A 56,305-nucleotide genomic window follows, 5' to 3' on the forward strand; every position below is an offset into this window, starting at 1 on the left:
GCCCGAGGAACGACAGGCCCGACAACAGGAGGATGGCCGTACCGATGTCGAGGCTCGCCAGGACGAGCACCGGGCCGACGATGTTGGGCGCGATGTCGCGGACGAGGGAGCGCAGCGGCGAGAAGCCGAGCAGCTGGCCGGACACGACATAGTTCGACGAGCGGAGGCCGAGCACGAGGCCTCGGGTCAGCCGGGCATAGGACGGCCACGACACGATCAGCGCCGCGAGCACCGCGTTCAGGAGCGACGCTCCGAGCGCGGCCGCGATCACCATCGCCAGGATGACCGTGGGGAACGCCATCACGAGGTCGGTGATGCGCATCGCGACCTCGTCGACCGCACGGCCGAGGAATCCGGCGACGGATCCGACGATCGCGCCGATCAGCACCGACATCACGACGAGCAGCAGGGCGAGCGGGATGGTGACCCGGGCACCCCAGATCACCCGCGAGAACACGTCCCGGCCGAGCGCGTCGGTCCCCATCAGTGTGCCCTCGCCGGGCGCCTGGAGGAGGGGCAGGTCCTGCGCGAGCGGATCGTGCGGGGCGATGACGGGGGCGAGCACGGCGATGAGGATCCAGAGCACGCCGACGGCGGCGCCGAGGAGTCCGAGCGGCGCCGACCAGCGACCCAGGCGCAGGCGGGGGCGGCGCAGGCGGAGGCCGGGGGCGGCGACCGGGTCGAGCACTCCGGCACCGACGCCGTCGCGCGGACCGGCCGGAGCGCCGTCGCGCGGGTCGGACCGGGTGGTTCGCGGATCCTTCACGAGGCCAGCCTCACTCTCGGGTCGAGAACGCCGTACAGCAGGTCGACGATCAGGTTCACGAGCAGGTACATCACGCCGATGAGCAGGCCGACGCCCATGATGCCTCGTAGGTCGAGGTGCGACGCGGCCTGGTAGGCGTAGGAGCCGATCCCGGGCCAGCCGAAGACCGCCTCGACGAGCACGGTGCCGCTGAGCAGGCTGCCGAAGGCGAGGCCCACGACGGTGAGGATCGGGATGCTCGCCCCGCGCAGCACGTAGGAGAAGGTGACCGCGCGGTTCGGCAGCCCCTTCGCGCGGGCGGCCCGCACGTAGTCCTGGTCGAGGATCTCGAGCACCGCGGTGCGCACGAACCGGGTCAGCAGGCCCACCGTGTAGAGCGTCAGGACGAGGACGGGGAGGAAGAGGTGCGACGCCGCGTCGAGGAAGGTGTCGAGCTGGCCGGCGAGCAGGGCGTCGACCGTGTAGAGGCCCGTCACCGTCGGCGGCGTGGTGAAGTCGCTGCTCAGCCGGCCGGATCCCGGCGCGATCCGGAGCTGGAAGTAGAGGACGTAGTAGAGAACCAGCGCGAGCCAGAAGGTCGGCACGCTGAGGCCGGCCAGCGACACGACGCGCAGAACGTGGTCGGAGGCCCTGCCGCGCCGGTAGGCGGCGACGGTGCCGAACAGCACGCCGATGATCACGCTGAGCACGATGGCGCCGAAGGCGATCTCGAGGGTGGCCGGCAGCGCCTTCGCCAGGTCGGCGACCACCGGGTTGTGCGTGGTGGTGGAGACGCCGAGGTCGCCGTGCAGCAGGTTGCCGAGATAGGTGAAGTACTGCACGACGAGCGGCTGGTCGAGACCGTACTGGGCGCGGAACCGCGCGACGATCTCCGGATCCTCCGCAGCGCGCTGGCCGAGGGCGGCCGCCACGGGGTCGCCCGGCACGAGGTTGGTCAGGATGAAGGTGACGAGGGTCACGCCCACCACCAGCAGCAGCGAGGTGAGCACGCGGCGGAGCGCGTAGCGGAGGAACGGGTGGGCCGCCCGGCCCCCGCGCTGACGCGGGGTCCGGACGGCCGTCGTGGTGGTGGACACGGGCTACTGCGCGGTGAGGGCCGCGATGTCGATGGTCCACACCGCGTTGTAGACGACACCCGAGACGTCCTTCGCCGCGGCGATGTTGTTGCCGGGCTGGAGCAGCGGGATGAAGGGGCCGTCGGCGTTCAGCGCGGTCTGCAGCTCCTCGAAGCGCGACTGACGCTCGTCGTCGCTGCCGCCGGTGGCCGCGGCGTCGGCCAGCGCCGAGATCGCGGGGGCCGCACCGTCGGTCCAGCCGGAGCGGAGGCCCACGACGTCGCCCGGGGTGAAGACGAGGTAGTCGCTCGGGTCCGGGTAGTCCGGGCCCCAGTACCAGAGGCCCATGGTCTCGGTGCCGTTGCGGTAGGCGTCGAGCTCGGTGGCGACGGGGGCCGGGGCGAGCTCGACGGTGATGCCGGCGTCCTTGAGCTGCGACTGGATGCGCTGCGCGATGGTCGGGAAGTCGATGCCGTTCAGGCTGATGTCGCTCGGGAAGTTGAGCGTCACGGACTCGCCGGCGTAGCCGCTCTTCGCGAGGTCCGCCTTCGCGGCGTCGAGGTCCTGGGTGAGCGCGCCGCTCTCGGGCAGGGCGCCGAGCAGCATGCTCGGGATGACGCCGGACGCTTGGGCGGTGCCGTTGCCGGCGATCGAGACGAGGTCGTCGTAGTCGACGGCCTCCTTCACGGCCTTCACGAAGTCGGGGTTCGACGTGATCGCCGAGACGCTCGGGTTCTGGTTGAGCAGCAGGAAGATCACGTTCGCCGACGGGTCGCTGGTCACCGCGACCGAGTCGCCGAGCGCCTCCGCCTGAGTGCCCGAGAGGTCCAGCGCCACATCGGCGCTGCCGCCCTCGACGTTGATCTTCTGGGTCGCACCCTCGACGTTCTGGATGACCACGCGGCCGTAGCCCGGGGCGTCGCCGTCGTAGTTCTCGTTCGCGGTCAGCACGACCTGCGAGGCGAGGTCGAGCGTGTCGAGCACGTACGGGCCGGAGCCGGCGGAGGTGGTGTTGAGGAACGTCTCGGCGGTGTCGGTCTCGTCGGTGGTGCCGCCGTTCTCCTTCACGACCTTCGAGTTCAGGATGCCGAGCGCCGAGTTCGCCAGGATCGCCGGCAGGGCGGGCGTGGGGTTCTCGGTGGTCAGCACCACCGTCGTGTCGTCCTTCTTCGTGACGGTGACGCCGTCGAGGAGGAACGAGGGGTTGCCCTTGAGGCCGATCACGCGCTGCAGCGAGAACACCACGTCGTCGGCGGTCATCGCGGTGCCGTCCGAGAAGGTGTGCTCGCCGTTCAGGGTGAGGGTGAAGGTCTTCGCGTCGTCGGACTGCTCGAGGCTCGCGAGGCCGTCGACGACCTGCGAGACGTCGCCGCCCTCGAAGGTGAGGAGGGTCTCGTAGAGCGCCTTGTCGACCATCTGGCCGGTCGGCTCGTACATGCGGCCCGGGTCGGCGGTCTTCAGGTCGAACGCCTTGTTGATGGTGAGCGTCGCGCTACTGCCGTCGGCGGTGTCGACGCGGCCCGAGGAGCAGCCCGCCACCAGAAGGGCGAGGGAGACCGCCGCAGCGGCGATCACCACTCGCGTCGGGGCGGAGCGCGGGGTGCGGGTGGAGCGGACAACCATGGAGGCCTCCTGGCGAGGGTTCGGCTGGACGTGTTGCGAAACGATGGCACATCGCGACGCACTCCGTTTCCAGAGGGCCGCTATCGTGGACGAACTGCCGCCCGCAGCGATGAAGGAGTGGATTATGTCGATCACCGATCCGGCCGCCGGTGCGGTCGCTGGACAAAGCGCGGGCGGGCTCGACGACCTCAATCTGCGCATCCTCGCCGTCCTGCGCGAGAACGGGCGCATCTCGATGTCCGCCCTGGCCGAGCGGGTGAACGTCTCGCGGGCGAGTGTCTACAACCGGGTCGAGCAGCTCACCGCATCCGGCGTCATCACCGGATTCTCGGCCCTGGTCGATCCGGGGAAGGTGGGGCTCGACGTCTGCGCCCTGGTGTTCGTGACGGTGCACCCGCAGTCGTGGCACCGGTTCCGCGAGGGCATCCTCCAGATGCCCGACGTCGAGTACTGCTGCATCACGACCGGCGAGCACGACGCGATGCTCCTGGTCCGCTCGCTCGACATCGGCGGCGTGCACGACTTCGTCACCGGCGTGGTCGCGGCCCGGCCCGAGGTGAAGTCGGTGGTCTCGGTCGTCGTGCTCGACGAGGTGGTGCGCAAGGCCTACCTGCTGCCCTCCGACATCCCCGACCGCTCCGGATCGACGAACCGGCTCGGCATGACGCGGTTCACCACCGCGGGGAACGGCCGCGACGCGGCGCGCTGAGCGTCAGACCTCGACGCAGATGCTGACGTGGTCGTCGCCGTCGATCTCGAACTCCTCGACGAGCCGCAGCAGGCCTTCGCCGTCGAGCTCGACCCGGCTGCCGCCGGTGCCGCTGACCACGGTCCCGCCGTCGATCAGCTGGTGCACGAACGAGACCTGCAGGGCGTCACCCGTGCGCGTGCCCACGAACCGGCCGAAGGTCACGGTGTCGCCGACGTAGTCGCCCCAGACAACTCCGTCGCGCTCGGAGTAGCGGAACCGCGACGGCGACTCCGGGTCGACCGCGCTGTTGGTCGAGGAGGTCATCACGAACTCGCGGCCGTCGAGACTGGGGGCAGTGGTGGCGTCGTTCACTTCATGGAGTATGCCGGAGAGGTCGGGGTGTCCTGGCCGCGGGCCGATTTCGTCTCATCCTTCGGGTCGCGAACCCGTGGAACTGGACGAAAGTGTCGTCACGGCGTCCCTCCACGGTTCATTCGTCTACGGTCGCGGACCGACCGACGTCGCTCGGATCGAGCCGAAGGCCCTCCGGCGTGGAGCGGGCGACTCCACGGACAGGACGTCGTCCGGTGTCTGCGAGGCGTCCGGACCCCCCCGGCCGCCTCGATGCTCCAGCGATTCGTCCGCGATCGGATTCTTTCCCGTACTCTCAAAACCCGTACGGGGAATGAATCGGGGCTCATTCGCAGCCGATTCGTATTCAGCATCTTGGGGGCGCAATGGATCCGCAGCAATCGGTGAACAGTGATCGCGCCGTGTGCGCCCACGCGAGGAGCGGCGGATGACCGGGTCGAGTGCGACCGGCGCCGTGGTGAAGCGCCCCGAGTCGCGGGAGTGGATCGACTTCGCCAAGGGCGTCGCGATCAGCCTCGTCGTGCTCTACCACTCGTCGTTGTTCCTCGGATTCTTCGACCTCGCGGGGTACGTCCCGAAGCTCCGGACCGTGCTCCTCTACTTCCCCATGCCCGTGTTCTTCTTCATCGCGGGCCTCACGGCCGCCCGGATGCTGACGTGGACGTTCGCCGAACTGTGGCGCCGCAGAGTCCTCGCGCTGGTGTACCTCTACCTGCTGTGGTCGTTCATCCGGGTCGTCTTCTACCTCATCGTCCCGTTCTCACGGTCGGAGGCGACCTCGCCGACGGACCCGCTCAACGTGCTGGTGCTCCCCATCCTGCCGTCGAGCAGCTACTGGTTCATCTGGGCTCTCGCGATCTTCAGCATCCTCGCCTGGCTGATCCGCAAGGTGCCCCGGTGGATCCAGCTCTCGGTGGCCGGGCTGCTGGCCGTCGCGGCGACGACCACCGGCCTGCTGGACACCGACAACATCGGCTGGGACCGGGTGCTCCAGAACTTCATCTTCTTCCTCGTGGCGATGTTCATCCCCCGCACGTTCTACCGCTTCGCCGCTCGCGTGAAGCTCTGGCAGGCGCTCGCGCTCGCGGTGGCCTACCTCGGCATCATCGCGGTGATCGTCGCCTTCGACGCCAACCGCATTCCGGGCGTCATCCTGATCGCCAGTTCGGTCGCGATCATCGCGGGCATCGCCGGCTCCCAGTACCTCGTCAAGGTCCGCGCACTGAAGATCTTCGTCACCATGGGGCAGCAGAGCTTCCAGATCTACCTCCTGCACCTCTTCGTGATCGCTGTCGTCGTCGCATTCGTCCCCCTGCTCGGCGAGACGAATGTCCCACCCCTTCCGGCGACGGTCTTCCCGGTCGCCCTGACGGTGTTCTCCCTCTGGGCGTCGCTGTTCATCTTCCAGTCGCTGCGGCGCTTCTCCTGGCTGTGGGTGAGCCCGTTCAGCACCGGCAAGTCCCAGAAGAAGCGCCTCGCCGCCAGGAATGCGAGATCAGCCGAGGTCCAGCCCACCGCGGTCGAGTCCGCAGCTCCTGTCGCCCCGGCCGATGAGCCCGCTGACGCGGGGACTGCGGGCAGACCGGAGAAGGACTGACCGGCGAGCACCTCCCGGGCGACTCCCCGGGCGGCCCTTCTGCAGGCCCGAGTCGTCTCGGGCGCTGGTGAGTCCGCCTCAGACCGGGCCGGCCCGCGCTGCTCGGTCTCGGGCGAGCCGAGGGAGCAGTCGGACGAGGACGACCATGCCGACGAGTTCCACGAGAGTCTGCGTGACGACGACGACGGGCGCGAGCGACAGCGGTGCCGGGAGCGCGAGTGCGAGGGGCAGCACGACGAGCGAGTTGCGGGTCGCGCCGCTGAACACGAGGGCGCGCGTCGCGGGCACGTCGAGCCGGAAGACGCGTCCAGCACCCAGCCCCAGAGCGGTCATGACCACGAGGAATCCCGCGTAGAGCGGGACGAGGACGAGAAGCCGGCCGGCCGAGGCGCCCACGGCGCCGGCCTGGGAGGCGACGACGGTGAAGAGCGTGGCCGTCATGAGCGGCACCATGAGCCCGAGCATCGTGAACTCGACGATTCGGCCGGCTCTGTGTCGGCGCGCCAGGGCCTGCACCAGCCCGGCCGCAGACAACGGCACCACGATCAGCAGCAGGAACGCCCGCGCGAACGGACCGGCGTCGACCACCGCCACCCCCGCAGGACCGATGAAGAGCAGCAGATACACGGGGAGGAGGAGGATCTGCGCGAGCATCAGCAGCGGTGCGGCGGCGAGCAGCCGGTCGGACGCCCCTCCGGCGAGCCCGGCGAACACGATCACGTAGTCGATGCACGGCGTCAGGAGCACCAGGAGGACCCCGAACAGCAGCACCGGAGTGTCGGCGACGAATCGGGACAGCCCGTAGGCGACGAGCGGCACGACGACGAAGTTCAGCACCCCGACCGCGGCGAGGAAGCGGCCGTCGCGCAGAGACCGTCCGATCGCGGCGAACGGGACCCCGAGGAACGTGGCGAACAGCAGCAGCGCGAGCACCGGTTCGATCGCGACCTCGAGGTGGTGCGCGGCGGGCAGCAGCAGTCCGAGAGCGGCGCCGGCGGCGATCGCGGCGAGGTAGAGCGGGATCTGGCGGTGCTCGAGCCAGGCGACGAGCGCTCTCACGACAGCAGGTCGGCGAGAAGGAGAGGCACGGGTGCAACGGTAGAGGTCCGAACCGCTTGAGGGTCGCTGCTCTGCCGCTCGTCGCGGCGGAGGGGCTTCTCCCTCGACCCCGCCCCGGTGAACGGTCCGGGCCGAGACCTTGGACGATGCGGCCCAGCCAGGATCCGCTCCCGCACGGTCCTCCCCGTGAGACGCGCCCAGGACGAGACGCCGTCGACAGCTCTTTCCTGCGTCACTCGACGGTCCTCATAAGCTTTCGCAACTTCTGGTGCAGAGGTGTCGGAAAGATACGAACGCATCATGTCGCATCAGGCGCGAAAGGCTCGAAGAGCTCAGAGGTATTGAGGCCTCGGCCAGTTAATGCTTTAATCCACATCGAACCGGTTCGATGATCTATGCAGCACTGGGCGGACAGGTTCGACCAATCGCTCGATCAATGGAGATACAGCAGATGAACAGATCCATCGCTCTACGCGAGACGCCTCCCACGGATGCCGACCGGCGACAGCGCCGTAGGATCCGCGGGCGTCGTGTCCTCGCAGCAGTCGTCTCAGCGGCGGTCGTCGCAGCGGGGAGCGTCCTCGCCGTGGGCGCTCCCGCGGAAGCGGCACCCGGAGCCGCAGCCACGCTCGTCGTGGAGGCCGACCAGCCCTTCCGTCCCGTCACTCACATGGCCAGCGGGTCCCTATACGGACTGGCGAGCGCCGGCGTCCCGTCCCTCGACAAGATCCTCCCCATCAAGCCGCACACCTTCGTGCAGAAGCCCGAGGGGGGCACCCAGCAGCCGACCGGTGACGCCCTGTCGGTCGCAGACACCGCGAAGTCGGCCGGTGCGGGCGTCGTCGTCCGCCTGGTGGACTACCTGCCCGGCTGGCCCTATCGATACGACAAGGCCTCCTGGCTCCCGGCCGTCGAGAAGATGGTCCAGGACACCCAGGCGTCCGGCAAGACGAATATCGTCGCCTATGCCATCTGGAACGAGCCCGATATCACCTGGCAGGCGTCGAACGGCTCCTTCTTCGATCTCTGGACCGAGACCTACCGTCTGATCCGCACCCTCGACCCCGAGATGCCGATCCAGGGCCCCGCCTACTCCGACAACATCACGAACATGCGCGCGTTCTACGAGCACGCGAAGGCGACCGACACCCTCCCGGACGTCCTCGAGTGGCACGAGCTGATCCGCTCCTCGAAGATCAAGGGCGACGTCGAGAAGGTCCGGGCCATCCTCGACGACCTCGACCTCCCCGAGCCGCCCATCGACATCACCGAGTACGCGGCACCCGCCGAGGTCGGCCTGTCCGGCCCGCTGGTCGGCTACATCGCGAAGCTCGAGCGCTACGGGATCACCCGCGCCGAGCTCCCGTTCTGGAACCAGTCGGGCGCCCTGGGCGACCTCCTCACCGGACGGAACGGCGACCCCAACGGCGCGTACTGGCTCTACACCTGGTACGCCCAGATGAGCGGCCAGATGGTGACCACCACGCCGCCGTCGAACGAGAGCCCGCTCGACGGCGCCGCCTCCGTCAGCGACGAGGGCGACGAAGTGCGCGTCATCGCCGGCGGCAACACCGGAGCCACGTCCATCAAGGTCAACGGGCTCGACGAGCTGTCGCTCGGCTCGAAGGTCGACGTCCAGGTGGACTTCACCGCCTCCTACGGCCGCACGGTGAAGACCGACGGCCCGGTCACCATCTCGAACACGACCTACGAGGTCGCCAGCGACGGATCGATCACGGTGCCCATCGTGATGAACCCGACCTACGGCTACCAGGTGATCGTCACCCCGGAGAAGAGCCCGACCAGCCTGGCGGGCGACTACACCGTGGGCAACGCGAACTCCGGTCTGCAGCTCGCCACGCAGGGCGGCGCGACCGCGAACGGGACGCCGGTCGTCCAGGCCGACTCCGCGACCTCGACCGGACAAGCGTGGAGGATCACGGCAGCGGGCCAGGGCCTCTACCGCGTCATCCACACGCCCAGCGGACGCGCCCTGACCATCGCCGGCGCCGCGACGTCCAACGGAGCAGCCGCGGTGATCGCCGACGCGAACGGCGGAGACGAGCAGCTCTGGCAGCTCATCCCCGACGGGAAGGGGAAGGTCCGCCTCGCGAACTACGCGACGGGCAAGACGCTCGGGGTCCTCAACCTGAGCAAGGACGCGGGCGCTGCGGTCATCCAGTGGTCCGACGGCGCACCGACCTCCAACTGCCAGGTCAGCGGAGCCCGCCAGCCGGGCAGGTTCGGCACGGCACTGGACTTCTGCAAGACGGCGTCGTACGGTTCGCTCCCCAGCGGAATCGTCAGCGGACTCACCGGCGACTGGTCGGTCTCGACCTGGATCAAGCCGGCGTCGCTGACGAACTACTCCCGCGTCTTCGACTTCGGCACGGGCCAGAACGTCAACATGTTCCTTTCCCTCAACGCCGGGGGCGCCGGACCGCGGTTCGCCATCACGAACACCGGCGCCGGGGGCGAGCAGCGACTGACCTACGGCGGTCAGAACTTCCCGCTCAACCAGTGGTCGAACGTGGTCGTCACCGTCTCGGGCACGCAGGGCACGATGTACCTCAACGGCACGGTCGTCGCCACGAACCCGAACATGACGGTGAAGCCGTCGGCTCTCGGGAACACCAACCGGAACTACCTGGGCAAGTCGCAGTACGGGGACCCGGCCTACGACGGCGCGATCGACGACTTCGCCGTCTACGACCGGGCGCTGTCCGCGGCCGACGTGGCCGCTCTGGCCGGCGGCCGGGCGGCGGCGGGCACCGTCGCGCAGTACGCGTTCGACGAGGCGTCCGGAGCCGCGCTCCAGGACTCCTCGGGGAACAACCGGAACGGGACCATCGTGCTCGGAACCGACGGAGCCACCACCAGCACCGCGACCGACGCCCAGACCGCCGACCGGTTCTGGACGCTCACGCCGGTCGCCGTCGCCGACACGACCAAGCCGGCGGTCACGCTGGTGTCGCCCACCACGGCGGGCCCCTTCTCCGCACTGGCCGTCCAGGTCGACGCGACGGACGACCGCGGACTGAAGCGCATCGTGGCCAACATCTACAAGGACGGCAAGCTCGTCACGAGCACGCAGTCCCCGGTCGCCGGTGGAGCGAGGACCGGATCGCACTCGGCCACGGTGCAGCTGCCCGACGGGAACTACACCGTCAAGTACAACGCGGAGGATCTCGCGGGCAACATCGCGCCCACGAAGACCTTCGCGGTGACGCTGGACAGCACGGCGCCGACGGCCACGGTCAAGACCGAGCCCTCCTTCACCACCGGTGAGAAGGGCGTCTACGACCAGGTGAGCTTCAAGCTGTACGACGCGGGCAGGATCGACAGGGCGGTCATCAACGGTCGCGTGAAGGATCTCACCGACAACGCGTGGTCCGACGTGAACTTCATCAAGCCGGGCGTCTTCGGCGCGGTCAAGGGTGCCAACACCATGGTCGTCCACGACGTCGCCGGGAACACCACCACCGTCCAGTTCACCCTGAACTGACCCGGACCTCGAGGCGCCCCGTATCCGTACGGGGCGCCTCGAGCGTGTGCGGGGCATGCCACGGCAGGCTGGGCGCAGCTGGGGCGCCCCCCACCCGGACCGGCAGCGGCCCCTGGATGCAGGAGCATGAGGTGCGACCGCCGCGTGCTCTCCTGCACCTGAGCGGAGAGCCGGCAGCAGTCCGACCGGTCCTCGCCGTCCGACAGCCTCCGAGGAGAACGACAGTGGCCACCATCGCAGACGTCGCCCGCGAAGCGGGCGTCTCCCGCAGCACCGCGTCCTACGCGTTCTCGGGCAACCGCCCGATCTCGGCCGAAGTGCGCCGGCGAGTGCTCGCTGCGGCTCGTCGCCTGGAGTTCACGCCCAACGCGGGCGCGCGATCGCTGGCGACCTCGCAGACCCGGGTCATCGGCCTGCTGGCGCAGTTCCTCGAGGACGAGTTCGCCCCCGCGATGCTGCAGTACACCCTCGGCGTCTCGAACATGGCCCGCGAGCTCGGATACGACATCCTGCTGGTCACCGACGCCGACGGCACGAGCGCCCTGCGACGCATCAGCGACTCCCGCATGGTCGACGGGATCGTCCTGCTCAACGTCGCCGTGGACGATCCGCGGCTGGACATCCTGCGCAACGCCCGGCAGCCGGGCGCCCTCGTCGGCCTGCCGAGGGACTGCTCCGGCGTCGACGTCTTCGACCTCGACTTCGAGGAGACCGGTCGCGCGATGATCGAGCACTTCCACGCCCTCGGGCATCGGGAGCTCGTGCTCGTGTCCCCGCCCCAGCACGTCGTCGATCGCGGCGGCGCCTACGTCTGGCGCCTGCAGGACGCCGCTCTCGAGGCCGCCGACGCCCACGGCATCCGACTGCACACGTCGTTCGCGCCCTCCACCCAGCCGGACGTCGGCCGGGCGCTCGGAGACCTGCTCGACGCGCACCCTCGGGCGACGGGCCTGCTCGTCAACAACGAGGCGGCCGCAGCGGCACTTCCGAGCGTTCTGGGAGCGCGGAGCACGAGGAGCCCGGAGGACGTCTCCGTGCTCGGCCGGTTCTCGGAGGAGTTCGCGCGCACCTTCTCGCTCCCCTACTCCTTCGTGGAGAGCGCACCCGACCGGCTAGGGAGCATGGCGGTGCGTCAGCTCGTCCGCCGGATCGAAGGCGCGACCGACACCGAGGAGGCGTACGTCGTGCGCCTCCTCGGCCCTGAGATCGTCGAACGTGGCAGCACGGCGCCTCCGCGTCCGGCTCCCGCGGCCTGAGCGGACGACCTCGGCCGGGGGCCCTCCATCCACCCGGGACCACGACCACGAGGCGCACGACGGTGGCCTTCGCCGCCGCTGCTGTCGTGACGGCAGCCGCCGGAATCACCCGCCGCCAGAAGTCGCCGAATGATCGGCTGTCGGCACGGTCGTCCGGTTCGTAGTGTCGGACGTATGGATCCGCGACCGCTTCCCGCCGTCGGCGCCCCGGCCACCCGTGCGCTCGAGGACGCGGGCGTGCACGATGTGGACGACGTGAGGCGGGTGGGCCTCGACCGTCTCGGAACCCTCCACGGAGTCGGGCCGAAGGCGCTCCGGCTCCTCCAGCAGGCCCTCGACGCGGACGATCCCGCTCCGTAGCGATCCCTTCCCTGCACGGTCGCCTCGACCCAGAATGGTCGGAGGCTCGGCGCGCCGGTTCCCGGGGGCGATCCGACCGCGGAGGCGGCCGCCGGGGGAACGGTGGTCGGATGGACCAGGAGGCGCGATGAAGGTCATGCTCGTGATGCGGTCGGACGGCAGCTACGCCGGGGGCGATGCGCCCGAGGACTACGCGGCCTGGGCGGACTACGACGCGTCGCTGAAGGCGGACGGCGTCCTCGTCGACTCCGGACGCTTCGCCGACGCCTCCGGGGACGTCTCCGTCGAGACGGATCTCACCGCGGCGCGAAGAGAAGGCGGCACTCCGGCCCCGTCCCGAGCGGAGGAGCGGTCCGCCCTCGTCGGCTACTACCTGCTCGACTGCCCGACCCGGGACGACGCCGTGCGGTACGCCCGACGCGCCCCCCTCTACGGCTCGGTCGAGGTGCACGAGCAGGCGCAGTACTGAGCTCAGCGCTGCGGCCGCTCGCGGCGGCCCCGGGCGGATGATGGTCGGGTGAACCGCACCGATCGTCTGTACGGGCTCGTCGAGGAGCTGCGGGCGGTCTCGCCCCGGCCGCGGAGCGCGCGCCGTCTCGCCGAGCGGTTCGAGGTGTCGGTGCGGACCATCGAGCGGGACCTGTCCGCGCTGCAGCAGGCGGGTCTGCCGATCTGGGCGGAGCCCGGCCGCACGGGCGGCTACGTCATCGACGCGTCCGCGACCCTCGGGCCGGCCGGATTCACGGTGGAGGAGGCCGTCGCCGTGCTGATCGGCCTCAGCGCGCTGCAGCGCAGTCCGTTCCGGCAGGCAGCCAGGACCGCTGCCCGGAAGACGCTCGCGGTCCTGCCGGACGACGTGGCCGCCCGCGCCGGCGCGATCGCCTCCCGGGTGCAGTTCCTCGAGAGCGAGGAGGAGGCGGTCGTCCCGGCGGAGTTCGCGACGGCCCTCCGAGCGGATCGTGTCGTCCGGCTCCGCTACCGCGACAGCAGCGGCGCGGAATCGGTCCGAGACGTCGAACCGCTCGGCTCGATCGGGAAGGAGGAGCACTGGTACCTGATCGCGTGGTGCCGGCTGCGGGAGGGGGTCAGGGCGTTCCGCGGCGACCGGATGCTGTCGGTCGAGGTGACCGACGAGCGGCCTCCGCAGCGCACCCTGCGAGCCGAGGACCTCGCGCTCCAGTACGGACGGCTGCGGTCCGTCGTCGACGACTGATCCTCTCCGGGGACGGCCGCCGCGGACCTCGCGGAGTCGCGGACGATCTGCGGAAACACCGACAGGACGATGTCGCGACGACCGGCGAGCCTGGTGCCTCCACCTCGTCCCCGCCCCTCAAGGAGCCCCATGTCGTTCACCTCCCTCCGCATCGTCACCGACGACCTCGACGCCCTCGTCGCCTTCTACGAGCAGGTCGTCGGCCGACCGGCCGAGCGCCCGGCGCCGGTCTTCGCGCAGTTCACGGGAGCGGGCGCGACCCTCGCGATCGCCCACACCTCGACGGTCGCGATGCTCGACGGCGCCGTCGTCCCCGCGTCGAACCGCTCCGTCCTTCTCGAGTTCGAGGTGCCCGACGTCGACCGCGCCTTCGCCGAGCTCGCACACCGGAGCGAGGACGTGGTGCTCCCGCCGAGCACCATGCCGTGGGGCAACCGCTCCGCCCTCGTCCGCGACCCGGACGGGAACGTCGTCAATCTGTTCAGCAGGCCCGCCGGCTGATCGGGCGCTCTACGTCGGTCCGAGCACGCCCATGCCTGGCCGGTGGGACACGACGGGGGTCGCGGAGACCACCGAAGATCCTCTCTCGCGAGGCGATCCTCCCGAGCGGGAGTGGCCTCGGGCCGAGCGCGATCGGTCTGCGGGTCGCAGGCGGGAGCACGGCGACTCCGTCCAGCGTGACGTCCCGACCGCACTCCGACCGTCGGGACGGCCACCCGCCGCCGGTGTCCTCGGCGGTACCCTCGCGGCATGACCTTCGTGAACGTCGGCACCCTCGGGGCCGTCCCCGGCAGACGCGACGAGCTCGTCGCCGTCCTCACCGAGCACAACGACGACCTCGTCGACGCCGGCTGCCTGCTCTACGAGGTCGGGGTCGACGACGAGCAGCCCGACACCGTCTTCGTCGTCGAGCTGTGGGAGAGCGCCGAGGCGCATCGGGCCTCCCTCGCCCTCCCCCGGGTCCAGGCCGCGATCGCGACGGCGCGCCCGCTGCTCAGCGGCGCCTTCGGCGGCTACCGCTTCGACGCAGCAGGCTCTCCCCTCCGGAGCTGACTCGCGCCGAAGGCCTGCCGGCCGTCGGCACAGGCCGACCTGGAGTGAGCGGGCCGTCCGTCAACGGAAGACCTCTTCCTCTCCCGCCACCCCGACACCTCGGAGCGGAGCACCGTGATCAGCACGTTCCTCGTCGACCACGCCGCGCTCGTCCCGATCGCCTTCTGGATCGCGGTCGCGGTGGTCACGGCGATCGCCTGGCTGCTGCACCGGCGCGGCGCGGAAAGGTCTCTTCTCGTCCTCGCCGCGCTCGCCTTCGTCGTGGGGATCGCGCTGACCGTGTATCCGCCCGATGGGACGCCGCGGGTCTTCTGCACCGTGCAGTTCTCGGTGCCGTTCGACGGCATCGACACCCTCGCGAACATCGCGCTCCTGCTCCCCGGGGCCCTGCTGCTCGCGGTCGCGGTCGGCCGGCCCCTGCTCGTCGCCGCCGCCGTCTCCGGCCTGTCCGCCCTGATCGAGGTGGTCCAGGCGGGCGTTCCGGCGATCGGCCGCTCCTGCGACACGAACGACTGGTTCATGAACACCATCGGCGCACTCCTCGCCGCGTTCCTCGCGGCCCTGATCCTCAGAGGGGAGAAGCGGCGCGGGCGTCGGCGAATGGTCCGCTGACACCGCCTGTCACGTCGCCCTGCTCTCGGCCGGGTGTCTCGGCGGCCGACATCAGCACGGGTCCGTCGATCCACGTTCCTGTGACGAGGACCTGCTCAGAGGACGGCCGACGCCACGGGTGCCGTCTCGGCGACGCCGAGGACGACCGGGCGTCACCGGGTGCCGCGGTCGCGTCTGTCGACCGCCCCAGGAGCTGTCAAGTCTCTCCCCCGTCGGCCTCGGCGCTGCGCACGCTGGGGGCATGAAGCACCTCCTCTTCGCGAACAAGACGATCCTCGTGGGAGACGACGCGGCGGACGCTCTGGTCGAGTACGGCGTCGCCCTCGCCGCGAGCAGCACGGCGGACCGCGTGGAGTACACCGGCATCGGCGCCGACGGCGGCACCGTGCAGGCGGTGTTCCTGCTCAACGCCGGCGCCGCCCTGGTCGCCGAGACCACTCCCTCCGATCTCCCCGAGCCGGACAACACGGCCGAGGTCGCCCGCATCCGCGAACGCACCAGGGCGCTCACGGGAGTGTTCCCCGTGCAGCCGAGCGAGGACGACATCACCTTCGACGTCGAGCTCGAGCACGGCTTCGGACACTGACCGGCCCGCCCATGGCCTCCCTCCACGCCCCCTGGCCGACGCTCTGACCGGGGACACGGACGACGCCGAGGTCCGTCGCTGGGCGGCGTCCCGCGCCCCGCTCACGCCGGGGACGATCGCCGTGCTGCAGGCCGTCGGCTTCATCAGCGCAGCGCAGCGGGTCCCCGCCGACACGGCCCTCGCTCTCCTGCTGACGGCGGCGGAGGACGACCGGCGCGATCCGCCCGACGTGGCTCGCGATGTCCTTGCGCGCCGCCATCCCCTGGCCGATCCCGGTGACGATCGCGGCGCGTCGGTGACCCCGTGATCACTGCCCTTCCAGAGCCGTGGTCGGTCCGCCGCCGGGGGCGCTGTCTCCCGAGTCCGCGACGTGAAGCGCACCGCGCGCCGCCCGCCCCGCCCGCTGGATGCGCGCCCGCACCAGCCGCTGCAGCAGCGCGGGGTAGAGCTGAACGGCGATCGTCGACCCGAGCAGCCAGGCCGCGCCGCCCGTCGCACCCGTGACTGTCGCGGCGAGGGCGAGCGCGACTCCGACTGCCGTGCACGCGACGTGCACCGCCTCGGAGCGGCGGGTGTGCTGATCGAGAGCGGCCAGCCCCGCGCGCGTGCCGTCGAAGCCGCGCTCGCGGGTGACGAGGCGGTTCCACCCGACGACGTCGAGCAGCCGACCGAAGACGCCGACCCCGAGCGCCCGCAGCACCGTCGGCTCGCGGCGGCCCACGTCGAACCAGGACTGCTCGAGCGGACGGGTGCGCGCACCGAAGGTCAGTGCCGCCCAGCCGGTGAGGACCATCTGCGCGACCGCGGCGAAGACCGGGCGCGAGGGTCCGATCGCGTGCCAGGCGGCGGCGAGGAGGGCTGCCGCGACGGCGGTGAGGACGAGGGTCCGGACCACTCCCGCTCCCTCCTGCCCGTGCTGCGGTGTCGGACCCGACCACCGGCGCACGCCTCCCATGATGACCGCTGCCGGGCAGTCGCCGTCAGACCGGTACCGAGAGGGTCGCCGTGAAGACCGGCCCCCGGCGGGCCGGGTGAACGACGTCGAGACGGTGACGGTCCCGCCTGCCCGGGCGAGGATCGCCCGGGTGATCGCGAGGCCCAGACCGGCACCGCCGTCGTCAGGGGCTCACGCCGGGCTGGGTCGACCCGCGCCTCACCAGGTCCGTAGGCAGGGTGATGGCAGCCGGGCGCTCCCCCTCGATCGCCTGCAGGAGGAGGCGGACCATCTCCGCGCTGATCCGCTCGAAGGGCTGCCGCATGGTCGTCAGCGGCGGGTCCGTCGTGAGGGCGACGGCCGAATCGTCGAATCCGCCGACGGCGACGTCCTCCGGCACACGCTTGCCGAGCCGGGCGAGTGCGTCGATAGCGCCTGCTGCCATGCGGTCGTTGGCGGCGAAGACGGCGTCGATGTCGGGATGCGCGGCGAGAAGCGCCTCCATCGCAGTGGCCCCACCGGCCCGTCCGTAGTCGCCGAACTCCACCGCCTCCGCACCGCCCACCTCCGCGCGGTAGCCCGCGAGCCGCGCGATCCCTCCCGTAGTGTCGGGCGGTCCGGCGATCGTGGCGATGCGCGAGCGTCCGAGGCTCCGCAGATGAGCGACCATCTCCCGCGCTCCCTCCTCGTCGTCGGCGGCGACGTAGCCCATGCGCTTCTCGTAGCCGACCGGCACGCCGCAGGCGATGGCCGGCACTGAGGATCTCTGGATGTCCGTGAGCAGCCGTGCGCCGACGTGGGCGGAGATGAGCAGGACCCCGTCGACGTGGCCCGCGTCGATGTAGGCGAGGGCTCGCCTCTGCTCGTGCTCCGTCCCCGCGAGGATGAGGACGAGGGCGACGTCGTGCTCCGCGAGTGCGGCTGAGGCGCCTCGGAGCAGAGTGGCGAAGTTCGGATCCTCGAAGAGCGAGCGCGCGTCCTCCGTGAGGAGGAAGGCCACCGTGTCGGTGCGGCTGCGGGACAGGCTCCGGGCGTGGGGATTGGCGCGGTAGCCGGTCCTCGTGATCGCCGCCTCCACTCGCGCGTGCGCTTCGGGGCTGACCCATCTTCCGCCGTTCAGCACGCGCGAGACCGTCCCGCGCGAGACACCGGCCTCGACAGCGACGTCCTGAATCGTGGGGCGTGAGGGCGTCCCGCCTCTTCCGCGCGAAGGCATCCGCGTCACTTCACCGCCCCGGCCGCCAGGTCGACCCGCCAGAACCGCTGCAGGACGAGGAACATCGCGATCAGCGGCAGGATCGAGAGGAGTGCCCCGGTGATGACCAGCGTGTAGAGCGCCGGCGCGGAGGCGCCCTGGTTGAGCAGCCCGTTCAGGCCGACCGTGAGCGGGAAGAGCGAGTCGTCGCCGAGCATGATGTACGGCAGCATGAAGTTGTTCCAGATCGCGACGAACTGGAAGAGGAAGATCGTCACCAGCCCCGGCAGGAGCATCGGAACGGCGATCCGGGTGAAGATCCCCATCTCCCGGGCGCCGTCGGTCCGGGCGGCCTCGATGACCTCCGTCGGCACGGCGGCCGCGGCGTAGATCCGCGCGAGGTAGATGCCGTAGGGGCTGATGATCTGCGGCAGCAGCACTCCCCAGAACGAGTTGGTCAGCCCCACCTCGGCCAGCAGGAAGTACTGAGGGATCGCGAGGATCACGCCGGGGACGAGGACGCCCATCAGCAGGACGGCGAAGACGCCCTTCCTGCCTGGGAAGTCGAACTTCGCGAGCACGTATCCCGACAGTGCCGATACCCAGGTAGAGGCCACTGCACCGACGCCCGCGTAGAGCGCGGTGTTCAGCATCCAGCGCCAGAACAGACCTCCCCGGTACTGCGCGAGAGCGACCACGTTGTCGATCAGATGCGAGCCGGGCGCGAGCGTGAAGGTGGAGAAGAGCTCGCCGCCGCTCTTCGTGGACGCCGTCACCACCCACAGCACGGGGAAGAGGCAGTAGACGGCGCCGATCAGCAGGATCGTCGTCGCGATCCAGCCCGGACGTCCGCGATCGGGGTCGCGGCGTGCGGTCCTGGACCGTGTCCGCCCGACGGTGCGGGCGGGGGGCCGCTGAAGGATGCCGGGCACGGATCAGTCCTCCTGTCCGAAGGCTCGCTTCTGCACGACCCGGAGGAAGAGGAAGGAGACGGCGAAACTGGCGAGCGCGATCACGACGGAGGTCGCGGCGGCGGAGTGGATGTCGTCGCGGGTGAACGCGTCCCGGTAGACGAGCATCAGCGGGGACCAGGAGGTCGAGAGGCTGTTGGTCAGCGGTCGCAGCGTCGTCGGCTCGGCGAACACCTGCAGAGTTGCGACCATCGAGAAGAGCGCCGTCATCACCAGAGCGGGGGTGACGATCGGGATCTTGATGCGCAGCGCGATCTGCAGATCGCTCGCCCCGTCGATCCGTGCCGCCTCGTAGACGTCGGAGGGAATGGCCTCGAGGGCGGTGTGGATGACGATCATGTTGAATCCGACGCCGCCCCAGAGCGCGATGTTCGCGATCCCGAAGACGACGGCGCCGGAGGACAGGATGTCGGGGGCTTCCCCGCCCAGCCGCTCAATCACGTACGCGAAAGGCGAGACGGCCGGCAGGTAGAGGAATCCCCAGAGCAGCGAGGAGATGACGGCCGGTACGGCGTAAGGCAGGAAGATCGAGACCCTCGAGAACGAGACCGCACGGGCCCGCCTCGCGTCGAGGAGGAGAGCGAAGAGGAGCGCGAGACCGAGCATGCACGGGATGAGGACGAGCCCGTAGAGGAGCACCCGTCCGACGCTGGCCCCGAACTCCGGATCGCTGAGCGACCCGAGGTAGTTCTCGATGCCGGCGAAGACCTGCTTCCGGCCGCCGGAACCCAGGCCGAGCCCAACGGCCTGCTTCTTCTGGAAGCTGAGCATGACGGTGTAGAGGATCGGCGCGGCCATGAAGGCGGCGAAGAGCACGATCGCCGGTGCGAGCATCGCATAGGGAGCGAGTACTCGGGCGCGGAAGCCGGTGCCGAGTCGACCTCTCCTCGGCGGCGCGGTCGGGAGAGTCAGGGGTGGGGGAGCCATGCCGAGTCCTTCGGAACGAGAGCGGTCGGGAAGCGGCGCCGGATCCTCGCCGCCGGGAGGCGCGCGGCCCGATGGTGGACGCGGGCCGCGCACCGGTCACTCCACGGAGAAGCCGCTCTTCACGAGGTCGTCGGAGGTGATCCGCTGCATCTCGGCCACGGCGTCGACGAAGGCGGACCGCGTCCTCGCGGCGGCGGCCTTCGCGAACTCGTCGTTGTACGCGCTGAAGGCGACGTTCACGTTCGGCCCGTAGGTGAACGGAGCGACCGACTCGGAGGCGGCGGCGGCGATGTCGGAGAAGTCCCCCTGGGTGCTGAAGAAGTCGGGCGGGCTGCTGAGCGCTGCTCTCGCCGCCTCGGTCGCCGCCGGGTAGACGCCCGCGACCTCGGCGAGTGCCGCGACCGCCACCGGATCCGTGTTCAGCCAGGTCGCGAACTCGGCAGCGGCCGCGGTCTTCTTCGTCTGACTGGTGACTGCCGTGGTGCTTCCTCCCCAGTTCCCGCTGGAGGGGTTCGCGGCGTCCCACTGCGGCAGAGCTGCGGCGATCCACGCGCCTTTCGTGTCGGGGGCGTTGCCGCTGAGCACGCCGGGTGCCCAGACGGCGCTGATCCAGCCGACCTGCGAACCGTCGTTCAACCCTGCGTTCCACTCCGGCGTGTACATCGGCGTGTTGCCGATCGCCCCGGATTCGACGAGCTCTCCCCAGTAGGCCGCGACCTTCTCGGTCGGTCCGGCGTCGATGTCGACGCCCCAGCTCCGGTCGTCCGTCGACCACCAGGAGGCTCCGGCCTGCTGCGCGAGGCCGGCGAACCAGCCCGCGTCGTTGGAGGAGAAGGTGCCCAGGTGTCGGGCCGGGTCGGAGGCGTGGACGGCCTCCGCGGCCGCGGCGTACTCCTCCCACGTCGTCGGGACGCCGAGGCCGAGGCTCTCGAGGATGTCCGCGCGATAGTAGGCCATCATCGGCCCCGAGTCCTGGGGGATCGCGTAGACGGCGTCACCTCCGAGCGTGACGGCCGACCAGGTGCCGTCGGAGAAGCTGCCCTCCAGATCGCCGGCGCCTTCGTCGGAGATGTCGGCCAGAGCATCCGCCGCGACGAGGGTGGGGATCTTCTGGTACTCGGCCTGAACCAGATCGGGGGCTCCGCTGCCCGCCTTGACGGCGGTGAGCAGCTTGGTGATGGCGGGGTCGCCGCCGTCCTGCTTGCTGACGGTGACCTGGATCTCCGGGTGGTCCTCGTTCCAGATGTCGACGACCTGATCGAGGTTCGGCGCCCAGGCCCAATACGTCAGCTCGACAGGGCCCGAGGCTCCGTCGTCGAAGCCGGTGGAGCAACCGGTGAGCAGGAGCGCTCCGGTGACAGCGGCGGCGGCGCCGAGGGAGCGGATCCTGCGGAACGGGATGTGCATTCGTCCTCCTTGAAGAAGCTGGTTCGTCGATCCCCGGCGCCTCCGCTCGGGAGGAGGACGGCGGCGTGCCCTGTGAGCGGTTACAGTTAGCCATACGTGTATGGTCCTGTCAACAGTGGCGCAGCCACCCGCACCAGGGCACGACACTGGGACCGCGCACAGCCGAAGGAGACAGCTCGCATGACCACCGCTACCGGCGACACCCCCTCCGCCTTCCGCTACCGGCTCCCCGGAGCCGACGGGCGTCCGCTCCCCCGGGCTCCGTGGATCCCGGGGCGGCCGGGGCTGCGTTACGGAGGCGACTACAACCCCGAGCAGTGGCCGCGGGAGGTCTGGGCGGAGGACGTCGCCCTGATGCGCGAGGCGGGCGTCGACCTCGTCAGCGTCGGGATCTTCTCCTGGGCACTGCTCGAGCCGCAGGAGGGCCGGTACGACTTCGGGTTCCTCGACGAGCTGCTCGATCTGCTGCACGGCGCCGGGATCGATGTCGACCTCGCGACCCCGACGACCGTCCCGCCCGCCTGGTTCTGGAAGGCGTACCCGGACTCCCACCCTGTCACCCGGGAGGGCGTCACCCTGGGCCGGGGCTCGCGCGGCATGGTCAGCCCGAGCTCGCCCGAGTACCGGGCGGCGGCCGTCGCCGTCACGGAGCAGCTCGCGCAGCGCTACGCCGCGCATCCCGCGGTGGTCCTCTGGCACGTGCACAACGAGTACGGCGCTCCGGTCAGCGAGGACTACTCCGACTACTCTGTCGCGGCCTTCCGCGCCTGGCTGCAGGCGAAGTACGCGACGCTCGGCGCTCTGAACGCGGCGTGGGGCACGCTCTTCTGGGGCCAGGTGTACGGGGAGTGGGACGAGATCGACGCGCCACGGGTCGCGGCCACCGTCGTGAACCAGACGCAGCGGCTCGATTTCGCCCGCTTCACCTCGGACGCGCTCCTCGCCTGCTTCACGGCGGAGCGCGACGCGATCAAGCGCTACTCGGACAAGCCGGTCACCACGAACTTCATGGCCACCAACTGCCCCTCGATCGACTACTGGAGATGGAGCAGCGAGGTCGACCTGGTCTCGAACGACCACTACCTGGCCGCAGAGCGCCACGACAACCACGTGCTGCTGGCGATGGACGCCGACCTCACGCGATCTTTCGCCGGAGGGCGTCCGTGGATCCTCATGGAGCACTCGACGTCGGCGGTGAACTGGCAGCCGCGCAACATCGCGAAACGCCCCGGTGAGCTCGCACGCAACGCCGCGAGCCATCTCGCGCGCGGGGCCGACGCGGTCCTCTTCTTCCAGTTCCGGGCCTCCCGGTACGGAGCCGAGAAGTTCCACTCCGCGATGCTCCCCCACGCCGGGGCGCGGACGCGGGTCTGGAAGGAGGTCGTCGAGTTCGGCGCCGACCTCGACCGCCTCTCAGCGGTCCTCGGCTCCGTCGTCCGGACTCGCGTCGCGATCCTGTGGGACATCGAGTCCTTCTGGGCGCACGATCTGGAGTGGCGGCCCTCGGTCGAGCTCGATCACCGCGAGCGGATCGAGGCCTTCTACTCCGCGCTCTGGAAGCGCGGTGTCACGGTCGACTTCGCCCACCCCCACTCCGATCTCAGCGGCTACGGCCTCGTCCTCGCCCCCTCGCTCTACCTGATGGACCGGACGTCGTCCTCGAACGTGACCGAGTACGTCCGCGCCGGCGGCACGTTCGCCGCCTCCTACTTCTCAGGGATCGTCGACGAGAACGACGCCGTGCACGAGGGCGGCTTCCCCGGCGCCCTCCGCGAGGTCCTCGGCCTCTCGATCCCCGAGTTCCTGCCGCTCCGCGACGGCGAGGTCGTCGAGCTCGACTCCGGAGCGCGAGGAAGCGGCTGGACCGACGACATCGCCCTCGAGGGCGCGGTCGAGAGAGCGCGGTACGCCACCGGACCAGCTGCCGGAGGACCGGCGATCACCCGCAACGTGCTCGGCGACGGATCGGCCTGGTACCTCTCCACGCGGCTCCGGGGCGACGACCTCGCGGACTTCGTCGACACCCTGCTCACGGACGCCGGCATCACTCCACCCGCCGAGACAGTGGAAGGGCTCGAAGTCGTCGTCCGCCACGGTGACGTCGCGGACTTCACCTTCCTCATCAACCATGCCGAGACGGACGCGGCGGTCGCGAGCCCCGGCACGCTCGAGCTCATCACCGGCAGCACCGTGGACGGGACCGTGGTCGTTCCGGGGAAGGGCGTCCGGGTCGTGCGGCGGGACCACTGAGGATCGACCACCTGCTTCACTCCGAGGTCGAGACCTCGCGGGAACCGCGGGTGCCGCGAAGGTACTCGAAGGTGCGCAGGGATTCAAGGGGACGGCCGTCCGCAGCGAACAGGGCCTGGTTGTCCCAGGCCGATCCGCCGTGACTCCCGCCGACGTGGACCGGGTCGTAGCCCGCGGCGCGGCTCGTCGCCCATCCCGCGCCGAAGCGCTCCCAGAGCGACCGGTTCGCGGCGAGAGCCGATGGAGGACCGACGGGCAGCCAGGCCGGCTCCCAGTAGAAGACGCCGATGCCCGTCGATCCGACATCGCGCACTGCTGCGACGACATCCCGGAGAGCCGTCGCCTGGCCCTGCACACTGATCGGGTACCGGCTCGAAGAGGGAGCAGTGGCGATGACGTTCGGATGCCCGTCGCCGTCCGTCAGGGTGTACGGCCACGAGGTCTCGGCGACCATCACCTTCTTGCCGTAGGTCCGTGAGACCTGGGCCAGCACCTCGGTGAGGTTCGCGGTCGAGCCGTGCCAGTACGGATAGTAGGAGCTCGCGAAGACGTCGTAGTCGACTCCGAAGCGGTGGAGCCCCGCGGCGATCGCCGAGTACCGCCCGACGGATTCCGGGTTCGTGAAGTGCAGAGCGACAAGAGCATGCGGCAGCACTTCCCGCACGGCGGAAGCACCCGCTGCGAAGAGCGCTGCGAGGGAGGCGTCCATCGATGTGGCGTCGCGGGAGTAGCCGGCCATCCCGGTGTTCGTCTCGTTTCCGACCTGAACGACGCGCACGTCGACGCCGGCGTCCTCGAACCTCCGCAGCGCGCTGACCGTGAAGCCTCGCACGGCTGCTGCCGTCGCCTCCGGCGTCGAGCCGGCCCACGACTTCGGAGCCAGCTGACGACCGGGGTCCGCCCAGAAGTCGGAGTAGTGGAAGTCGACCAGCACTCCCAGTCCAGCAGCCGTGGCGCGTCTGCCGACCTCGACGGCTCGCCCGACGTCGACGTTCCCGCCGCCGTAGCCTCGGCCGCGGTCATCGAACGGATCGTTCCACACCCTGACCCGGACCGCCGTGACGCCCGCATCAGCGAGGACGGCGAAGAGATCCGCCGGAGAGCCGCTCCTCTCGCGGAAGACGACCCCGCTCTCCTCGAGGGAGAGGACGGAGGAGACGTCGACACCGCTGAGGAATCCCGCGGACATGCCGTCGACGCGGCTCACGACGACCGGGACACTCGTCGAGGCGGCAGGAGCGACTGGGGCCGGTGCGACCGTCCCGACGGTCAGGCAGGCGATCACAGCGGTGATCGAGAGGTGGAACGTTCTGCTTCGTCGCATGGTCAACCCTTCCGAGCGGTCCGTCACGGAGGAGGAGCCCCGCCGCCGCGGTCACGATCGCCGACCATAGGTTCGAGCGGCCGAGGGAACAACAGCCTTCTCCGTACAGGCGCGGCTTCCACCAGAACTGGCGCGGACGCGGAGCCGTGACGACCCTTCCCAAAGGGCTTCACGACGATGAGCCGCTCCCCGCTCGCGCGCCGCAGTCTCACCCGGGCGCCCCGCACCGGGCATCCGCCGCCTTCTCGACGGCGCTTCCTTGACACCGCCGCCGGCCGGTCATCATCATGCAGTCACGACCGGCGGCGGCGTGCCACCGGCGACCCGACAGGAACGGTGCACCGATGCCCACCATGCTCTTCGTCAACCTGGCCGTCGCCGATCTCGCCCGGGCGAGGGCCTTCTACGAGTCGCTCGGCTACTCGATCAACGAGGGCTTCAGCGACGAGAACGCCGTCAGCGTGGTGATCAGCGACACGATCACCGCGATGCTGCTCACGCGGGAGTTCTTCGCCGAGTTCACCAGCAAGCCGATCATCGACGCCACCACCTCGACCGAGGTGCAGCTCGCCCTCAGCGCCGACAGCAGGGAGGAGGTCGACACGCTCCACGGGAAGGCCCTCGCCGCGGGGGCGACCCCGGCCGGCGAGCAGGACCACGGATTCATGTACTCCAAGAGCTTCGACGACCTCGACGGCCACCACTGGGACTTCGTCTGGATGGACCCGGCGGCGGCAGCGGGCGGCGCACCGGAGCTGTCCGTCGAGGAGATCCGGGCGAACACGACGCACAGCTGAGGCACGACCCGTGGACGCCGAGCGGTCGACGTCCACGACCCGCGCAGTCACACTCCGTCACGATCCGGCGCGCACTCCCCTCGGCCTGACAGGCTCCCGGCATCCGCCTTCAGGGCGTCTGGACAGGAGCACACCGTGACGATCACTGCACCGGCGACCACCGCGACCACTGCTGCGGCGAGCGCCGCGACCACGACCGCGGCGCCCGCATCCCGTGCCTCCGCGGCGGCCGGCTTCACCACGCGCCAGGTGCACGCCGGTGCCGCGCCCGACGGCGCGCACGGGGCGCGCGTCACTCCCGTGCACCTCAGCGCCGGCTTCGTGTTCGACAGCTTCGAGCACGCCCGCGAGCGGTTCGCCGGCGAGGACGAGGGCTACCTCTACACCCGCAACGGGAACCCGACCACCGAGGAGGTCGAGCGTCGGCTCGCCGATCTCGAGGGCGGCGCCGAGGCGATCCTGGTGGCGAGCGGCCAGGCGGCCACCGCCTCCGCTCTCCTGGGGATCCTGCAGGCCGGCGACCGGGTGCTCTCCTCGCGCCGCCTCTACGAGGGCAACCGCGGGCTGCTGGTGCAGAACTTCGGGCGGCTCGGGATCGGCGTGGACTTCGTCGACGACGCGTCGGACCTCGGCGAGTGGGAGCGGCGGATCGGGCCCGACACCCGGGTCCTCTTCGGCGAGCCGATCCCCAACCCGAAGAACGATCTGCTGGACCTCCCGGCGCTGGCCGCGATCGCGCACCGGCACGGGCTGCCGTTCGTGGTCGACAACACGCTCGCGACCCCTTACCTCCTCCGCCCGATCGAGCACGGGGCCGACGTGGTCGTGCACTCGACCAGCAAGTTCCTCGCCGGGCACGGCTCCGCCCTCGGCGGCGTGATCGTCGACGCCGGCACGTTCGACTGGGCGGCGCGCCCCGCACTCTTCCCGCACCTCAACCAGGAGGAGCGGTCGTTCGGCGGCCGCAGCTGGACCGAGCAGCACGGCCGGCGCGCCTTCGTCTCGTACACGCGGGACATCGTGGTCTCCCGCCTGGGACCGACCCCGTCACCGCTGAACTCCTTCCTGCTGCGGCAGGGCGTCGAGACGCTGTCGCTCCGGGTCGAGCGGCACTCGGCGAACGCCCTCGCCGTCGCCCGCTTCCTCGAGGAGCGGCCCGAGGTCGTGTCGGTCGACTACTCCGGCCTGGAGTCGAGCCCGTCGTTCGCCCTCGCGCAGCGCCTGCTCCCCCGCGGGCAGGGCTCCGTCTTCTCCTTCACCGTGGCCGGAGGGGGGGCGGGCGCGGCCGCCTTCATCGACGCCGTCGAGCTGTTCAGCCACATGACCCACCTCGGCGACGTGCGCTCGCTGGTGCTGCATCCCGCGTCGACCACCCACGCCGGACGCACCCCCGCCGAGCGCGCCGCCGCCGGGATCCACCCCGGGCTCCTCCGGCTGTCGATCGGGATCGAGGACGTCGACGACCTCCTCCGCGACCTCGAACGCGGGCTCGCCGCGGTGCGCGCACGCGCCCTCCCCGCGCTCGCGGAGGTGTGAGCGTGGCGCGCCGTCAGCACTTCGGCTGGTTCTTCTCCCGGGGCTTCGGACCGCAGGGATGGGGGCACCCCTACCGGGAGTGGAACCACGACTGGACGAAGCCCGGCCTCTACCAGCAGTCGGCCCGCGAGCTGGAGCAGGCCGGCTTCGAGCTGATCGTGATGGAGGACGCCGTCTCGCTCGGCTCCCCGGAGACGCTCGACCTGCGGGTGCGGGGAGCGTACGGCGGGCCGAAGCACGATCCGCTCCTCCTGGCGCCGTACCTGTTCGCGGCGACCGAGCGGATCGGGCTGGCGCCGACGATCAACGCCGGCATCACGCCCCCGTACCTCGCCGCCCGGCAGGCGGCGACGCTGCAGCACCTCAGCTCCGACCGCTTCGGGATCAACCTGGTCACCGACGTCGGCAGCGCCCGCCACGTGGGCCTGGAGCCGCTGTCGCACGACGCGGCCTACGACCGGGCGGACGAGTGGATGGCGGTCGTCCGCCGGCTCTGGCACAGCTGGGGCGAGGGCGCGCTGATCGCCGACCCCGGGTCGGGCCGCTACGCCGACGGCACCCGGATCGACGCGTTCCGGCACCGCGGGGAGCACTTCCACGTGGACGGACCCATGAACGCCGTCCCCTTCGCGAACGGCGACCCGATCGTCGTCTCCCCCGGCGGGTCTCCGCGCGGCCTGGCCTTCGCCGGCACGCAGTCGGACGTGCAGCTCGCGCTCGCCCCTCTGGAGGCCCGGGCGGTGCGCGACTACCGGGCGCGCGTGCTCGCCGCGGCCGAGCAGCACGGGCGGACGGCGGACGACCTGCGCGTGCTCTTCGTCGTGAAGCCCGAGATCGTGTCGAGCCCGGAGGAGGCCGCGCGCGTCGTCGAGGCGTCGCGCCACCCCGACGAGGACGCGCTGCGGCGGATCGCGCTCGGCTGGTCGAGCGACCTGGAGACCGACCTCACCGGGCTGGACCTGGACCTCCCCGTCCCGCGGTCGGTGTTCGGCGAGCACGTCTCGCACGGCACCATCGCCGGCCTGTACGGCGGCACGGAGGACGCTCCGCTGCGGGAGCTGCTCACCAGGAAGGCGCGCAAGGGCCGCGTCGCCGAGCGCGCCGGCTTCGTCGGCACCGCGGAGGAGTTCGCCGACTTCGTCGAGGAGCTCGGCGACGACGGCGGCAGCGACGGGCTCCTCCTCTCCGGGGACCTGCACCCCGTCACCCTGCACCGGATGCTCGACGACCTCGTCCCCGTGCTGCGCCGCCGCGGGATCCTCCGCGACGAGCTCGCTCCCGGCGGGACCCGCGCCAACCTCTTCGGGACGTAGGGGGGGTCCGCCCCGTCTCACTCCGGATCCTGCGCCCGGCCGGGCACCGGGCGGAAGAACCCGTGCTCGATCTCGCGGGCGAGCTGCACAGCCTCGACACGCGAGGCCGCCCGGTCCACCGCCGGCGGCCCGGCCTCATCGGGGGTGCAGAGGGAGCGGAGGCGCTGAAGGACGGCTCCTCGCCACTGTCGTGCGATGCCGCCCGCCTCGGTGCTCCGCCGTCCCACCTCGTCGAGTCCCCGCGAAGGCGCTCCGCCGTTCACACGGCGGCCCGCACGGCTTCGAGCGCCTCGAGGAGGAGGGGACGCGGCATGGCGAAGACGAGACGCACGTGGTCGGCGTAGCCGGCGCCGCACAGGCGTCCGGAGGTGAGCGTCACTCCCGCCTCGCGCTGCAGGTGCTGCGCGGGATCGGCGTGGCCGAGAGCACCCAGGTCGAACCAGGCGAGATACGTCGCCTCCGGGGTGCGGTGCCCGATCCGGGGCAGCTCGGAGGCGAGGAAGTCGGCGATGAGGCGCCGGTTGCCGTCGAGGTAGTCGACGACCTCGTCGAGCCACGCTCCGCCCTCCCGGTAGGCGGCCGTCGAGGCGATCACGCCGAGATTCGAAGCGCCGTGCTGCACCGCGAACCCGAAGCGCGAGTAGACGTCCTCGTCTGCGTCGTTCGTGGTGATCAGCTGCGCGGCCTTCAGGCCGGGGATGTTCCACGCCTTCGAGGCGCTCGTTCCGGTGACGGAATGCCGGGCGGCCTCCTCCGAGACCGAGGCGTAAGGGATGTGGGGGACGCCGTCGAACCGCAGCGGCGCGTGGATCTCGTCGGCGAAGACCCGCCCGCCGTGGCGCTCGACGACAGCGGCGAGACCTTCGAGCTCGGACCGCGGCAGGACCGAGCCCGTCGGGTTGTGCGGATTGCAGAGCACCAGGGTGCCCGCTCCCTGCGCGAAGGCCGCATCGATCCCGTCGAGGTCGTGCTCCCAGCGGCCGTCGACGATCGTTCCCGGGACCTCGATCACCTCGCGTCCGATGGCCGACAGGTAGGTGAGGAACGGCATGTAAGCGGGGGTAGGCACGATCACCGGTGAGCCGGGGCGGGAGAACTCGGTGACGGCCACTCCGAGCGCGGCCATGACATCCGAGACGGAGTGCACGCGGGCGGGGTCGACCGTCCACGCGTACTGCTCAGCGAGGTACTCCGCGGCGGCCTCGCCCAGCTCGCCCGCAGTCGAGGGGGACAGATAGCCCAGCACGTCGCCGGCCACGGCGTCGTGCAGTGCCCTCCGAACGGCCGGCGCCGTACCGAAGTCCATCTCGGCGACCCAGGCTCCGATGGTGCCGGGGCGGAGGCTCCACTTGCGGCTCGTCGGGCGGTCGAGTCGTTCGCGCGTGAGCGAGTCGAACAGGTGCATGGGAGTCCTCGGGGAAGCGGGCGGAGGGCGCCCCGCTGGTCGATCGGGGCGCCCGAGGCGGGGGCGGCTCAGCTGTTGTCGAGCGGGAGCCCGGGCGGGTTCACCAGGGCCTCGTCCACGGCCTCGTCCTGCAGGCCGTAGGCCGACAGCCAGTCCTGGTACTGACCGTTCCCGATGAGGTAGCCGAGGGCCTGGGCGATCGGCTCGGCGAGTCCGGAGTCCTTCTTCACAGTCGCCGCGATCAGCCCGTCGAGCGATTCGCCCGCTCCGGAGAACGTGCCGGCGTTGCGGGTCGGGTCGGCGCCGTCCTCCGAGATCCGGTTCTGGTAGACCGTCGTCGGGTTGGGCCCGAAGTAGGCGTCGATCCGGCCGGAGCCGAGAGCGAGAGTGACGGAGTTGGCATCGGGCAGTCGCGTGATCTCCAGGGACCTGCCCTCGGACTGCAGACGGGCCTGCCACTCGAGCAGGATCTTCTCCTGGTTGGTGCCGCTGCTGACCGCGACGGTGAGTCCGTCGAGGTTCTCGTAGTCGCCGTCGAACTCCCAGTCGTTCGAGGCGAGGACCTGGAACGCGAGGGTGTCGGCGCGGTAGGAGGCGAAGTCGTACTTCTCCTTGCGCTTCTCCGTGACGGTGATGTTCGAGAAGCCGACGTCGCTGCCTCCGGTGTCGATGCCCACGAAGAGGTTGTCCCAGGTGGAGTTCTCCACCTCGGGCTGCAGCCCGAGGACGGCGGCGACGAGGCGGCCGAGATCGGGCTCCGAGCCGGTGAGGGTCTCGGTGTCGGTCCCGGTGAACGCGAGCGGAGGGAAGCCTGCGGGGAGAGCGCCGACGCCGATCGTCAGGGTCCCGCGGTCGAGGATCTCCTGCGGCAGCGTGCCGCGGATCCCGTCGACGACCGGCACGTCGATGTCCGTCTCGGTCGCCGCTCCGTTGGAGAGGGCACCCACGGTGACGGTGGTGGTGCCGGAGGCGGCTCCCGGGGAGGCCGGGTCGGAGGCGGCGGCACCGGAGCAGGCCGCGAGGCCCGTCGTCAGCGCGGCGGCAGCGAGAAGCGCCCCGACTCTGGTCCAACGAGTGATGTGCGGTCTGGTCATGATTCGATTCCTGTGTCTGTCGTGCGGATGGAGAGGAGGAGGAGTGCGGGGGCTCAGCCGAGGACTCGGCCGAGGAAGTCGCGGGTCCGCGGATTCTGCGGGCGGTCGAGGACCTCGCTCGGGCTGCCCTGCTCGACGACGAGGCCGTCGTCGACGAACACCACCCGGTCGGCGACCTCGCGGGCGAAGCCGATCTCGTGGGTCACGACGATGAGGGTGCGGCCGCTCTCGGCCAGCGACCGGATGACCTGCAGCACCTCCCCGACGAGCTCGGGATCGAGAGCCGAGGTCGGCTCGTCGAAGAGGATCACCTCGGGGTCGAGCGCGAGCGCACGCGCGATGGCCACGCGCTGCTGCTGGCCGCCGGAGAGCTGCCTCGGATAGGCCGCCGCCTTGTCTGCGAGACGGACGTGCTCGAGCAGGGCGCGTGCCCGCTCGCGGGCCTCCGCGGGCGGCTGCCCCTGCGAGATCGGCGCCTCGGTGACGTTCTCGAGGATCGTCAGGTGCGGGAAGAGGTTGAAGCTCTGGAAGACGAAGCCGATCCTCGCCCTCTGGCGCAGGATCTCCTTCTCGCGCAGCTCCTTGAGCCGACCGCCGCGCAGCCGCACCCCGATCAGCTCGCCGTTCACGGAGACGAACCCCTCGTCGAGCTTCTCGAGATGGTTGATCGCCCGCAGCAGGGTCGACTTGCCCGAGCCGCTCGGACCGAGGATAACCGTGACGGTGCCCACCTCGACGCGCAGGTCGACTCCCCGGAGCACGGTCCGGTCGCCGTAGGACTTGGTCGCGTTGTGGATCTCGATGGCGGCGGTCATCGCGCACTCCTCAGGCCGGCGAGCGAGCGCCGCACCCGCTGGAGGGGCGTGGGCGCGAGCTCCCGGTGCGCGCCGCGGGCGTAGAAGCGCTCGATGTAGAACTGCACGACCGAGATCGCCGAGGTCAGCACCAGGTACCAGATCGTCGCGACGACGAGCAGGGGGATGATGTCCGTCGGGTACGTGCTGCCGAGGTTCTGAGCGACCCCGAACAGGTCGAGCAGCGAGACGTAGAACAGCAGCGAGCTCGCCTTCAGCAGGCCGATGATCTGGTTCACGTAGGCGGGCACGATCGAGCGGAGCGCCTGCGGGAGGACGATGCGGGTGAACTGGCGGCGCTGCGGGATCCCGAGCGCCTTCGCCGCTTCGTGCTGCCCCTGATCGACCGCGAGCACCCCGGAACGGACGACCTCGGCGCTGTAGGCGATCTCGGACAGGCTCAGGCCGATCACGCCGAGGGCGAGCGGAGGCAGCAGCGACACCGTCGGCACCGACCACTGCGGACCGAAGGGGATGCCGATGCTGACGGTCGGATACAGGTTGCCGAGATTGAACAGGAAGATGAGGACGAGGATCAGCGGCACCGAGCGGAACAGCCAGATGTAGACCCAGCTGAGCGTCGACAGCACCGGATTGCCCGAGAGCCGGGCTACGGCGACGACGATGCCTCCGACGAAGCTGATCACGGCGCTGATGGCGGTGGCGAGGAGCGTCAGCTGCAGCCCCTTCAGGATCGCCGGACTGAAGAGCCAGGTCCCGACCTTCGGCCACTCCCACGACGGGTTCGTGAAGAGGGTCTGTCCGGCGTTCAGCAGGAGCACGAGGACCAGTGCGGCGACCACCCAGCGCACCGGGTGGCGCAGCGGCAGCACCGGCCGCTCGCCGAGTCGGGCGAGGTCGATGCCTCCGGGAAGGGGGCCGGACGTGTCCCGCGGTCGAGGCGGCGCTATCGTGCCGCTCATGAGGCACGCCCCGTGACGCGACCGCGCAGGCGTGCTCCGCCGTCGGGCAGGGACGCGGTGAGCTGCGCGAAGGAGTCGTCGTGCGCGGTCCGGATCCTCGCGACGTCGAGCGGCCGATCGGTGAGCGTCCGCGCATAGCCGTGCAGGACGACCACCTCGGGAGGCTGGGTCACGTCGTAGAGCGGTGTGTAGCCCGCGGTGAGGTAGAGCCGCTGCGCCTCCGGCTGGAGCGGCCCGGTCGTGAGGTAGACGGTCGAGTAGCCGAGCCGGCGGGCCTCCGCCTCGAGCTCGGCGACCACGCGCAGGGCGAGTCCCTGCCGACGGTGCGCCGAGGATGTCCAGATGCGCTTGAGCTCGGCGGTCGTGTCGTCGAATCTCTTCAGCGCGCCTCCGGCGATCGCGGTGCCGTCGCGCAGAAGCAGGACGAAGGATCCCTCCGGCGGGGCGAACACCTCGCTCGGGTAGCGCGCGAGCTCGGCCGATGCCGGCTCGCCCCAGGCGGTGCCGTAGCGGGTGTCGTACTCGCGCTCGAGCTCGTCGAGCAGGGGCCGGGCCCGCGGGTCATCGGCCCGCACATGGACGAACTCGTCGGCCGCGACGGTGTCAGGCGAGGACACGAGCGGCCTCCTCGGCGGCCTGGGCGGCCGCGGCGTCGCGTCGAGCGACCTCCTCGCGCACCAGCGGTATCACGTGGCGACCGAAGTCGAGGGTGTCGTCGACGTAGTCGTAGCCGCGCGCCGAGATGATGTCGACCCCGAGATCGACGTAGTCGAGCAGCGCGGCGGCCACCGTCTCCGGCGTCCCGACGAGGGCGTTCGAGTTGCCGCGCGCTCCCGCGGCGACTCCCGCCCTGGTCCAGAGCGCGCGATCGAAACGGTCGCCTGCGGCGGCGATCGCGAGGAGGCGCTGCGAGCCGGTGTTCTCCGGCGCGGCGAGGCCTCCGGGGGCGGTCTCGCGGGTGCGCGCCTCGATGCGGCGGAGGATCCCCTCCGCCTTCTCCCAGGCCTGTTCCTCGGTGGCCCCGAGGATGGGTCGGAAGGCGACCTGGATGCGCGGCGCGACGTCGCGGCCGGCCTCCGCCGCCGCCTCCCGGATGCTGCGGATCTGCTCGGCGGTGTCCCGCAGCGGCTCGCCCCAGAGCGCGTAGACGTCGCTCTCGGCGGCACCGACGGACAGAGCGGCGGGAGAGGAGCCTCCGAACGAGATCTGCGGCCGAGGCTGCTGCACCGGCCAGACGTCGCTGACGAACCGGGAGAAGCGGTAGTGCTCCCCGACGTGATCGAACGGCTCACGGGTCGTCCAGACCTGCTTGACGATCCTGATGTACTCGGCGGTGCGCGCGTAGCGCTCGTCCTTGCTCAGGTAGTCGCCCTCCGCGGCCTGGTCCGCGTCCGACCCGCCCGTGATCACGTGGACGCTCAGGCGGCCTCCACTCAGCTGATCGAGGGTCGCGAAGGCTTTCGCCGCGACCGTGGGGTAGGAGACGTTGGGCCGGTGCGCCAGCAGCAGCTGGATGCGCTCGAGCCGCGACGCGATGAAAGCGGCGGCGACGGCGGGGTCGGGGGCTCCGGAGTGGTAGGCGAACAGGATGCGGTCCCACCCGCTGTCCTCATGAGCCGCGGCCAGACGCACCGTGTACTCCGGGTCGAAGCTCGCGCCGCTGCGTGCTCGTGTCTCGCTGCCGTCGTTGAGCGCGGCGATGCCGAGGAATTCGATGGGCACTCGAGGCTCCTGCCTGTCGGGGCGCACCGTTCTGCACGCCGTGGGGGCCGACGCTAGGGTCCGCGGCCACCCGGCTCCAACCCGCCGCTACACACTTCTTCACATCGTCACGAGTCGTCACAGAGCGGCGTCCTCTCGGGGGAAGAGTCATCGTGGACGCATGTCAGCGCCATCGGACGGGACCCGCTCCCTCGTGATCGTCGGGGGAGGTCCCCGCGCGGTCGGGGTCCTCGAGCGCCTCGCCGCGAACGCCGCCGAGGACGCCCTCGGGCCGGCCGCGCTCGTCGTCCACATCGTCGACCCGTACCCCGTCGGCCCCGGCCGGATCTGGCGCTACGAGCAGTCGCCGCTGCTGAAGCTCAACTCGCTCGCAGCCGACGTGACGATGTTCACCGACGCAAGCGCGACGATCGAGGGGCCGGTGCGCCCCGGACCCTCGCTGATCGAGTGGGCGGAGGCGGTGCGGGCCGGCCGGATCGCGCTCGCAGAGGGCGACGAAGCCGTGCGCCGCGAGCTCGACGGGCTCCGCGCCGACAGCTTCCCCACCCGCCGGCTGCAGAGCCTCTATCTGCGCTGGTTCCACCGGGAGGCGCTCGCCGCTCTCCGCCCTGACGTCGAGGTCCGCGAGCACGCAGCGCGCGTCGTCGAGGTGCTCGGCCGCGACGACGGTGCGCAGCGGGTCGTCCTCGACTCCGGCGACGTGATCGAGGCGGACCTGGTCCTGTTCTCGCTCGGGCACAGCGGCGCTCTGCCGACGGTCGACGAGACCCGGCTGGCCGGGTTCGCCGAGCGCCACGGCCTCGCCTACCTGCCGCCGTCGTTCACGGCCGACGCCGACCTCGGATCCCTCCGCGCCGGACACGACGTGATCGTGCGCGGCCTCGGCCTCGTCGCGGTCGACCTCCTGGTGCTGCTCACCGAGGGCCGGGGCGGCCGCTTCGAACGGGACGACGCCGGCGGACTGCGCTACCACCCGTCGGGACGTGAGCCGCGCATCCTGATCGGCAGCCGCCGCGGGGTCCCCTACCACTCGAAGATCGGCTCGACGATCCAGGGAGCCGCGCCCGAGCCCCGCTGGTTCTCGGCGTCCGTCGTCGAGGAGCTGCGCTCGCGACACCGCCCGCTCGACTTCAGCGAGGACGTCTGGCCCCTGATCGCCCAGGAGATGCTCTGGGGCTACTACCGTGAGCTCTTCACCGGGCACCCCGACCGGGTGAGCACCGACTGGACGCACTTCTCGGAGGTGTTCTCGCGGCTCGACCCGCGCGCCTCGGTCCTCGCCGGCTCCCGCGGCCCGCGACCCGAAGCGGGACAGGGGTACGCTCTCCCCGCACTCGGGGCCGACGCCGAGCGGGTCCTCGGAGATGCGAGGACCCTGACCGCGCTCGTCGCGGACACTGTGCCGGACAGCCTCGACAGGCTGCTCCTCCCCGATCTCGACCGCCCGTTCGCCGATGTGCGGTTCGCCGACGGCTCGGCGCTGCAGGAGGCGGTGCGCGCCTACATCCGGGACGACCTGGCTCTGCGCAGCCGGCAGGAGCACAGCGCCACGATGGCGCTCTTCCTCGCGCTTCTGCGCAGCCACTTCCTCGTCGCCGATCTCACCGCGTCCGCGAGGTGGACGCCCCGCTCGCGGATCGAGGATCTGCACGGATGGTGGCTCGGCTGGTTCAGCTTCCTCGCGAGCGGGCCGCCCGCGCACCGTCTCGAGGAGCTGCTCGCACTCTCGGACGCGGGCGTCGTCGACTTCCTCGGCCCGGGCATCCGTGTGGAGACCTCCGAAGAGGAGGGCCGCTTCGTCGCGAGCGGCGGGGCGACCGATCAGGTCGTCCTCGCTGACGCTCTCGTCGACGCGCGCCTCCCCCGGACGTCCGTTGCGAGGAGTGACGACGCGCTGATGCGAGCGCTCGTCGCGTCGGGGTCGGCGGTCGAGGACCTCGTCGACGTCGGCGACACTCTCCTGTCGACCGGGAGGCTGCGCGTGCACCAGGACGACACCCTGCTGCGCTCGACGGCGGGAGGCCGCGTCGGCCGCCGGTACGCGATCGGCCCGTACACCGACTCGCCGTTCGTCGGCGCCTTCTCCCGGCCGGGCACGAACGCGGTGTCGTTCCGCGAGAACGACAAGGTCGCGCGCGCGCTGCTGCGCCGCCTCCGCGCACTCGACGACGAGGAGCTCGTCCGAGCCGGCACTCTGATCCGAGGAGCACGATGACCGCCGCCCCACCCCTCAGCCTCGCCGTCGCCCTCGAGGGCGCCGGCTGGCACCCCGCGTCCTGGCGCGAGCCTGGCGCCCGTCCCGACGCGCTCTTCACCGGCACGTACTGGGCGGACATCGTGCAGCGGGCGGAGCGCGGCGGGATCGACTTCGTGACGATCGAGGACTCCTTCGCCCTGCAATCGGCGGACCCCTTCCTGGCCGACGACCGCACCGACGAGGTCCGCGGCCGGCTCGACGCGCTGCTGATCGCCTCCTACGTCGCCCCCCTCACGAGCCGCATCGGTCTCGTGCCCACGGTCACCGTGACGCACACGGAGCCCTTCCACGTGTCGAAGGCCGTCGCGACGCTCGACCACCTGAGCCGGGGGCGGGGCGGTTGGCAGGTCAGGGTGTCGTCACGCGTCGACGAAGCCTCGCACGTCGGACGACGAATCGCGGCGATCGTGCCGCCGGAGCCGGGCACGCCCCTTCTCGAGGACCCCGCGATCCGCGCCGTCGTCGACGAGCTCTTCGAGGAGGCGGCCGACGCCGTCGAGGTCGCACGGAGACTCTGGGACAGCTGGGAGGACGACGCCGAGATCCGCGACGTCGCCACCGATCGCTTCCTCGACGCCGACAAGGTGCACCGCGTCGACTTCGCAGGACGCTGGTTCTCGGTGCGCGGCCCCGCGATCACTCCCCGGCCGCCGCAGGGGCAGCCCGTCGTCGCCGCGCTCGCACACGCCGACATCCCGTACCGTTTCGCCGCGCGCTCGGCCGACGTCGTGTTCGCGACGCCTCAGAACGCAGCGGACGCCGAGAGGATCCTCCAGGAGATCGCCGAGGCGGAGCGCGGGGCGGGGCGCACGGGCGAGCGCCTGCGGGTCCTCGCCGACCTCGTCGTCGTCCTCGACACCACGGCGGAGTCCGCCGCGGCCAGACTCTCGCGCCTCGACGCTCTCGGCCGACCGCTCACCGGCGACGCCGCCGTCGCCGCCGGGTCGGCCGCGTCCGTCGCCGACCGCATCGCCGAGTTCTCACGGCTCGGCTACGACGGCGTCCGCCTCCGACCCGCGGTTCTCGCCACCGATCTGCCGCTGATCGCCGACGACCTCGTGCCCGAGCTGCGCCGACGCGGTCTGCTCGTCGGGACGGAGGAGGGCCGCACCCTCCGCTCAGCCCTGGGCCTGCCCACGTCGATCCCGAACCGCTACGCCTCCGAGGAGCAGTCATGACGCGGCGACCGAAGCAGATCGTCCTCGCCGCCTACGTGGGCGGGGTGAACGAGCACACCCTGTGGGAGCACCCCGACGCCGGCAGCCAGGTCGACTTCTCGACGTTCCGCCGCGTCGCAGAGACCGCGGAGCGCGGGCGGTTCGACTACTTCTTCCTCGCCGAGGGTCTGGCCCTGCGGGAGCGCGCGGGGCGCCCGTTCGACCATGACATCGCCGGACGACCGGACACTCTGCCGCTCCTCGCCGCGCTGGCCGCGGTCACGGAGCACATCGGCCTGGTCGGCACGCTCAACGCGACGTTCAACGAGCCCTTCGAGCTCGCCCGTCAGATCGCGACCCTCGACCACCTCTCAGGCGGACGAGCGGGGTGGAACGTGGTCACGTCCTTCGACGCCTTCACGGGCGCGAACTTCCGCCGCGGCGGCTTCCTCGACCGCGCCGACCGCTACGCCCGTGCCGAGGAGGCCGTCCGCGCGGTGACGACGCTCTGGGACACCTGGACCTCCGACGCCGTGCGAGCCGATGCCCCCTCCGGCGAGTTCCTCGCCGACTCGTCGACGGGGTCGTTCGCCGTCTCGAGCAGCCAGTTCGACGTCTCCGGCCGTTTCACCGTGCCGCGCAGCCCGCAGGGCCGCCCGGTGATCGTGCAGGCGGGCGTCTCTCCGCAGGGTCGCGACTTCGCGGCGTCGAGCGCCGACGTGATCTTCTCCCCCTACCACCGGGGACCTGAGGCGCACGAGTTCGCGCGCGACATCGCGGCCCGGGTCGCGGCGGCGGGTCGCCCGGCCGGCTCCGTGCGGATCCTCCCGTCAGCCGCCGTCGTCCTCGGCGGCACCGCTGCGGAGGCGGAGGAGAGAGCGCGGTGGATCCGCGATCAGCAACTCACACCGCGCACGATCCAGGTGCTCTTCGAGCAGGTCTGGAACCGGGACCTGTCGGGCTTCGACGTCGACGGGCCGGTACCCGATCTCGAGCCCGACCTCGAGGCGCCGCCGCTGATCGAGGGCCGCGCACTGATCCACGGTGATCGCGCGGGGACCGTGCGCGCCTGGCGTGCGCTCGCTCAGGAGCGCGAACTCACCCTCCGCGGTCTCGCCGAGACCGTCTTCGACCGCACGGAGTACGTGGGCACGGCTGAGCAGGTCGCCGACCGTCTCGACGAGTTCGTGCAGAGCGGAGGCGGCGACGGGGTCGTCCTCGGATCGCACCTGCACCCGGGTGGTCTGGACGAGTTCGTCGACCGCGTCGTGCCGCTGCTGCAGGAGCGCGGTTCGCTGCGCACCGAGTACGAGGGCACGACCCTGCGGGAGAACCTCGGCCTGGAGATCCCCGCCCGGCCGTGACCTCATCCCCTCCGCCCCCTCTCCGACCTCCGAAGGAAGACCATGACCGACGCCTACTACGACCGCGCAGCCGACCGCCGCTACACCGCCGCCTACAAGAAGGAGACCCCCGACGTCCTTGCGGCGTTCACCGCCTTCGACACCGCCGTCTTCGCTCCGCAGGGTCGCGAGATCCCGCTCAAGTACCGCGAGCTCATCGCCTACGCCGTGGGCATCAGCAAGCAGTGCGTCTACTGCATCGACGGCCACGGCCAGAACGCCGTGCGCGCCGGTGCGACCGAGACCGAGCTCGCCGAATCAGCCTGGGTCGCGGCCGCCATCGGAGCCGGAGCCGCCTTCGCGCACGGCCGACTCGGCTTCAAGCTGACCGAGGACCACCCGCACTGATCGTGCCCCCGCCCCTGTCCCTCCTACCGATCGGCCGATCATGACGAACGAACCCGCCTTCAGCATCACCCTCACCCCCTTCGACGAGGACTACTCGCCGGCCCGGAGCTCCCGGATCACCACCAACTTCGCGAATCTGGCCCGCGGCGAGCGCCGCCGGGAGAACCTCCGGACCGCGCTGCGGATGATCGACGACCGGTTGAACGATCTCGTGCCGGGCGACGATCCGAGCCGCGGCCGCTACACGGTCGGGCTCGACATCGTCTCCGTCGGGCTGCGGCTCACCACGGACGGCGAGGACCGGGAGTTCCCCCTGCTGGAGGTCCTGCGCACCCGGATCCTCGACCGCCGCACCGGCCGATGTCAGCCGGGGACACTGGGGAACAACTTCTCCTCCTACCTCCGCGACCACGACTTCAGCGTGCGGCTGCCGGCGGTCAACGCCGCGCAGGCCGGCTTCACCGTCCCCGACGACTTCGGCGTCCTGCACGGCGCGCTCTTCCAGCACTTCCGGGACTCCGCGCAGTACGCGGAGCTCTCGTCGACGCCGCCCGTCATCTGCATCAGCGTCTCGACGAGCAGGACGTACCGGCGAACCGGGACCCTCCATCCGATCCTCGGCGTCGAGTACCGGCAGGACGAGCTCTCGCTGACCGACCGGTACTTCGCGGAGATGGGCCTCGGGGTCCGCTTCTTCATGCCGCCGGGCAGCACGGCGCCGCTCGCGTTCTACTGCGGCGGCGATCTGCTGGAGGACTACTCGGACCTCCAGCTCATCGCCACCATCAGCACGATGGAGACGTTCCAGAGGATCTACCGGCCCGAGATCTACGGCGCGCGCTCGGCCGCCGCCGACGTCTACCGGCCGGACCTGGAGCAGCAGGACTACGTGCGGCCCGCGGTCTCCTACGACCGCGAGGAGCGCGGCCGGCTCGCGGTCGAGCAGGGGCGGTTCGCGGAGGAGCACCTCATGAAGCCGCACGGGGAGCGGCTGCGGCAGTGGGCCGCCGGGTACTCGGGAGCGGTCCGATGAGCGCCCGCGGAGCCTCGACGTCCCTCCCGCTCCTGCCCACCTCGATCGCCGGCAGCCTGCCGAAGCCGTCGTGGCTCGCGCAGCCGGAGACCCTGTGGTCCCCGTGGCGGCTGACCGGCGACGCCCTGGCCGAGGGCAAGCAGGACGCCCTGCGCGCCGCTGTCCACGAGCAGCACCACCGGGGCCTGGACATCGTCAGTGACGGGGAGCAGACCCGGCAGCACTTCGTCACGACGTTCATCGAGCACCTCACGGGCGTCGACTTCGAGCGGCGCGAGACGGTGCGCATCCGCGACCGGTACGACGCGAGCGTGCCGACCGTCGTCGGCGCCGTAGGGCTCGAGAGGCCCGTGTTCGCCGACGACGCCCGGTTCCTGCGCGAGCAGACCGATCAGCCGATCAAGTGGGCGCTGCCCGGCCCGATGACGATGATCGACACCCTCTCCGACCGGCACTACGGGAGCCGCGAGAAGCTGGCGTGGGAGTTCGCGACCATCCTCAACGAGGAGGCGCGAGCCCTCCAGGACGCCGGAGTCGACATCGTCCAGTTCGACGAGCCCGCCTTCACCGTCTTCTTCGACGAGGTGCACGACTGGGGTGTGGCCGCGCTGGAGAGGGCGGCGGAGGGACTCCGCATCGAGACCGCGCTGCACATCTGCTACGGCTACGGGATCAAGGCGAACACCGACTGGAAGGCGACCCTCGGGTCGGAGTGGCGGCAGTACGAGGAGTCGTTGCCGCTCCTCCAGCAGTCCTCGCTCGACATCGTCTCGCTGGAGAGCCACCACTCCCACGTGCCGATGGAGCTGATCGAGCTCGTCCGCGGCAAGAAGGTCATGCTCGGAGCGATCGACGTGGCGAGCGGGACCGTCGAGACGCCCGAGGAGGTCGCCGACACCCTGCGCCGCGCCCTCCGGTTCGTCGACGCGGACCTGCTCCTCCCCAGCACGAACTGCGGCATGGCGCCGCTGCCCCGCGACCTCGCCTGGGGGAAGCTCAGCGCGCTGAGCGCGGGAGCGGCGATCGTCCGCGAGGAGCTCGCGCCCTGACGGGCCTTCGGGGAGACGTGTCGCGGCCGGCCCGTCTCCCCGGAGGTCCCGCCCGCCTCACCCCTCCGCTCGCGCCTCCTGCGCCGCGATGTCCTTCATCGCCAGGTCCGCCCGGCGGAACTGGTCCGTCTCCGGGAGCGCGAGGTGCAGTCCGGCGACGGTCGTGAGCGAGACCGTCACCTCGGCCACGGTCACGTCGAGGACGTGCCCGCCCTTCTCGCGGGCGTCGTCGACGTAGTGCAGGTGGTACCCGGGGACCGACACGGCCTGCTCGAACTGCGGAGTGCGGAAGCCCGCGATCGTGCCGCGGGTGTCGGCGATGCCGGTGACGCTCTGGTGGGCGGTCGCCTCGATCAGGGGCGGGTACGGCTCGGTCTGCGCGCCCACGGTCCGGGTGCGGACCTCGGTGAACCGGCCGTCGATCCGCAGGGCGACGGGGATGTTCCCGCCGTCGACCGCGTCGTCGATCAGCCGGGTGAGGCCGGCGAGACCGGTCGGCTCCTCCACCGTGAACGTCGTGGTCGCGTGGAAGGGCAGCACGGCGGCGAAGGGCGTCCGGTCGTCGCCGTCCGCGACCTGGACGGAGCCGTCGCTGCGCAGGTGGTAGCAGACGCCGTCGACGATCACCATCTCGCCGTCCAGGTGGTTGAAGGTGCCCAGCCCGAGGTCGCCGTGGGTGAGCAGCTCGCCGATCGTCAGGTCCCCGTCGTAGACCCCGGCCAGCAGGGCGGCCATGGTCGAGCTCTGGTAGATCGCGTAGTCGTCGGTCGAGTCGACCGTGTGCGTGCTCATTCGAAGGCGTCCTCGACCAGGTGGGCGGCGATGTCGACGTTGCGGCTGTAGTCCACCGCGACGTCGATGATCGAGACGCCCGGCTCGGCGAGGGAGGCGCGGAAGGCCTCCTCGAACTCGGCGATGCCGCTCACCCGCCTGCCCGTGTCGCCGAACGCCGCGGCGAACTTCTCGATGTCGTAGTCGCCGAGCTGGACCCCGGACTTGCGGCCGTACTTCAGCAGCTGCTGGAAGCCGACCATGTCGTAGGTGTCGTCCCGCATGATCACGTGCGTGAACGAGAGGCCGAGCCGCGTCGCCGTCTCGATCTCCGTCGCGGAGAACAGGAACCCTCCGTCACCCGAGACGGAGACCACCGGGGTCCCGGGGCGCAGGAGGCTCGCCGCCATGCCCCACGGGAAGGAGACGCCGAGGGTCTGCTGCCCGTTCGAGAAGAGCAGGTGCTTGGGCTCGTACACGCGGAAGTGCCGGGCCATGAAGATGTAGTTCGAGCCGATGTCGCAGGCCACGGTGGCGTCGTCCGAGAGCAGGTCGCGCATCAGGAGCACGAGGCGGGCGGGATCGACGGTCCCGGGAGCCGCCTCGGCCGTCCGCGCCGCGTCGTCGATCCGCTCCAGCTCGCTCCGGTGCCGGGCGACCCGGTCGGCCGCGTCCTCGTCGAGCTGCAGGCCGGAGACGAGGGGCGTGAGGGCCGCGACCGTCTGCGCGAGATCGCCCTTCAGCTCCAGCGCCGGCAGGTAGTGGTTGTCCAGCGGGGCGTCGACGGAGTCGATGTGGACGATCCGGCGGTCGACGTCGCTGTTCCAGATCACCGGGTCGTACTCGACGGCGTCGTAGCCGATCGCGACGACGAGATCGGACTCGGCGAGGGCGAGGTCGGCGGGCTGGTTCTTGAAGAGGCCGACGCGGCCCAGGTAGTGGTCCTCGAGCTCGCGGGAGACGAGGCCGGCCGCCTGGAACGTCTCGATCACCGGCAGCTCCGTCTCGCTGATCAGGGCCCGCAGGGCCGCGACGGTCTCCGGCTCCGACGCGCGGAGGCCCACGAGGAGGACGGGCCGCTCCGCGGTGTTGATCAGGTCGGCGGCGTGCGTGAGGTCCTCGGCGCGCGCCGGACCGCTCGTCGGCCCCGTGGCCGCCCGGGTGATGACCTGCGAGGTCGGCGCGGCCATCACGCTGGCCGACAGGACGACCGCCGCGGCGCCTCGGGGCTCGGTGACCGCGGCGCGGAAGGCGTTGCTGACCGCCTCCGAGACGTCGTCCGGATCCGTCGACTCGACCGTGTACTTCGTCACGGTGGAGAGGAAGGCGGCCGCATCCATCGACTGGTGCGTGCGCTTGAGGCGGTCGGAGAGCTGCACGGCCCCGGCGAGCGCGACGACCGGGTCCTGCTCCGTGTTGGCCGTGAGCAGGCCGGTGGCGAGGTTGGTCGTGCCGGGGCCGGAGGTCACGAGGACGACCCCCGGGCTGCCCGTGAGCCGCCCCACCGCGGCGGCCATGAAGGCGGCGTTCTGCTCGTGCCGGCAGACGATCAGCTCCGGCCCCTCGTCGGCGAGGACGTCGAAGACCGCATCGATCTTCGCTCCCGGGATCCCGAAGACGTACTTCACGCCGTTGGCGGTCAGGGTCTCGATCACCCGCCGTGCACTGCGCGTCTCGACGTTCGGCTGCTCCATGGTCCGCTCCGCTCTCTCCTCGGTTGTACCGACGAGCGTAGGAACGGGGGCCCCCGGAGCGACCCGGTCAGATGACTCGTTCCCACCGGTGCATCTCCGGCGGCGTACCGATCGCAGTGACGGAGCGCTCGGCCGGGACACGCTCGGCTCCCCCGCCGACGGTCTGCTCCGAGAGTCGTCCGACGCTCGCCGCGACGTCCCCGGTCGTGATGGACTTGCCCGCATGATGATCTCTCCGCGCGAGTCCGCGCACGACACGAAGGCAGGCGTCTGATGGCCGAGGAGCGCGCGATCCTCGCGGGCGGATGCTTCTGGGGGCTCCAGGAGCTCATCCGCGACATGCCGGGCGTCTTCAGCACCCGCGCCGGGTACGCCGGCGGCAGCACGCCGAACGCGACCTACCGCCACCACGGCGACCACGCGGAGGCGGTCGAGATCGAGTTCGATCCCGAGCAGCTCTCCTACCGCGACCTGCTCGAGTTCTTCTTCCAGGTGCACGACCCGACGACGAAGAACCGTCAGGGCAACGACATCGGCACGGCCTACCGCTCCGTGATCCTCTTCCTCTCGCCTGACCAGGAGAGGGTCGCGCGCCAGACGATCACCGAGATCGACGCGTCGGGCCGCTGGCCCGGACCGGTCGTCACCGAGGTCGAGCCCGCCGGCGAGTTCTGGGACGCCGAGGAGGAGCACCAGGACTACCTGCGCAAGCACCCCGGCGGCTACACCTGCCACTGGGTCCGGCCGAAGTGGGCGCTCGACGCCTGATCCCGGTCACGCGGGACGCGGGGCCCCGGGCTCCGCTCCCGCGGGCACGGCTCGCGCGCGGTGCGCGAAGAGAAGCACGACGGCGACCGCCGAGAGCACCAGGGCCGGCGTCGGGGCCCAGGCCGGAGCGAGCGTCACGGTCGCCGCTCCGACGACGGCTCCGACCGCGAGGCTCGCGACGATGAGCGCCTGGAGGGTCCTCGACCCGGACGAGCGCTCGGCGAGCTCCTGCATCAGGCTCGTGAGCGTGCCCGTGACGAACGTGGTCGTCAGGCCGGCGGCGCCGGAGATCCGCTTCGCGAGCACGGTCTGCAGCCCCAGCGCCGCCGCGCTGGTCGCGATGAACGCGCAGTCCACGAGCAGCGACGTGCCGCCCTGCACCGTCGGCCAGGCGACCGCGACGGCGAGCTGCAGGACGACCCCCACGAGTGCGATCGCGCGGAGCGGACGTCTCCCGTCGCCGGTCGACGGCGTGCGCGCCCGGGTCGTGCGGAACCCGGCGTAGACCGCTCCGGCGAAGAAGACGATCGCCGTGACCGCTCCGGCCGCGGTCGTCAGCCAGGCGGAGCGGGGGTACAGCCCCAGCAGCACCAGGTTGCCCGTCATGTTCGCGGTGAAGATGCCGCCGAGCAGGAGGAACGCGAACGCGTCGGTCGCGCCCGAGGCGATGGCCAGCAGCACCAGGGCGAGCCTGAGGCGCGCGGGGCCGGTCACCGCCGTCACGCGCGGCCCTCACCCATGGAGCTGCCGCCAGGTGACGATCTGCTCGCCGCGGAGCTCGTAGCTCCCGAAGCAGCGGAGCCAGTGGCCCTCCCCCGTGTCCGAGCGGAGGTGCAGGGCGTGCTCGGTGAGGACGACGCTGCCGGCGACGGCGATCGTGACGAGGGCGATCCGGATCTCGGTGAACGCCCGGTGGACCTCGTCGCACATCTCGAGGACCCGCGCCCGCCCCGCGATCTCCTGCGAACTCGACGCGCTGTAGACGACCTCCGGATGCAGGAACGGGATGAGCTGGCGGCTGTCGCGAGCGCTCCACACCTCGAGGAAGTCGCGCACGACCAGCTCGTTCTCGATCATCGCGACGCCCCGCACCGACGCGTCCTGCCAGCTCTCGGCCATGGGTCCTCCCGCCGTCCCCGCACCGACACTCGTCGATGGCGACGAGCCTGCCCGAGAGCGCCCCGGGCGCCTACGCGTCGGATGACCCGATCTCCCCGCCGGCGGGCTCACCGCGCGTGGGCCGTCGCCAGCTCGCCCCAGTGCGTCGTCGCCCGGAGCGAGAGGGCGTCGCGCTTCATCGTCCACACCGGCCCCGTGCGGATGCCTGCCAGCCCGAGGCCGACCGCGGACCGGCCGTGGCGCTTGGTCACGGCGTCGATGGTGGCGCCGAGGCCCTTCGTGTCGAAGGCGGTGTCGAAGATCTCGAGCAGCGCGTGGGAGTTCCGGGGCGACAGGTTCGTGAGGATGACGCCGGCCCGCACGTAGCGCGCGCCCTCCCGCAGCCGCGGGCGCAGGGTGCCGATCGCGGCCCTCACCATCGCCACCGGGTCGTCCGTGGGGACGGGGAAGCCGGCCAGGCCGCCGGCGGACTCGTAGGGCGCGTCCGCGAACGGCGACGTCGACGCGAACACGCTCATCGTCCTGGTGACCGACTCCTGCGCGCGGAGGCGGTGGGCGGCGCGCTGCGCGTAGACGGAGAGCACCTGCTCCATGTCGCTGATCGTCGTCACGGGAGTGGCGAACGACCGGGAGAAGATCAGCTGGTCGCGGACGGTGCGAGCGGCCTCGAGTGGGATGCAGTCGACGCCGCGCAGCTCGTAGACGGAGCGCTGCAGGACGACCGAGAACTTCTTGCGGATCAGCGCGGGGTCCGCGTCGCGGAGGTCGCGGACGGTGTGGATGGACAGCTCCGCGAGGCGCTTCCCTGTGCGGCCGGCGACTCCCCACAGCTCGGTGACGTGCTGCGAGGCCATGAGCGCGTCGAGCTGCTCGGGCGTGTACCAGTCCGTGTCGCAGACGCCCCCCAGGCGCGGGTGCTTCTTCGCTCCGCCCTTGTTGACGAACTTCGCGAGAGTCTTGCTCGGTCCGAAGCCGACGCAGACGGGCAGCCCGACGTTCTTCGCGACGGCCGCCCGCATCTCCCGGCCGATCTTCGCCCGCTCCGCCACGTCGCCGTCGACGCCGAGGAAGGACTCGTCGATCGAGTACACCTCCTGCCAGGCGGAGTAGCGGCCCAGCAGCTCCATGACGCGCGCGGACAGCTCGCCGTACAGCTCGTAGTTGCTCGATCGGGCGATCACTTCCGGGAGGCGACCGGAGCGGATGAGCGGCTCGATCTGGAACCAGGGCGTGCCGTTCTCGATCCCGAGCTGCTTCACCTCGTCGGAGCGCGCGACCACGCAGCCGTCGTTGTTCGAGAGGACGACAACGGGCCGGCCGGCGAGCTTGGGGTCGAACAGCCGCTCGCAGGAGACGTAGAACGAGTTCACGTCGACCAGGGCGATGCGCCGTTCAGAGCGCACGGTGCAGCCGGTGGAGGCAGACGGTGACGACGCCCCACACCTGGAGGTCGCTCAGCTCGGCGACGTGGATCGGCGGGTACTCCGGGTTCTCGGCCCGCAGCACCACTCCCCCGGGGTGCAGCTCGAGGCGCTTGACGGTCAGCTCGCCGTCGAGGATCGCGATGACCACGCTCCCGTGCGTCGGCGTGATCGACCGGTCGACCACGAGCTCGTCGCCGTCGCTGATGCCCGCGCCGACCATGCTCTCGCCCGAGACGCGGACGATGAACGTCGACGTCTTGTCGCGGATCAGGTGGTCGTTGAGGTCGAGGGACCCGTCGAAGTAGTCCTGCGCCGGCGACGGGAATCCCGCCGCCACGGCCTCGCTGGTGACGAGGAAGGTGACGGCGACGGCGTCCGAGGCCGGAGTCGCGATGCGCTCCACGACGGTCACGCTCATGGTCGGCTCCCTCCTCATCGCATCGAACGTGTGTTCGAACGCGTCCGAGTGTAGGTCGGGGGCACCGACATTCGGGAGGCGCTCGGCGCCGTCCTCGACCGCCGGCGAGGAGGATCACCGGCGACGCCGCTGGGCGCCCGGAGGAGTGGCGCGTCGGCCGACGCGAGTCCAGCCTCCCTGGAGCCTTCTCCGGCACGATCCGACCTCATCCCCTCGGAAGGAGCTCCTCTCATGCGCGCATCCCGTCCTCTTCCCGGCGACCCCTGGCCGTCGGAGATGGTCATCACGGTCGAGGACAACCCCGCGGCGCTGCTCGAGCTCCTCTGGATCCGCGAAGCGTGGGGCTTCACTCCGGCGGGCGACGGGCCGCCGCCGCTCGAGCGGTCCCCGGAACGGGTCGGGTCGGCGGAGCCCGGCGCCGACGAGCAGCGCGCCTGGCCTCAGCTGTGGCAGGACTGCGTCGAGCATCTGGCGGTCGAGACCGGCCCGCTCCTCCGGCAGCTCTCCAGCACCGCCGACGGATCCCCCGAGCGCGCACGCCTCCTCGACCTCGCGCGCGGCCCCGGCTGGCGGGAGCGCTTCGGCGACGACTCCCTCGGAGCGCCTTTCCGCGCCTGGCACGACGAGCTGCGGTCCGCCCGGATGGACGCACGGGACGTCCCTCTGGACGCCGCCCCCGAGCGGCGCTGCCTCGGCTCCCTCGTCCCCGCCTGGGAGGCCGGACTGACGACGGTGGTCACCCTCCCCTGCCGCGGCGAGTACACGCGCGCCGTCTCCGGCTCGGTGCTGCTCCTGACCGACAGCGACCACCGGGACCCGGACCGCTACGCGGCCGCGCTCCGCCGGTTCGCCGACGGCTCTCTGGAGTGACGGGGCACGGATCTCCGGATCGGATGAACGCTCGCGCGCTCCGGACGGTATCCCCCTCCGAGCCGCCGATCTCCGGCGACCGCAAGTCTCGAGGAGTGCACGATGACCAGGAACATCAGAGTCGGTATCGCAGCTGTCGCCGTCGCGGGCGTGATGGCGGTGGCACCCGTGCTCGCCGGTGCGAGCAGCGTCGCTCCCGCCGCGGCGACCAGCGACTCCAGCAGCGCGTCGGACAGGAACCTGATCAACGCGGTCCGCTCCGTGGCGGCGAAGCTGCGGGTCGTCGGACTCTCCGACGGCGGCACGAAGCTCGTGCAGTTCAACCCGACCAAGCCCGGCAAGGTCACGAACCGCGTCGCCGTCACCGGCCTCACCGGCGGCGACACCGCGCTCGTCGGCATCGACTACCGGGTCCAGGACGGCGCCCTCTACGGCGTCGGCGACAACGCGGCGAGCGCCGGCGTCTACTCCATCAACCCGTCCACCGGCGTGGCCACTCAGGTGACCCGTCTCACCGTGGCGCTGAGCGGCACCTCCTTCGGCGTCGACTTCAACCCCGCCGCCAACGCGCTGCGCGTGGTCAGCGACACGGGCCAGAACCTCCGTCAGCCGTTCGCCACCGCGGGCGCCGCGACGGTCGCCGACGGCACGCTCAGCTACGCCGCGCCCGCCGTGGCCACCGGTGTCGCCGGGGCCGCGTACACGAACAACGACCTCGACGCGAACAGCGCGACCACCCTGTTCGTCCTCGACACGGCCCTCGACCAGATCGCCATCCAGTCCCCGGCCAACGCCGGCACCCTGGCGCCGACCGGGAAGCTCGGCCTCGACGCAGCGGGTGCGACCGGCTTCGACATCTACTCCGTCCTCCGCAACGGCAGCTCCATCGGCTCGGTCGGCCTCGCCGCCGTCAACGGGTCGCTCTACGAGATCGGACTGCTGAACGGCACGGCGACTCCGCTCGGCGCCATCGGGGCGAACGTCACGGACATCGCCGTTCCGCTCGTCCAGCGCTGACCCGAAAGGCTCCCGGCGACCGCGCCCCTGCCGACCGACGCTCCCGGTGAGCGCCGGTCGGCAGGGGCGCCGGTCGGCAGGACGCTCCGGCGGGCCGCCGGGGCCGAGAGCCCTCATCGGAAAGTTCACTCAGCTATGCATCACCGTTCACCCACCGACGCGGCGATGAGGAGTGAGATGAGCGTGCCCCTTTCCGGGGTCTCACCTCTCAAGGAGTCCACGACGTGACACGACTGTTCCGCTCCGCGAACCGCGGACGCTCCGCTCTGGCCCTCTCGGCCGCTGCTCTGGTCTGCGCCGCCGCCCTGGCCGCACCCGGCGCCGCCACTGCCGTCGGTGCCGCCGACCTCTCCGCCACCGGCGGAGCCGCCCGCATCTCCCCGGTCGACGCCGACCTCTCCGACTCGCTGCGCGCAGCGGTGAAGGAGCAGGACGCGAAGAACGTCATCCTCCTCATCGGGGACGGCATGGGCGATTCGGAGATCACCGTCGCCCGCAACTACCAGTACGGAGCGGCCGGCCGCTTCCCCGGGATCGACGCCCTGCCGATCACCGGCCAGTACACGACCTACTCGCTCTACCGCGCGGACGACCCGGCGACGGGCGCCGTCAAGGGCGCCCCGGACTACGTGCCCGACTCCGCCGCCACCGGCAGCGCCTGGGCCACCGGCACCAAGACCTACGACAACGCCATCTCGGTCGACATCGACCAGCAGCGCAAGGACACCCTCCTCGAGATCGCGAAGGCGAACGGCCTGAAGACCGGCAACGTCACCACCGCCGAGATCCAGGACGCCACCCCGGCCGTGCAGGCCGCTCACGTCGACGCCCGCAGCTGCTACGGACCCGACAGCGCGAGCTGCGGCGACGACGCGCTGGAGAACGGCGGACTCGGCTCGATCAGCGAGCAGATCCTCGACACCCGCGCCGACCTGACCCTCGGCGGAGGGTCGGCCAGCTTCGCGCAGGTCGCCCGCGCCGGCGACTGGAGCGGCGAGCCGCTGTTCCAGCAGGCCGCGGAGCGCGGCTTCCAGGTGCTCGGGGACGCCACGACTCCCGCCACCGCCGCGCAGCTCGACGCGCTGACCGTCGCCGACCAGGACGCGCCCGTGCTCGGACTGTTCAACTCCGGCAACCTGCCCGTCCGCTACGCGCCCACCCCGGCGACGGTCGGCGGAGCGGACGCCGCCCCGCAGACCTGCGTCGCGAACCCCGACCGTCCGGCCGAGCAGCCGACGCTCCGCTCCCTGACCGAGAAGGCGATCGACCTCCTCGACACCGGCGACAAGGGCTTCTTCCTCCAGGTCGAGGGCGCGAGCATCGACAAGCAGGACCACGCCGCGAACGCGTGCGGCCAGATCGGCGAGACCGTCGACCTCGACGAGGCCGTCCAGGCCGCGCTCGCGTTCGCCGAGGCGGACGGGAACACCCTCGTCATCGTCACCGCCGACCACGCCCACTCCAGCCAGATCGTCGACTCGACCCCGCCGACCTCGCTCAGCACCGCGCTGAAGACCGCCGACGGCAGCACCATGAAGGTGTCGTACGGCACGGCCGCCGAGGGCGGATCGCAGCAGCACACCGGAACGCAGCTGCGCATCGCCGCCTACGGGCCGGGCGCGGCGAACGTCGCCGGGCTCACCGACCAGACCGACACGTTCTTCACCATCACGAACACGCTCGGAGTGGACCGCGACATCCGCTCGATGAGCTTCGGAGCCACCGCCGAGCTCTCCGGCTCGTCGTTCGCCCCCGGAGCCGACGTCACCCTCACCGCGAAGGGCTTCAACGGCGACACGCAGCTGATCGGCTCCGCGCCCCTGTTCACGGACCGCACCGCGACCCGCGACCTCGCCGGTGGCGGCCTCACCGTCACGGCGAAGGCGCCCACCACGCCCGGCGACTACAGCGTCACGGTGACCGGCGACCAGACCGGCAAGGCGATCACCCTGCCGTTCACCGTCACCGAGCGGCCGAAGTCGAGCACCCCCATCACCGACAAGGTCAAGGACCTCGGCGGGAAGCTGATCGACAAGATCCGCCAGCACTGAGCACTCGTCGGCCCGGCTCCTCTGGAGGAGCGCGGGCCGACGGAGTCGCGGGAAGGGCCGTCCCTCGGGGCGGCCCTTCCTCGCGTCCGGGGGGATCGGCACGACCGAGCGGGCCGGGTGAGCCCGCCTTTCGATCAGGACGCGTCGGCTCCCGGCGACTCGCGACGCGGCACGGCCCCCGCGCGATGCACGATCGAGCGGATCAGCGCTTCGAGCAGGAGCGGCGCCCCGGCGAGCGCCACCGAGGCGGCGACGACCGACTCCGTCCAGGGCGTGGTGTCGTACGACTGGGAGCCGACGAGCGCGGGAGCGATCGCGAACGTCGCGACGAGGTAGCCGGGCAGCGTCGATCCGATCAGGAGGACGAACGACGCGGCGCGGAGGGGCGACGTCCTCGCCACGAGGACCGCGAGCGCGAGAAGAGCGGTGGGCGCGACCAGTCCCAGCACGACCGCCGGGAGCATCGCCTGCAGGATCGTCGGTGCGCCGAGGATCCCGGACAGGACCGCGTGCAGGCCGAGGCAGCCGAACGCCGCGGCGACCACGGTCCGCATCACCGCGACCGGGCGCCGCCGTCCCGGACCGACCGCGGCGAGGACGGCGAGAGCGACGAGGAGGTGCCCGATCCCGAGCAGCTGCGCTGCCGATCCGACGTTCTCCCACGGATCGGCGGGCCACGAGTAGTCGTACCGGTGGTCCTCGATCGCCTGCTCGCCCAGGATCGGTCCGGCGACGGCCCAGCGCTGGACGGCTGCGAGCTGCTGCAGCCCGGCCGAGGCGAGCAGCAGGGCGCCGGCCACGAGGATCCGGCTCGAGCTCCGCTCTCGGGCTCCGGGACGTCCTGACTCCGCTGCTGTCATGCGGCCACGGTAGGGGCCGGGCCGTCCGGCACGGGTGGCCGGGAGGAGAACGTCTCGCCGCGATCGGTCCGCGCGAGACGCCTGCGCGCGATCCGGCGGGACCGCCCCCGGGCACCGGTGGGGGATGCTCCGCGGGGGACGAGACGAGGCCACCGCGTCCTCCGCGCACCGGCCCCTGCCCTGTTGCGGACATGTCCGCTAGAGGCTGTTGTCGGCGGTGGGACCGGGTGCCACTGTTCGGAGACGGCCGCCCACGGTCGACCCGATCGAAGGCTCCAGCATGCGCTCTCCCTCCGCCTCCCGCCCGACCGACCCGGACGCCGGTACGGCCCGCTCGACCCCTGAGCGGAGGACGAGGCCTCGGCCGGCGCTCGGCCTGCTCGCGCTGACGGCGACCGTCGCGCTCCTCCTCGGGACCACGGCTCCCCTGTCCGCGGTCGCCGCGGCTCCCGCTGCGACCGGTGTCGTCGGCTGGGGTGACGACTCCAGCGGGCAGGTCACTGCGCCGGCTGGGCTCACCGACGCGACGGCGATCGCCGCGGGCGGCTCCCACAGCCTCGCCCTGCGCAGCGACGGCACCGTCGCCGCCTGGGGCGAGGACAGCAGCGGGCAGGCCACCGTGCCGACCGTTCTGGACGACGTCGTCGCCGTCGACGCCGGCGTGAACCACAGCCTCGCCCTGCGGAGAGACGGGACCGTCACCGCCTGGGGCGACGACGGCGACGGGCAGGCCACAGTGCCGGACGGGCTCGCCGACGTCACCGCCATCGCTGCCGGCGGCTACCACAACCTCGCCCTGCACGGCGACGGGACCGTCACCGCCTGGGGATACGACTTCTACGGCCAGGCGACCGTGCCGGACGGGCTCAGCGGAGTCGTCGCCATCGCCGCCGGCCGATTCCACGACCTCGCGCTGCACCGCGACGGCACCGTCACCGCCTGGGGATACGACGCCTTCGGGCAGACCGACGTGCCCCCGGGACTCACCGGCGTCACCGCCGTCTCCGCCGGAGCCTCCCACAGCCTCGCGCTGCGCTCGGACGGGACCGTCGTCGCCTGGGGCAGCGACAGCGACGGCCAGTCCGACGTCCCCGACGGCCTCGCGGACGTCACCGCCGTCGCCGCCGGCGGGTACCACAGCCTCGCTGTGCGCCGCGACGGCACCGTCACCGCCTGGGGCTACGACGGCTTCGGAGAGGCCTCCGTGCCGGCGGGACTCACCGGCGCCACCGCCGTGTCCGGCGGCAGCTTCCACAGCCTCGCCCTCGGCGCTCGGCCCGTCTTCACGGCCGACGCCCCTCCGGCGACGGCGCCTCTCGGAGCGCCCTTCTCCTACACCTTCGCCACCGGCGGCGCGTCGACGTTCGAGCTCGCCTCCGGGTCCCTCCCGGCCGGCCTGACCCTCACCTCCGCGGGCGTCCTCTCCGGCACCCCGACCGTCGAGGGAGCGTCCTCCTTCACCGTGTCCGCCCGCACCACCTTCGGCACCACCACCGGCGCGCCCCACACCCTCACCGTCGGACCGGCGGCGACCGCTCCGACCCTCTCGGGGACGGCCGCGGCCGGCGTGGTCGGCTCCGCCTACGACTTCACGTACACGGCGACCGGATCCCCGGCGCCGGTCGTCACCGTCGTGTCGGGCACTCTGCCTCCCGGGCTCGCCCTCGACGGCTCAGGCCGCCTCACCGGCACCCCGACCACCGCGGGGACGTACGGCTTCACCCTCCGCGCGGTGAACCCGGCGGGCACCGTCGAGGCGGCGAGCACGCTGACCGTCTCTCCGCAGAAGGCGACCACGAGGGCCGACCTGCGCGTCGACGTCTCCGCTCCGACCACCGCGGTGAAGGGGAGGACGTTCACGTACACGCTCATCACGAAGAACGCCGGACCCTCCACGTCGGCGTCCGTCTTCTCGAAGGTGGTCCTCCCCCCGACCGTGCAGTTCGTCTCCGCCACGGGCTCGTACAGCCGCATCGGGAGCATCGTGATCTTCCCGCGCTCGAGTCTCGCGAACGGGCAGACCGTCACCGAGAGGATCACCGTCACGGCCACGCGCACCGGCACCGCGACCGCCTTCGCCGCCGCGTTCTCGGTCAGGACACCGGACCCGTCGATGCGCAGCAACACCGACACCGCCGCGACGACCGTCCGCTGACGGCGGGCGCAGGAGGACGGCGGGCGGGCCTCCGGGATCGCCCGCCGTCTCGATCCGCGGGTACGGATGCATCCGGGGAATTCCCGCTCACCGGCGCCCGACCCGCGGAGGGGCTCGCGGCTAGAGCACGTCCGCGATCGCGGCGAACGTCCTGTCCGGGTCCTCGAGCTGCATGTCGTGGTGCACGCCCGGGAGCCGGCGCACCTGCCAGCCCCGCTGCTCGAGCCGCGCGGCCAGGGCGTCCGGCAGCACCGCCGGCGACTGGTCGGAGAGCACGACCGTCGACGGGACCGTCGGCGCCTCGACCGGGACCGGGTGGAAGGCGACGTCCCGGAACACGCCGACGGCCATCCGCGCGTCGAACCGCTTCTTCGCGTCGTCGAGGAGCGCGCGGGTCTCGGGGCTGTAGGCGGCGCGGACCGCGGCGCCCGCCCGCGCCTGTCCGAGCTGAGCGAGGCCGAGCGACAGGAGCGGCACCGCCCAGAACAGCCGTCCGGCGAGGCCGCTCGTCGGCAGCGACAGGGCGAACCCGGGATCGAGGTAGACGGCCCGGCCGGGCGCGAGTGCGGCGACGGCGCGCTGCAGCACCGCGCCGCCGAGCGAGTGGCCGACCACGCTGTCGAGCCCCGCCGGCAGCGACTCGACCAGATCAGCGGCCATGTCGTCGATCCGGTACGACTCCGCCCGCGGGCTCGCGCCGTGCCCACGCAGATCGACGGCCGTGACCGTGTAGCGGCCGGTCGCGACGAGCCGCTCGACGAACGGCCCCCAGGTCGTCGCCGACGCGCCGAGGCCGTGCACCAGCCCGACGTGTCGCGGTCCGGATCCGGTGGTGAGGGTCTGCAGGCGCATCCCCTGATCCTGCCGGAGACGGCGCCTGAGGCGGAGGCGCCGGGCGGATGCGGAGCCTGCTGCTGCACCCTCTGCGTCGACGATCGCGCCACATCTCCTGCCATCGAGGTGTGCGCTCTTGACTCCGCCGATGCGCGCTGGGAGGTTCTCCGGATGCGGTGGCACTCCGCCGTCCGCCCGAGCAGCCGGCCGAAGAGAGGACCTCCATGACAGCGACGAGCAGAGCCACGGGAACGGTCGGCCGGACCGCCGTCGTCTTCGGGGCGGCGGGTCTCGTCGTCGGGGCCGTCGTCGGCGGAGCCGCCGTCTTCGGAGCGGGGCTCCTCCTCGACGACTCGAGATCGAGGATCACGATCCGGGACGTCACCCGCGCGGAGCTGGACGGACTCGAGCGCGCTGCCGCTCCGAGCAGGGAGGCCTGCGGAGATCGTCGTGGGTGCGTGGAGGGCGTCGACGGGCCCGGGGCGTCGATCCACCGCTACCACTCCCTCGATCTCGCGCGGCAGGCGACGGTGTACAACACGAGGGACGTCTACCGGTCGGACCGGCTCGTCGTCGAGTTCGAACCGGATCTGGGCCCCGATGAGCGGCACGACCTGATCCAGGTGATCGAAGGGACCTGGACCGGGAGCAGCGACTGACGGGCGTGAAGCGAGCCG

At 71.4% G+C, this 56,305-nt stretch carries 53 protein-coding genes (1 of these 53 only partly in view); 28 read left to right on the plus strand and 25 right to left on the minus strand.

Features of this window, described 5'->3' with window-relative positions:
* The 3 genes in view from C5C44_RS03450 to C5C44_RS03460 are tightly spaced (at most 3 nt apart) and all read right to left on the minus strand, a layout consistent with a single transcriptional unit that may run on beyond the window.
* Positions 1 to 766, minus strand: the 5' portion of a protein-coding gene (locus C5C44_RS03450) for an ABC transporter permease (protein ID WP_258066644.1). It extends 200 nt beyond the left edge of the window; 766 of the gene's 966 nt are visible here — the first part of the coding sequence; its start codon is at positions 764 to 766; its stop codon lies beyond the left edge, outside the window.
* Complete coding sequence (locus C5C44_RS03455; protein ID WP_104335295.1) at positions 763 to 1,842, minus strand: ABC transporter permease; 1,080 nt, start codon at positions 1,840 to 1,842, stop codon at positions 763 to 765. Before C5C44_RS03455 ends, C5C44_RS03450 begins: the two co-directional genes overlap by 4 nt.
* A gap of 3 nt (positions 1,843 to 1,845) precedes the next feature.
* The gene (locus C5C44_RS03460; RefSeq protein WP_104335296.1) at positions 1,846 to 3,444 is read right to left on the minus strand and encodes an ABC transporter substrate-binding protein; all 1,599 of its coding nucleotides are present in this window, start codon (positions 3,442 to 3,444) and stop codon (positions 1,846 to 1,848) included.
* Positions 3,445 to 3,568: 124 nt separating this feature from the next.
* Between C5C44_RS03460 and C5C44_RS03465 the strand changes: the two genes are divergently transcribed.
* A complete protein-coding gene (locus C5C44_RS03465; protein WP_104223259.1) occupies positions 3,569 to 4,153 on the plus strand; it encodes an Lrp/AsnC family transcriptional regulator in 585 nt (194 codons plus the stop codon).
* Between the two features lie 3 nt (positions 4,154 to 4,156).
* Here the strand turns inward: C5C44_RS03465 and C5C44_RS03470 are convergent, their stop codons facing one another.
* Entirely contained in the window at positions 4,157 to 4,507 is a 351-nt protein-coding gene (locus C5C44_RS03470) for a hypothetical protein (RefSeq protein ID WP_258059427.1), read from the minus strand.
* A gap of 427 nt (positions 4,508 to 4,934) precedes the next feature.
* Between C5C44_RS03470 and C5C44_RS03475 the strand changes: the two genes are divergently transcribed.
* Positions 4,935 to 6,104 (plus strand): acyltransferase, encoded by a 1,170-nt coding sequence (locus C5C44_RS03475; protein WP_104260246.1) that lies wholly within the window; start codon positions 4,935 to 4,937, stop codon positions 6,102 to 6,104.
* 78 nt (positions 6,105 to 6,182) lie between these two features.
* Here C5C44_RS03475 and C5C44_RS03480 read toward each other — a convergent pair whose 3' ends face one another.
* Positions 6,183 to 7,163 carry an arsenic resistance protein gene (locus C5C44_RS03480; RefSeq protein ID WP_104335297.1) on the minus strand — a complete coding sequence of 327 codons (981 nt, stop codon included), beginning with the start codon at positions 7,161 to 7,163 and terminating at the stop codon, positions 6,183 to 6,185.
* Positions 7,164 to 7,749: 586 nt separating this feature from the next.
* Between C5C44_RS03480 and C5C44_RS16910 the strand changes: the two genes are divergently transcribed.
* The 10 genes from C5C44_RS16910 to C5C44_RS03530 all read left to right on the plus strand — a co-directional run bounded on the left by C5C44_RS16910 (position 7,750) and on the right by C5C44_RS03530 (position 16,055).
* Positions 7,750 to 10,668 (plus strand): LamG-like jellyroll fold domain-containing protein, encoded by a 2,919-nt coding sequence (locus C5C44_RS16910; RefSeq protein WP_219827823.1) that lies wholly within the window; start codon positions 7,750 to 7,752, stop codon positions 10,666 to 10,668.
* Positions 10,669 to 10,892: 224 nt separating this feature from the next.
* Positions 10,893 to 11,924, plus strand: coding sequence for a LacI family DNA-binding transcriptional regulator (locus C5C44_RS03490; RefSeq protein ID WP_104226529.1), 1,032 nt, complete (start codon positions 10,893 to 10,895; stop codon positions 11,922 to 11,924).
* 174 nt (positions 11,925 to 12,098) lie between these two features.
* Positions 12,099 to 12,284 carry a DNA-binding protein gene (locus tag C5C44_RS03495; protein ID WP_104335298.1) on the plus strand — a complete coding sequence of 62 codons (186 nt, stop codon included), beginning with the start codon at positions 12,099 to 12,101 and terminating at the stop codon, positions 12,282 to 12,284.
* A 127-nt stretch (positions 12,285 to 12,411) separates the two neighbouring features.
* A complete protein-coding gene (locus C5C44_RS03500) occupies positions 12,412 to 12,753 on the plus strand; it encodes a YciI family protein (RefSeq protein ID WP_181132689.1) in 342 nt (113 codons plus the stop codon).
* 48 nt (positions 12,754 to 12,801) lie between these two features.
* Entirely contained in the window at positions 12,802 to 13,497 is a 696-nt protein-coding gene (locus C5C44_RS03505) for a YafY family protein (RefSeq protein WP_104335300.1), read from the plus strand.
* A gap of 129 nt (positions 13,498 to 13,626) precedes the next feature.
* Positions 13,627 to 13,998 (plus strand): VOC family protein, encoded by a 372-nt coding sequence (locus tag C5C44_RS03510; RefSeq protein WP_104335301.1) that lies wholly within the window; start codon positions 13,627 to 13,629, stop codon positions 13,996 to 13,998.
* Between the two features lie 249 nt (positions 13,999 to 14,247).
* Complete coding sequence (locus C5C44_RS03515; protein ID WP_104226533.1) at positions 14,248 to 14,550, plus strand: putative quinol monooxygenase; 303 nt, start codon at positions 14,248 to 14,250, stop codon at positions 14,548 to 14,550.
* A gap of 114 nt (positions 14,551 to 14,664) precedes the next feature.
* Positions 14,665 to 15,162, plus strand: coding sequence for a VanZ family protein (locus C5C44_RS03520; RefSeq protein ID WP_104327190.1), 498 nt, complete (start codon positions 14,665 to 14,667; stop codon positions 15,160 to 15,162).
* 241 nt (positions 15,163 to 15,403) lie between these two features.
* Positions 15,404 to 15,748: a hypothetical protein gene (locus C5C44_RS03525; RefSeq protein WP_104309647.1), complete on the plus strand. Its 345-nt coding sequence runs from the start codon at positions 15,404 to 15,406 to the stop codon at positions 15,746 to 15,748.
* A 121-nt stretch (positions 15,749 to 15,869) separates the two neighbouring features.
* Positions 15,870 to 16,055 (plus strand): hypothetical protein, encoded by a 186-nt coding sequence (locus tag C5C44_RS03530; protein WP_104226536.1) that lies wholly within the window; start codon positions 15,870 to 15,872, stop codon positions 16,053 to 16,055.
* On the opposite strand, the gene C5C44_RS03535 is transcribed toward C5C44_RS03530, so the two are convergent.
* The 5 genes from C5C44_RS03535 to C5C44_RS03555 all read right to left on the minus strand — a co-directional run bounded on the left by C5C44_RS03535 (position 16,056) and on the right by C5C44_RS03555 (position 21,182).
* Positions 16,056 to 16,643, minus strand: coding sequence for a hypothetical protein (locus C5C44_RS03535; protein WP_104327189.1), 588 nt, complete (start codon positions 16,641 to 16,643; stop codon positions 16,056 to 16,058). It abuts the gene before it with no gap.
* A gap of 223 nt (positions 16,644 to 16,866) precedes the next feature.
* Positions 16,867 to 17,898 (minus strand): LacI family DNA-binding transcriptional regulator, encoded by a 1,032-nt coding sequence (locus C5C44_RS03540; protein ID WP_104223277.1) that lies wholly within the window; start codon positions 17,896 to 17,898, stop codon positions 16,867 to 16,869.
* Between the two features lie 5 nt (positions 17,899 to 17,903).
* Entirely contained in the window at positions 17,904 to 18,713 is an 810-nt protein-coding gene (locus C5C44_RS03545) for a carbohydrate ABC transporter permease (protein WP_258062243.1), read from the minus strand.
* A 99-nt stretch (positions 18,714 to 18,812) separates the two neighbouring features.
* Positions 18,813 to 19,775, minus strand: coding sequence for a carbohydrate ABC transporter permease (locus C5C44_RS03550; RefSeq protein ID WP_104335302.1), 963 nt, complete (start codon positions 19,773 to 19,775; stop codon positions 18,813 to 18,815).
* 96 nt (positions 19,776 to 19,871) lie between these two features.
* On the minus strand, positions 19,872 to 21,182 hold the full coding sequence (locus tag C5C44_RS03555) for an ABC transporter substrate-binding protein (RefSeq protein WP_104223279.1): 1,311 nt from the start codon (positions 21,180 to 21,182) through the stop codon (positions 19,872 to 19,874).
* A 180-nt stretch (positions 21,183 to 21,362) separates the two neighbouring features.
* Here C5C44_RS03555 and C5C44_RS03560 point away from each other — a divergent pair, with 180 nt between their 5' ends.
* The gene (locus C5C44_RS03560; protein WP_104262250.1) at positions 21,363 to 23,432 is read left to right on the plus strand and encodes a beta-galactosidase; all 2,070 of its coding nucleotides are present in this window, start codon (positions 21,363 to 21,365) and stop codon (positions 23,430 to 23,432) included.
* 16 nt (positions 23,433 to 23,448) lie between these two features.
* Here the strand turns inward: C5C44_RS03560 and C5C44_RS03565 are convergent, their stop codons facing one another.
* Complete coding sequence (locus tag C5C44_RS03565) at positions 23,449 to 24,756, minus strand: glycosyl hydrolase 53 family protein (protein WP_104324377.1); 1,308 nt, start codon at positions 24,754 to 24,756, stop codon at positions 23,449 to 23,451.
* A gap of 344 nt (positions 24,757 to 25,100) precedes the next feature.
* On the opposite strand from C5C44_RS03565, the gene C5C44_RS03570 reads away from it, so the two are divergent.
* The 3 genes from C5C44_RS03570 to C5C44_RS03580 all read left to right on the plus strand — a co-directional run bounded on the left by C5C44_RS03570 (position 25,101) and on the right by C5C44_RS03580 (position 28,402).
* The gene (locus C5C44_RS03570; protein WP_104250854.1) at positions 25,101 to 25,553 is read left to right on the plus strand and encodes a VOC family protein; all 453 of its coding nucleotides are present in this window, start codon (positions 25,101 to 25,103) and stop codon (positions 25,551 to 25,553) included.
* A 135-nt stretch (positions 25,554 to 25,688) separates the two neighbouring features.
* A complete protein-coding gene (locus C5C44_RS03575) occupies positions 25,689 to 27,089 on the plus strand; it encodes an O-acetylhomoserine aminocarboxypropyltransferase/cysteine synthase family protein (protein WP_258066646.1) in 1,401 nt (466 codons plus the stop codon).
* Positions 27,090 to 27,091: 2 nt separating this feature from the next.
* Positions 27,092 to 28,402 (plus strand): LLM class flavin-dependent oxidoreductase, encoded by a 1,311-nt coding sequence (locus C5C44_RS03580; protein WP_104335303.1) that lies wholly within the window; start codon positions 27,092 to 27,094, stop codon positions 28,400 to 28,402.
* Positions 28,403 to 28,661: 259 nt separating this feature from the next.
* Here the strand turns inward: C5C44_RS03580 and C5C44_RS03585 are convergent, their stop codons facing one another.
* The 6 genes from C5C44_RS03585 to C5C44_RS03610 form a co-directional block, all read right to left on the minus strand.
* Complete coding sequence (locus tag C5C44_RS03585) at positions 28,662 to 29,807, minus strand: MalY/PatB family protein (RefSeq protein ID WP_104335304.1); 1,146 nt, start codon at positions 29,805 to 29,807, stop codon at positions 28,662 to 28,664.
* A gap of 68 nt (positions 29,808 to 29,875) precedes the next feature.
* Positions 29,876 to 30,901, minus strand: coding sequence for a transporter substrate-binding domain-containing protein (locus C5C44_RS03590; protein ID WP_104335305.1), 1,026 nt, complete (start codon positions 30,899 to 30,901; stop codon positions 29,876 to 29,878).
* A 53-nt stretch (positions 30,902 to 30,954) separates the two neighbouring features.
* Positions 30,955 to 31,716, minus strand: coding sequence for an amino acid ABC transporter ATP-binding protein (locus tag C5C44_RS03595; protein WP_104335306.1), 762 nt, complete (start codon positions 31,714 to 31,716; stop codon positions 30,955 to 30,957).
* On the minus strand, positions 31,713 to 32,678 hold the full coding sequence (locus tag C5C44_RS03600) for an amino acid ABC transporter permease (RefSeq protein WP_104335307.1): 966 nt from the start codon (positions 32,676 to 32,678) through the stop codon (positions 31,713 to 31,715). Before C5C44_RS03600 ends, C5C44_RS03595 begins: the two co-directional genes overlap by 4 nt.
* Complete coding sequence (locus C5C44_RS03605; protein ID WP_219827824.1) at positions 32,675 to 33,295, minus strand: GNAT family N-acetyltransferase; 621 nt, start codon at positions 33,293 to 33,295, stop codon at positions 32,675 to 32,677. The genes C5C44_RS03600 and C5C44_RS03605 overlap by 4 nt, the downstream gene beginning before the upstream one ends.
* Positions 33,282 to 34,400 (minus strand): LLM class flavin-dependent oxidoreductase, encoded by a 1,119-nt coding sequence (locus C5C44_RS03610; RefSeq protein ID WP_104335308.1) that lies wholly within the window; start codon positions 34,398 to 34,400, stop codon positions 33,282 to 33,284. Before C5C44_RS03610 ends, C5C44_RS03605 begins: the two co-directional genes overlap by 14 nt.
* A 160-nt stretch (positions 34,401 to 34,560) precedes the next feature.
* On the opposite strand from C5C44_RS03610, the gene C5C44_RS03615 reads away from it, so the two are divergent.
* Genes C5C44_RS03615 through C5C44_RS03640 form a run of 6 tightly spaced genes read left to right on the plus strand, consistent with a single transcriptional unit; the run spans position 34,561 to position 41,647 of the window.
* Positions 34,561 to 36,615 carry an FAD/NAD(P)-binding domain-containing protein gene (locus C5C44_RS03615; RefSeq protein ID WP_104335309.1) on the plus strand — a complete coding sequence of 685 codons (2,055 nt, stop codon included), beginning with the start codon at positions 34,561 to 34,563 and terminating at the stop codon, positions 36,613 to 36,615.
* Complete coding sequence (locus C5C44_RS03620; protein WP_104335310.1) at positions 36,612 to 37,835, plus strand: LLM class flavin-dependent oxidoreductase; 1,224 nt, start codon at positions 36,612 to 36,614, stop codon at positions 37,833 to 37,835. The genes C5C44_RS03615 and C5C44_RS03620 overlap by 4 nt, the downstream gene beginning before the upstream one ends.
* Positions 37,832 to 39,178, plus strand: a complete 1,347-nt coding sequence (locus tag C5C44_RS03625; protein ID WP_104335311.1) for an NtaA/DmoA family FMN-dependent monooxygenase — start codon at positions 37,832 to 37,834, stop codon at positions 39,176 to 39,178. Before C5C44_RS03620 ends, C5C44_RS03625 begins: the two co-directional genes overlap by 4 nt.
* A 42-nt stretch (positions 39,179 to 39,220) precedes the next feature.
* Positions 39,221 to 39,565 carry a carboxymuconolactone decarboxylase family protein gene (locus tag C5C44_RS03630; RefSeq protein ID WP_104223293.1) on the plus strand — a complete coding sequence of 115 codons (345 nt, stop codon included), beginning with the start codon at positions 39,221 to 39,223 and terminating at the stop codon, positions 39,563 to 39,565.
* A 40-nt stretch (positions 39,566 to 39,605) separates the two neighbouring features.
* On the plus strand, positions 39,606 to 40,598 hold the full coding sequence (locus C5C44_RS03635; protein WP_104335312.1) for a putative oxygenase MesX: 993 nt from the start codon (positions 39,606 to 39,608) through the stop codon (positions 40,596 to 40,598).
* Positions 40,595 to 41,647 carry a methionine synthase gene (locus tag C5C44_RS03640; RefSeq protein WP_104335339.1) on the plus strand — a complete coding sequence of 351 codons (1,053 nt, stop codon included), beginning with the start codon at positions 40,595 to 40,597 and terminating at the stop codon, positions 41,645 to 41,647. Before C5C44_RS03635 ends, C5C44_RS03640 begins: the two co-directional genes overlap by 4 nt.
* A gap of 57 nt (positions 41,648 to 41,704) precedes the next feature.
* Here the strand turns inward: C5C44_RS03640 and budA are convergent, their stop codons facing one another.
* Together budA and alsS are read right to left on the minus strand one after the other, a co-directional pair.
* Positions 41,705 to 42,439, minus strand: a complete 735-nt coding sequence (budA, locus tag C5C44_RS03645; RefSeq protein ID WP_104226545.1) for an acetolactate decarboxylase — start codon at positions 42,437 to 42,439, stop codon at positions 41,705 to 41,707.
* Positions 42,436 to 44,112: an acetolactate synthase AlsS gene (gene alsS, locus C5C44_RS03650; protein WP_104335313.1), complete on the minus strand. Its 1,677-nt coding sequence runs from the start codon at positions 44,110 to 44,112 to the stop codon at positions 42,436 to 42,438. The genes budA and alsS overlap by 4 nt, the downstream gene beginning before the upstream one ends.
* A 273-nt stretch (positions 44,113 to 44,385) precedes the next feature.
* On the opposite strand from alsS, the gene msrA reads away from it, so the two are divergent.
* Positions 44,386 to 44,880 (plus strand): peptide-methionine (S)-S-oxide reductase MsrA, encoded by a 495-nt coding sequence (msrA, locus tag C5C44_RS03655; RefSeq protein ID WP_104335314.1) that lies wholly within the window; start codon positions 44,386 to 44,388, stop codon positions 44,878 to 44,880.
* Between the two features lie 6 nt (positions 44,881 to 44,886).
* Here the strand turns inward: msrA and C5C44_RS03660 are convergent, their stop codons facing one another.
* From C5C44_RS03660 to C5C44_RS03675, 4 genes are all read right to left on the minus strand, one after another.
* On the minus strand, positions 44,887 to 45,603 hold the full coding sequence (locus C5C44_RS03660) for a YoaK family protein (protein ID WP_104226548.1): 717 nt from the start codon (positions 45,601 to 45,603) through the stop codon (positions 44,887 to 44,889).
* 9 nt (positions 45,604 to 45,612) lie between these two features.
* Positions 45,613 to 45,999, minus strand: a complete 387-nt coding sequence (locus C5C44_RS03665; protein ID WP_104247117.1) for a nuclear transport factor 2 family protein — start codon at positions 45,997 to 45,999, stop codon at positions 45,613 to 45,615.
* A 107-nt stretch (positions 46,000 to 46,106) separates the two neighbouring features.
* A complete protein-coding gene (locus C5C44_RS03670; protein WP_104226550.1) occupies positions 46,107 to 47,402 on the minus strand; it encodes a Y-family DNA polymerase in 1,296 nt (431 codons plus the stop codon).
* Entirely contained in the window at positions 47,392 to 47,841 is a 450-nt protein-coding gene (locus tag C5C44_RS03675) for a LexA family transcriptional regulator (RefSeq protein ID WP_104223301.1), read from the minus strand. The genes C5C44_RS03670 and C5C44_RS03675 overlap by 11 nt, the downstream gene beginning before the upstream one ends.
* Before the next feature lie 231 nt (positions 47,842 to 48,072).
* Between C5C44_RS03675 and C5C44_RS03680 the strand changes: the two genes are divergently transcribed.
* From C5C44_RS03680 to phoA, 3 genes are all read left to right on the plus strand, one after another.
* Positions 48,073 to 48,711: a hypothetical protein gene (locus C5C44_RS03680; protein WP_104226551.1), complete on the plus strand. Its 639-nt coding sequence runs from the start codon at positions 48,073 to 48,075 to the stop codon at positions 48,709 to 48,711.
* A gap of 102 nt (positions 48,712 to 48,813) precedes the next feature.
* The gene (locus C5C44_RS03685) at positions 48,814 to 49,728 is read left to right on the plus strand and encodes a DUF4394 domain-containing protein (protein ID WP_219812287.1); all 915 of its coding nucleotides are present in this window, start codon (positions 48,814 to 48,816) and stop codon (positions 49,726 to 49,728) included.
* 224 nt (positions 49,729 to 49,952) lie between these two features.
* On the plus strand, positions 49,953 to 51,779 hold the full coding sequence (gene phoA, locus C5C44_RS03690; RefSeq protein WP_308471034.1) for an alkaline phosphatase: 1,827 nt from the start codon (positions 49,953 to 49,955) through the stop codon (positions 51,777 to 51,779).
* A 134-nt stretch (positions 51,780 to 51,913) separates the two neighbouring features.
* Here phoA and C5C44_RS03695 read toward each other — a convergent pair whose 3' ends face one another.
* Positions 51,914 to 52,639, minus strand: a complete 726-nt coding sequence (locus tag C5C44_RS03695) for a hypothetical protein (protein ID WP_146081503.1) — start codon at positions 52,637 to 52,639, stop codon at positions 51,914 to 51,916.
* A gap of 280 nt (positions 52,640 to 52,919) precedes the next feature.
* Here C5C44_RS03695 and C5C44_RS03700 point away from each other — a divergent pair, with 280 nt between their 5' ends.
* Positions 52,920 to 54,794 (plus strand): DUF11 domain-containing protein, encoded by a 1,875-nt coding sequence (locus C5C44_RS03700; RefSeq protein ID WP_104335315.1) that lies wholly within the window; start codon positions 52,920 to 52,922, stop codon positions 54,792 to 54,794.
* A gap of 120 nt (positions 54,795 to 54,914) precedes the next feature.
* Here C5C44_RS03700 and C5C44_RS03705 read toward each other — a convergent pair whose 3' ends face one another.
* The gene (locus tag C5C44_RS03705; protein WP_104226554.1) at positions 54,915 to 55,646 is read right to left on the minus strand and encodes an alpha/beta fold hydrolase; all 732 of its coding nucleotides are present in this window, start codon (positions 55,644 to 55,646) and stop codon (positions 54,915 to 54,917) included.
* Positions 55,647 to 55,852: 206 nt separating this feature from the next.
* On the opposite strand from C5C44_RS03705, the gene C5C44_RS03710 reads away from it, so the two are divergent.
* Positions 55,853 to 56,287 carry a hypothetical protein gene (locus C5C44_RS03710; protein ID WP_104226555.1) on the plus strand — a complete coding sequence of 145 codons (435 nt, stop codon included), beginning with the start codon at positions 55,853 to 55,855 and terminating at the stop codon, positions 56,285 to 56,287.
* The last annotated feature ends 18 nt before the right edge of the window (positions 56,288 to 56,305 follow it).

Source organism: Rathayibacter sp. AY1F6 (genome assembly GCF_002932035.1).
Taxonomy (GTDB): Bacteria; Actinomycetota; Actinomycetes; order Actinomycetales; family Microbacteriaceae; genus Rathayibacter.

Excerpts from the sequence above, each read along its gene's own strand:
- C5C44_RS03630 (WP_104223293.1), top strand. The coding sequence starts at position 39,221 with ATGACCGACGCCTACTACGACCGCGCAGCCGACCGCCGCTACACCGCC.
- C5C44_RS03540 (WP_104223277.1), bottom strand. The coding sequence starts at position 17,898 with ATGCCTTCGCGCGGAAGAGGCGGGACGCCCTCACGCCCCACGATTCAG.
- C5C44_RS03460 (WP_104335296.1), bottom strand. The coding sequence starts at position 3,444 with ATGGTTGTCCGCTCCACCCGCACCCCGCGCTCCGCCCCGACGCGAGTG.
- C5C44_RS03570 (WP_104250854.1), top strand. The coding sequence starts at position 25,101 with ATGCCCACCATGCTCTTCGTCAACCTGGCCGTCGCCGATCTCGCCCGG.
- C5C44_RS03675 (WP_104223301.1), bottom strand. The coding sequence starts at position 47,841 with ATGAGCGTGACCGTCGTGGAGCGCATCGCGACTCCGGCCTCGGACGCC.
- C5C44_RS03525 (WP_104309647.1), top strand. The coding sequence starts at position 15,404 with ATGAAGCACCTCCTCTTCGCGAACAAGACGATCCTCGTGGGAGACGAC.
- C5C44_RS03565 (WP_104324377.1), bottom strand. The coding sequence starts at position 24,756 with ATGCGACGAAGCAGAACGTTCCACCTCTCGATCACCGCTGTGATCGCC.
- C5C44_RS03685 (WP_219812287.1), top strand. The coding sequence starts at position 48,814 with ATGACCAGGAACATCAGAGTCGGTATCGCAGCTGTCGCCGTCGCGGGC.
- C5C44_RS03560 (WP_104262250.1), top strand. The coding sequence starts at position 21,363 with ATGACCACCGCTACCGGCGACACCCCCTCCGCCTTCCGCTACCGGCTC.
- C5C44_RS03585 (WP_104335304.1), bottom strand. The coding sequence starts at position 29,807 with ATGCACCTGTTCGACTCGCTCACGCGCGAACGACTCGACCGCCCGACG.
- C5C44_RS03625 (WP_104335311.1), top strand. The coding sequence starts at position 37,832 with ATGACGCGGCGACCGAAGCAGATCGTCCTCGCCGCCTACGTGGGCGGG.
- C5C44_RS03495 (WP_104335298.1), top strand. The coding sequence starts at position 12,099 with ATGGATCCGCGACCGCTTCCCGCCGTCGGCGCCCCGGCCACCCGTGCG.
- C5C44_RS03620 (WP_104335310.1), top strand. The coding sequence starts at position 36,612 with ATGACCGCCGCCCCACCCCTCAGCCTCGCCGTCGCCCTCGAGGGCGCC.
- C5C44_RS03600 (WP_104335307.1), bottom strand. The coding sequence starts at position 32,678 with ATGAGCGGCACGATAGCGCCGCCTCGACCGCGGGACACGTCCGGCCCC.
- C5C44_RS03500 (WP_181132689.1), top strand. The coding sequence starts at position 12,412 with ATGAAGGTCATGCTCGTGATGCGGTCGGACGGCAGCTACGCCGGGGGC.
- C5C44_RS03515 (WP_104226533.1), top strand. The coding sequence starts at position 14,248 with ATGACCTTCGTGAACGTCGGCACCCTCGGGGCCGTCCCCGGCAGACGC.
- C5C44_RS03640 (WP_104335339.1), top strand. The coding sequence starts at position 40,595 with ATGAGCGCCCGCGGAGCCTCGACGTCCCTCCCGCTCCTGCCCACCTCG.
- C5C44_RS03615 (WP_104335309.1), top strand. The coding sequence starts at position 34,561 with ATGTCAGCGCCATCGGACGGGACCCGCTCCCTCGTGATCGTCGGGGGA.
- C5C44_RS03475 (WP_104260246.1), top strand. The coding sequence starts at position 4,935 with ATGACCGGGTCGAGTGCGACCGGCGCCGTGGTGAAGCGCCCCGAGTCG.
- C5C44_RS03705 (WP_104226554.1), bottom strand. The coding sequence starts at position 55,646 with ATGCGCCTGCAGACCCTCACCACCGGATCCGGACCGCGACACGTCGGG.
- C5C44_RS03595 (WP_104335306.1), bottom strand. The coding sequence starts at position 31,716 with ATGACCGCCGCCATCGAGATCCACAACGCGACCAAGTCCTACGGCGAC.
- C5C44_RS03590 (WP_104335305.1), bottom strand. The coding sequence starts at position 30,901 with ATGACCAGACCGCACATCACTCGTTGGACCAGAGTCGGGGCGCTTCTC.
- budA (WP_104226545.1), bottom strand. The coding sequence starts at position 42,439 with ATGAGCACGCACACGGTCGACTCGACCGACGACTACGCGATCTACCAG.
- C5C44_RS03665 (WP_104247117.1), bottom strand. The coding sequence starts at position 45,999 with ATGGCCGAGAGCTGGCAGGACGCGTCGGTGCGGGGCGTCGCGATGATC.
- C5C44_RS03710 (WP_104226555.1), top strand. The coding sequence starts at position 55,853 with ATGACAGCGACGAGCAGAGCCACGGGAACGGTCGGCCGGACCGCCGTC.
- msrA (WP_104335314.1), top strand. The coding sequence starts at position 44,386 with ATGGCCGAGGAGCGCGCGATCCTCGCGGGCGGATGCTTCTGGGGGCTC.
- C5C44_RS03695 (WP_146081503.1), bottom strand. The coding sequence starts at position 52,639 with ATGACAGCAGCGGAGTCAGGACGTCCCGGAGCCCGAGAGCGGAGCTCG.
- C5C44_RS03510 (WP_104335301.1), top strand. The coding sequence starts at position 13,627 with ATGTCGTTCACCTCCCTCCGCATCGTCACCGACGACCTCGACGCCCTC.
- C5C44_RS03550 (WP_104335302.1), bottom strand. The coding sequence starts at position 19,775 with ATGGCTCCCCCACCCCTGACTCTCCCGACCGCGCCGCCGAGGAGAGGT.
- C5C44_RS03465 (WP_104223259.1), top strand. The coding sequence starts at position 3,569 with ATGTCGATCACCGATCCGGCCGCCGGTGCGGTCGCTGGACAAAGCGCG.
- C5C44_RS03680 (WP_104226551.1), top strand. The coding sequence starts at position 48,073 with ATGCGCGCATCCCGTCCTCTTCCCGGCGACCCCTGGCCGTCGGAGATG.
- C5C44_RS03635 (WP_104335312.1), top strand. The coding sequence starts at position 39,606 with ATGACGAACGAACCCGCCTTCAGCATCACCCTCACCCCCTTCGACGAG.
- alsS (WP_104335313.1), bottom strand. The coding sequence starts at position 44,112 with ATGGAGCAGCCGAACGTCGAGACGCGCAGTGCACGGCGGGTGATCGAG.
- C5C44_RS03555 (WP_104223279.1), bottom strand. The coding sequence starts at position 21,182 with ATGCACATCCCGTTCCGCAGGATCCGCTCCCTCGGCGCCGCCGCCGCT.
- C5C44_RS03700 (WP_104335315.1), top strand. The coding sequence starts at position 52,920 with ATGCGCTCTCCCTCCGCCTCCCGCCCGACCGACCCGGACGCCGGTACG.